This is a genomic window from Acidovorax sp. GW821-FHT09A11, from assembly GCF_059418365.1.
On sequence record NZ_JBWKPS010000003.1, the window covers coordinates 393,413 to 450,012 of the forward strand.

A 56,600-nucleotide genomic window follows, 5' to 3' on the forward strand; every position below is an offset into this window, starting at 1 on the left:
ACTTGCTCACGTTCACGTTGCCGTGGTTGTCGGCCTGCGCCAGGCCCAGGAAGCTCGCGTCCAGCCCGCCGCCGTCATAGAAGTCGAACTGCAGCGACTGCTCGATGATGGCGTCGGCGTTGTAGGCCGTGCCGAAGTCGCCCAGCTGCGCCGGGATGCCGCCGGTGATGCCGCTTTCCACGCTCAGCGTGAACTGGTCGGACACGCCCTCTTCCGCCGCCACCGACGGCACGCCGGCCGGGATGCCGATACCCAGGTTGGTGATGGCGCCGGGCGTGAGCTCCAGCGCCGTGCGGCGCGCGATCACCTTGCGCTCGTCCAGCGGCATGGGCGCCAGCGAGTTGAGCGGCACGCGCACATCGCCGCACAGCGCGGGGTTGAACTGCGTGGTGATGGTCTGCATGTGGTTCTCGGGCTGGCTGACCACCACGTAGTCCACCGACACGCCCGGCACCTTGACCGACTTGGGGTGCAGGCTGCCCGCCTTGACGATGCGCTCCACCTGCGCGATCACGATGCCGCCGCAGGCCTTGGCCGCGTGGGCGATGTTGATCTGCTCGAGCAGCACGCCTTCCTTGTCCAGCGTGATGTTGCCGTTCTCATCCGCCAGCGTGCCGCGGATGATGGCCACGTCGACCTTGGGCGCGGGGTAGAACAGCCATTCCTCGCCGTTGAACTCGACGAGCTTGACCAGGTCTTCGGTGGACTTGCTGTTGAGCTTGCCGCCTTCGATGCGGGGGTCCACGAACGTGCCCAGGCCCACCTTGGTCAGCAGCCCGGGGCTGCGGCTGGCGATGTGGCGCGTGAGGTGCGACAGGCTGCCCTGCGGGAAGTTGTACGCCTCCACCTCGCCGTCGAAGACCATCTTCATCATCTCGGCGCCGGTCTGGCCGAAGTGGCCCGCCACGGTGCGCTTGATCATGCCCGGGTGGGCAAAGTGCACCATGCCCGCGTCCTTGCTGTTGCCGATGGCGCCGCAGGCCCAGGTGGTCACGTTCTTCGGGTGTCCGGTGTCGAGGAAATTCTTTTCCACGCCCTTGAGCACTTCCTCGGGCAGGCTGGAGACGGCCAGGCCGCCCAGGAAGATGGTGGCGTTGTCGGGGATCAGGGCCCCGGCCTGGGCTGCGGTGATGATTTTCATGGTGACCTTCAATTGAACACTATTGCTTCGATAGCTGCTCGCGCTTATCCCATAAGCGCTTGAGCCCTGTTTCTCTTAAATTTCAAGCATCCGGGTTCTCGATGAGCAAGGCAATGCCCTGCCCGCCGCCCACGCAGGCACTCGAGATGCCGTAGCGCAGGCCGCGCCGGCGCAGCTCGCGCGCCAGGGTCACCGTCAGGCGCACGCCGGTGGCGGCCAAGGGGTGGCCCAGCGCAATCGCGCCGCCGTTCACGTTGAGCTTGTCGCGGTCCAGGCCCAGTTCGCGCTCCACGGCGATGGTCTGCGCGCCCTGCGCTTCGTTGATTTCAAACAGGCCGATGTCCTCCAGCGTGAGCCCGGTGCGCGCCAGCAGCGCGCGGATGGCGGGGGCCGGGCCGATGCCCATGTACTCGGGCGCCACGCCCACCGCTGCCGCACCGCGCAGGCGCGCCAGGGGTTTCAGGCCGCGCCGCTGCACATAGGCATCGCTGGCCACCACGGCGCCCACGGCCGCGTCCACCAGGGCCGAGCTGTTGCCCGCCGTCTGCACGCCACCGGGGTACACCGTGCGCAGCCCCGCCAGGGCCTCAATGGGGGAGGGGCGCGGGTGCGTGTCGCGATCGAGCTGCGCCACCTTGCGCGGCAGCGTGATGCCGCGCGTGGCGTAGCCTGCCAGCTCGAACTTCTCGCTCGTCACCGGCACGATCTCGCCGGCCAGAAAGCCGTCGGCCTGGGCTTGCAGCGCCCGCTCGAACGAGCGCGCCGCGTACGCGTCCACGTCTTCGCGGGTGATGCCGTATTTTTTGGCCAGGTTCTCGGCGGTCTCGATCATCGTGACGGGGCCGGCGGTGTCAATCAGCGCCTCCATCAGGAAGTCCTTGAACTCCACCGGCGCACCGAGCTTGAAGCCCGTGCGGTGCGTGTACGCGGCAATGGGGTTGCGCGTCATGGACTCGGTGCCCACCACCAGCGCCACGTCGGCATAGCCCAGCGCGATCTGGTCGGCGGCCTGGCGAAACAGCTCGAAGCCCGTGCCGCAGATGCGCTGCACCAGGATGGCCGGCACCGCTTGCGGCACGCCCGCGTACAGGCCGATGTGGCGCGGCAGCACGAAGGCGTCGAAGTCGGCCTGCGCCATCGACCCGGTGATGACCGAGTTCACGTCGGTGGCGGGCACGCCGCTTTTCTCCAGCACGGCCCGGGCAACCTTGATGCCCATGTCGGTGGGCGACACATGGCCCAGCGGGCCGCAGTAATCCACCATGGGCGTGCGCACGCCGTCCACCAGCCAGGCGTTGAGCGGGGCAGAAAAGGAATGTTCGGTGCTTGTCGTCATGGCTCAGGCTTTCTGTGTGGTGGTGTCGGTCACGCGCAGCACGGTGGCGTAGCCGGTGTCGCCCGCCGCACAGCCGGTGAACAGGCCCACGCCGCCGCCGCGCAGCACCAGCTCTTCGATCAGTTCGATGATGGCGCGCAAGCCGGTGGGCGCCTGCGGGTGGCCCCAGATGATGGAGCTGCCGTAGTTGTTCATGCGCTCCCAGGCAAAGCCGGTGTCGCGCGCCAGCGCGATGTCGTTCACCGCAAACGGGTTGTGCGTCTTGATGGCGTGCACGTCGGCGATGGACAGGCCTGCGTGCTTCAAGGCGTTGAACGCCGCCGGCGACGGCGCCATGGGCATGAAGCCGGCCTCCACGCGCGCCATGCCGAAGCCCAGGATCTCGACCTCGATGCCGGGGTCGGTGGCCACGGCGCGGGCGCGGTCACGCGTGGTGACGATGGCGCCCGCATTGCCGTCGGCCGGGTGCGTCTGGCCGCCGAAGGTCACGGTGCCGCCTTCTTTGACCGGCTTGAGCCTGGCCAGGCCTTCGGCGGTGGTGGGGAAGATGCCTTCGTCGGCGCTGAGCGTGCCGGTCTGCTTGCGGAATTTCGAGTCGGTGACCGGCACATCGGCCATGTAGCGCTTCTGGAAGGCGCGGTCGTCGGCCAGCGCCGCCTGGTACTGCGTGTAGCGGTGCAGCTTGAGCGCGTGCTGCTCTTCGGTGGTGATGCCGTAGCGCGCCGCCACGTTTTCGCCCGTCTGCAGCATGGGGTTCTTGGCGTAGGGGTCGTGGCCCATGTTGTCGGGCACCCAGTGCTCGGTGATGCCATAGCCGCCGGTGCCGCTCGAATCGGGGTAGTACACCACCGGCCCGTTGGACTGGCGGTCAGCCATCACCAAGAGCGCGCTGGTGGCCGTGCCGCAGGCCACCTCTTGCGCGGCCATCTGCAGCGCGCGCACACTGGTGGCGCAGGCCTGCTGCACCGTGGGGCCCGCCACGCGGTCGATGCCCATGAGGCCGGTGACCCAGGGCAGGCCGTAGAAGCTGCCCTTCTGCGGGTTGGTGATGCCGAGGATCGCCAGGTCCACCGCCGCCAGGTCGTACCCGCGCGCGGCCAGCGCCTGCTTGCCCACCGTGGCCGCCAGCGGCAGCGCGTTGAGGTTGGCCAGCGAGCCCTGCCACTTGGCGAACGGGGACGACCAGTAAATGCCGTAGGGGATGAAGGCGTTCATGACGGTTCCTTGCTGTGAATCGGTGCCATTTTAGTTATTTATCATAATCATATGAGCACCCAGAAAAGCTAGGGAAAGCACCTAGCAAAGACCGCCTCCATGGCCTTGTTTTAGTTATTTTTGATAACCATAATTTCTCCAACTCACCTCGATGACCATGACCAAGCACTCCGACATCTCCCTCGAAATCCGCGGCGAACGCGAGGACATCGCGGTCATCCGCCTCGCCCGCCCCGCCAAGCGCAATGCCCTGAACGACGGCCTGATCCTGGCGCTGCGGGACGTGATGGACAACCTGCCCGCCACCGTGGGCGCGGCCGTGATCGATGGCGAAGGCGAGCACTTCTGCTCGGGCCTGGACCTGTCCGAACTCAAGGAGCGCGATGCGGGCCAGGGCCTGCACCACTCGCGCATGTGGCATGCGGCGCTGGACCGCGTGCAGTTCGGCCCCGTGCCCGTGGTGGCCGCGCTGCACGGCGCGGTGGTGGGCGGGGGCCTGGAGCTGGCCAGCGCCTGCCACATCCGCGTGGCCGACGAGTCCACCTTCTACGCGCTGCCCGAGGGCTCGCGCGGCATCTTCGTGGGCGGCGGCGGCGCGGTGCGCATTCCGCGCCTGATCGGCACGGCGCGCATGACCGACATGATGATGACCGGCCGCGTCTACAACGCGGTGGACGGCGAGCGCGTGGGCTTTGCGCAGTACCTCGTGCCCACCGGCACGGCGTTCGACAAGGCCTTCGAGCTGGCCCAGCGCATTGCGCAGAACGCGCCGCTGACCAACTACGCGCTGATGCACGCGCTGCCGCGCATTGCCGAGCAGCCGTCGGACCAGGGCCTGATGACCGAAGCCATGATGGCCGCCATCGCCCAGAGCGCCCCCGAGGCCAAGGCCCGCGTGCGCGCCTTCCTGGACGGCAAGGCTGCCAAGGTCAAGAAGGACTGACACGCGCGGTCCGCCACTGCGCATCCAGCCAGCCCCACCGAGACGCTTTTCCATGACGGCAACCAACCCTTCTCCCCGCTACCGGCCGCTGCGCTTCGGCGTGACCGAAGTCAGCACCCGCCGGACAGACGACGGCGTGGTCTACGTGCGGGCCACGCAAGACCTGGCGCCCTACCCCGTGCGGCTCACGGACCGCCTGGCGCACTGGGCGCATGTGGCGCCCGACCGCACCTGGATGGCCCAGCGCGTGAAGAACGCCGACGGCAGCCTGGGCGAGTGGCGCCACGTCACCTACGGCCAGGCCTGGCAGGCCGCGCGCAGCATTGCCCAGGCCTTGCTCGACATGCACCTGGGCGCCGAGCGCCCCGTGGCCATCCTGAGCGAAAACGACCTGGACCACGCGCTGCTGTCGCTGGGCTGCCTGGTGGCCGGCGTGCCGCAGTGCACCGTCTCCACCGCGTACTCCACCATCAGCCAGGACTTCGACAAGCTGCGCCATGTGCTGGACACGCTGACCCCCGGCCTGGTGTTCGCCAGCGACGCCGCGCGCTTTGCGCGCGCCATCGAGGCCACCGTGGCCGACGACGTGAAGGTAGTGCTGGGCACCGGCAGCATGCCGGGCCGCAGCACCGTGGCCTTCCGCGACCTGCTGGCCACCCCTGCCACGCCCGCCGTGGATGCGGCGCACGGCGCCATCACCGCCGACAGCATCGCCAAGTTCATGTTCACCTCGGGCTCCACCAAGCTGCCCAAGGCCGTGATCGTGACGCACGGCATGTGGGCCGCCAACCTGCAGCAGATGAACCAGTCGATGCCGGTGCTGGCCGAGGAGCCCCTGGTGCTGGTGGACTGGCTGCCGTGGAACCACACCTTCGGCGGCAACCACAACTTCGGCATCGTCATCTACAACGGCGGCACGCTGTACCTGGACGAAGGCAAGCCCACGCCCAAGGGCATGGCCGAGACCATCCGCAACCTGCGCGAGATCGCGCCCACGGTGTACTTCAACGTGCCCACGGGTTTCGAGGTGATCGCGCAGACCATGAAGACGGACGACCTGCTGCGCAAGAACCTGCTCAGCCGCGTGAAGATGTTCTTCTTTGCCGCCGCCGCGCTGTCACAGCCCATCTGGGACTCGCTGTTCGAGAGCGCCGAGCGCGAGGTGGGCGAGCGCATCGTGATGAACACGGGCCTGGGCATGACCGAGGGCTGCCCCTTCTGCGTGGCCGTGAACAGCCCCGACGTGCAGGCCGGCGACATCGGCGTGCCCACGCCGGGGCTCGAACTCAAGCTCGTGCCGGTGGACGGCAAGGTCGAGGTGCGCTACCGCGGCCCCAACATCACGCCCGGCTACTGGCGCAATGCCGAGGCCACGCGCGACGCCTTCGATGAAGAGGGCTTCTACTGCTCGGGCGATGCCGTGAAATGGATCGACGAGACCGACCCGAACAAGGGCCTGAAGTTCGACGGCCGCATTGCCGAGGACTTCAAGCTCAGTACCGGCACCTTCGTGAGCGTGGGCCCCATGCGCGCCAAGATCATCGCGGCCTGCGCTCCCTACGTGCAGGACGCGGTCATCACCGGCATCAACCTGAAAGAGATCGGCGCGCTGCTGGTGCCCACCCCCACCATCCGCACACTCAGCGACCTGCCCGAGAGCGCCAGCCTGCACGAGGTGCTGGCCAGCGCCCCGGTGCAGCAGCACTTCCAGCAGGTGCTGGACAGGCTTGCGGCCGAGTCCACCGGCAGCGCCACCCGCGTGGCCCGCGCGCACCTGATGGCCGAGCCGCCCTCGCTCGATAAGGGCGAGATCACCGACAAGGGCTCCATCAACCAGCGCGCCGTGCTGCAACACCGCGCGGATGTGGTGGACGCACTGCACGGCGGCACGCTGCCCGGCACGCTGGTGCCGCGCCGCTGAACGCCAAAGAAACACCCCACATTTTTCTCAAGGACACACAGCATGGACATCCAAGGACAAGCCGCCATCGTGACCGGCGGCGCATCGGGCCTCGGTGAAGCCACCGCCCGCGAACTCGCCCGCCTGGGCGCCAAGGTCGCCGTGCTCGACCGCAATGCCGAGCTGGCCGAGAAGGTGGCGGCCGACATTGGCAAGGAATTTGGCAACGGCTGCGCCGTGGCGTGCGCCTGCGACATCACCGACCCCGCCAGCGTCACCGCTGCGCTGGAGAAGGCCGCCGCCGCCCACGGCCCCGCGCGCATCCTGATGAACGTGGCCGGCATCGGCAGCGCCAAGCGCATCGTGCAGCGCGACGGAAGCGCCGCGCCGCTGGAAGACTTCACGCGCGTGGTCACCATCAACCTGATCGGCAGCTACAACGTGAGCCGCCTGTTCGCCGCCGCCTGCGCCAAGCTGGAGCCCCTGCCCAATGGCGAGCGCGGCGTGATGATGTTCACCGCCTCGGCCGCCGCGTTCGACGGCCAGGTGGGCCAGCAGGCCTACAGCGCCTCCAAGGGCGGCCTGGTGGGCATGACGCTGCCCATGGCGCGCGACCTGGCGCAGCACGGCATCCGGGTGTGCACCGTGGCGCCCGGCCTGTTCGCCACGCCGCTGATGAAGGAGTTGCCCGAGGCCGTGCAGCAGTCGCTGGCCGCGAGCATCCCCTTCCCGCCGCGCCTGGGCAAGCCCGAGGAGTTTGCCGAGCTGGCCTGCCACATCGTCACCAACGGGCACCTGAACGGCGAGGTGATCCGCCTCGATGGTGCCCTGCGCATGGCGCCACGGTAATGCACCCCCTGAGTCGCTTCGCGCCTTCCCCCTCTCCTGCGGGAGGGGGACGCCACCGGTGGCCTGGCAAAGCCAGTTCCACGGTGGCGCTGGCTTGGGCAGCGCCAGTTTCTTGCGCCCCGGGAGGCACCGCACAACTGATAACGAGAGGGTGTGCGAACACCCCGGTTGATTTTTGAGATGTCCGTCAGATACACACCAGGAGACAAACCATGACCACCACACGCCGTCAATTCGTTCAGGCCCTTGGCGCCAGCGCCGCATTGGGCGCCCTGCACCCCTTCGCCGCCCATGCGCAGGTGGACCAGGTCAAGGTGTATTTCGGCTTTCCGGCCGGCAGCTCGGGCGACACCGTGGCGCGGCGCGTGGCCGAAAAATGGGGTGGCTCGGCGTTCAGCAAGAACGCCGGCGTGGTGGAAAACAAGCCCGGCGCGGGCGGGCGCATTGCGCTGGAGACCCTGAAGGGAGCCCCCGCTGACGGCTCGGTGCTGGCGGTGGCGCAGGTGTCGGCCCTGGCCAACTACCCGCACATCTACAGCAAGATGAACTACACCGACAAGGACTTCGCGCCCGTGTCGATCGCGGCCATCATGCACCACGGCCTGGCCGTGGGCCCCATGGTGCCCGCCAGCGTCAAGACGGTGAAGGACTTCCTGGCCTGGGCCAAGGCCAACCCGAAGGACGCGAGCTACGGCTCGCCCGGCGCGGGCTCCACGCCCCACTTCCTGGGCGCGCTCTTGGGCATCAACAGCGGCGTGGACCTGCGCCACGTGCCCTACCGCGGCTCCATCCCCGGCGTGACGGACGTCGTGGGCGGCCAGGTGGCGGCCATGGTCACGCCACACGGCGACTTCATCGCCAACTACAAGGCGGGCAAGCTGCGCATCCTGGCCACCTCGGGCCCCAAGCGTTCGCAGTACGTTCCTGATGTGCCCACGTTTGCCGAGCAGGGCTTCCCCGAGCTGACGACCGAGGAATGGTTTGGCTTCTACGCCCCCGCCGCCACGCCCAAGCCGGTGATCGCCGCCGCCAACGCCGCCATCAACGCAGCCCTGAAGGAAAAGTCGGTCATCGACAGCCTGGCCATCGTGGGCCTGATGCCCCACGGCTCCACGCCCGAGGAGCAGGCGCGCTGGCAGAAGGCCGAGTACGACACCTGGGGTCCGCTGATCAAGAAGATCGGCTTCACCGCGGATTCCTGAGCTCCCCCTGAGCGGCTTCGCCGCTTCCCCCTGAGGGGGACGCCACCCGTGGCCTGGCAAAGCCAGCTCCACGGTGGCGCTGGCCGGGGCCGCGCCGGCATCACGGGCAGTGCGCAACGCGGCGGGAGGGCGCGCAGCCATTCCCCACCCGTTCAGGCTGAGCCTGTCGAAGCCTGGGCATGCCACCCGCGCAGCCCGTTCGACCGGATCAGGGTGAACGGGCTGCCGCTGGCTGACCAGGATTCCAAGCAAAAACAGCCGCTACCGCGCGTCCATCAAGCGCCAATAGCTATCAGAACAAGAGCAAACCATGCAAGCACGCCAGGCCCTTGCCGACATCCAGCATCTGCTGACCCATGTGCTGCAGGCGCCCAGCCGCTGGCAGGCGCTGCCCCCGTTTGCGGACACCGATGGCGAGCTGGCCGCGCAGGTGCTCGACGAAGCCGCCAAGTTTGTGGACAGCGCCATCGCCCCGCTGCAGCGCGGCGGCGACGAAGAAGGCTGCCGCTTCGACGCAGGCCAGGTGCGCACGCCCGCAGGCTTCCGCGACGCCTACCAGGCCTTCTGGCAGGCGGGCTGGCCGTCGCTGTCATGCGCGCCCGAGGACGGCGGCCAGGGCCTGCCTGCGGTGCTCGAATGTGTGCTGTTCGAATGGCTGGCCGGCGCCAACCACGGCTGGACCATGGCCCCCGGCCTGCTGCACGGCGCGTACGAATGCATCAAACACCACGCCAGCGACGAACTCAAGGCGCAATACCTGGAAAAAGTCGCCACCGGCGAATGGCTGGCCACCATGTGCCTGACCGAAGCCCACGCGGGCAGCGACCTGGGCCTGGTGCGCACACGTGGGGTGCCGCAGCCCGATGGCAGCGCGCGGGTGAACGGCAGCAAGATCTTTATCTCCGGCGGCGAGCACGACCTGACCGACAACATCGTGCACCTGGTGCTGGCGCGCCTGCCCGATGCGCCTGCGGGGCCCAAGGGCCTGTCGCTGTTCCTGGTGCCCAAGGTGTTGCCCAATGGCACCCGCAATGCGGTCGTTTGCGAGCGCATTGAAGAAAAAATGGGGCTGCACGGCAGCCCCACCTGCGTGATGCGCTTTGACGACGCCACCGGCTGGCTGGTGGGCGAGCCGAACAAGGGCCTGAACGCCATGTTCGTGATGATGAACGCCGCCCGCCTGCACGTGGGCCTGCAAGGCATCGGCCTGCTGGAGGCCGCGTGGCAAAAGGCCAGTGCCTACGCGGCCGAGCGCCGCCAGATGCGCGCCCCCGGCGCCAAGGACACCAGCCTCATTCAAGACCACCCCGCCATCCGCCGCATCCTGCACACGCAGCGCGCCTGGATCGACGGCGGCCGCGTGCTGGCCTACCACACGGCCCTGCAGCTCGACGTGGCCAAGCACGGCACCGACGCTGCCGCGCGCGCCGCCGCCCAGCGCTGGTGCGCGCTGGTCACGCCCGTGCTCAAGGCCGCGCTCACCGACCAGGGCTTTCACGGCGCCAGCGCCTGCCTGCAGGTGTTTGGCGGCCACGGCTATGTGCGTGAATGGGGCATCGAGCAGATCGTGCGCGACGCGCGCGTGGCCATGATCTACGAGGGCACCAACGAGATCCAGGCCATCGACCTGCTGGTGCGCAAGGTGCTGGCCGATGGCGGCCAGGGCCTGGGCGCCCTGCTGGGCAGCCTGCCCGGCGCGGCCCCCAGCACTGCCGCCAGCGCGCGCCGCCATGCGCTGGTCGAGATCACGCAGGCCCTGGCGGCCGCCGCCCAGTCCGACCCCGAGCTGCCCTACTGGGTGGCCGACGACTACCTGCGCGCCGTGGCGCTGGTGCTGCTGGAATGGGCCTGGGGCCAGATCGGCGCCGCCAGCCCCCGCGAACGCGGGAGCGAACCCACCAGCGCCACGGACCGCTGGACCGCCCCCGCCCAGGCCTTCGCCCTGTGGGTACTGCCCGAATTCGACCTGCGCACCGGCATCCTGCGCCAGCGCATCGCGCACGCCTTGGAATCCAGGGCCCAGGAGGCCACAGGCGCTCAACCCATATGCGCCAGCAGCTCCTGATTCAGTAGCAATCCGCCTTCCGCCGATCTCCCGCCCACAGCGTGTTGAGGCCACGCTGCGGGTTTCCTTGCGCCTCAGAAAAACAGGAGACACACCATGAGCTTGAAAAAAAGAAGGACCAGAATGCGCGCCCATCCCATCGCTTTGTCGGCCGTGACCACGGCCCTGCTCATGGGCTGCGGCGGCTCGTCCGATGCCGCCCTGCCCCAGCTCTCCGCCGCCACACCGGCCCCCCTGCAGTCGTGCGCCACGCTCGCCACCAGTCTGGCCCTGCCCGACACGCGCATCACCTCGGCCGAGCAGGTGCCCGCCGGCCCGCTGACGCTGCAGGGCGTGACCACCCAGGCGCCCGCGCACTGCCTCGTCAAAGGCAAGATGAAAGAGCGCACCGGCCCCGTGGACGGCGCCAGCTACGCCATCGGTTTCGAGATGCGCCTGCCCGTGGCGTGGAACGGCCGCTTTCTGCACCAGGCCAACGGCGGACTCGACGGCAGCGTGGTCACCGCGCTGGGCTCGGTGAGCGGCGCCGCGCCGGTGGCCCCCGGCCTGGTGCAGGGCTTTGCGGTGCTCAGCTCCGACGCAGGCCATGGCGCGCCCACTCCCTTCTTCGGCGTGGACCCGCAGGCCCGGCTGGACTACGGCTACCAGGCCGTGGGCACCCTCACCCCCATGGCCAAGAACCTCATCAAGAGCGCCTACGGCAAGGCGCCCGACCGCTCGTACCTGGCCGGCTGCTCCAACGGCGGCCGCCACGCCATGGTGGGCGCATCGCGCTATGCCGACCAGTACGACGGCATCCTGGCGGGCAACCCCGGCTTTCACCTGCCCAAGGCCGCCACCACGCAGCTGTGGAAGGCCCAGCAATACGCCAAGGTATCCACCAAGGACGCCACCACCGGCCTGCCCGACCTGAACACGGCCGTGAGCCCCGCCGAGTTCAAGCTCATCGGCAGCAAGATCGTCGCCCAATGCGACGCGCTGGACGGCGTGGCTGACGGCCAGGTCAACGACGTGGCCGCCTGCCAGGCCGCCTTCAACCTGCAGACCGACGTGCCCACCTGCACCGGCGCGCGCGACGGTTCGTGCATCACCAGCGAGCAAAAGGGTGTGCTGGCCAGCATCTTTGCGGGCCCCAGGAACAGCAAGGGCGAGGCGCTGTACACGGGCACCTGGTTCGACCCAGGCATCGCGGGCGCCAACTTCGCGTCCTGGCACTTCGGCTCGCCCGCCACGCGTGACGCAGGTGCTGTGGCCTTCATCTTTACCTCGCCCCCATCCACCGTGGCAGCGTTCACCGCCATCCCCGGCATGCAGTACGCGCTGAACTTCAGCATGGAGACGGACTACCCCAAGATGTTCGCCACCAACACCACGTACACCGAGTTCCCCTGGTCCTACATGACCCCGCCCAACGAAGCCGACCTGAGCACCCTGAAGAACCGGGGCGCCAAGATGATCGTTTTCCACGGCGTGGCCGACGGCGTGTTCTCGCCCATGGACACCGCCAACTGGATGGACCGCCTGCAGGCCAACCACAGCGGCAAGGCCGATGCGTTTGCCCGCCTGTTCCTGGTGCCCGGCATGAACCACTGCTCCGGCGGCCCCGCCACCGATCAGTTCGATATGCTGGCCCCGCTGGTGGCTTGGGTGGAACAAGGCAAGGCACCCGACAGCGTGACGGCCAAGGCGCGCGGCGCAGGCGCCAATGTGGTGAATGCCGAGCTGCCTGCCAGCTGGTCCGCCAACCGCACCCGGCCGCTGTGCGTGTACCCCAAGGTGGCGCGCTACAACGGCACGGGGGATGTGGAGAGTGCGGGCAGTTTCAGCTGCAGGTGATGGGGGATTGAAAGTGCGATGCCCGGCTTGTGCCGGGCTTTTTCATCGGGCGAAGGGGTGACTAGAAGCGCTGCTGCGTGCAGCCCCGGAAGTTCCAGACTTTTGGGCCCGGGCTACACACTAGTGAGAAGCGATTTGCGCAGATTCATTGGCAGCTTTGCAGCGGTTGCTGCCGTTCGCATCTCGGTCACGAATGGGTACTATCGGCCAGAAGCGGACATAGGCGTCATATGGAATTTTTGAGCGCTCCCAGAATTCTCCCCGGACTACCTGGAGTGGGCAATTTCCCGCGCCAATTCAGTGCGACCGGACAAGGTAAGCATCGCGAGGGTCTGGTCGTAGAGTTTTGCGCGGACGAAAGCCGCTGCTGGGTTGGAAATTTTCAGCCAGGTCTCACGAAGTTTTCAGCCGTTTTCGCGGATGGAAGGGGACTTGAAGTAAACGTGCTAGCTGGCGGCCAAGGCTACAGGGTGAACACGGTGACCGGGGAGCTGCTTGAAGAGTTTGGGGGTGACATTGAGTCTGTCCTTGAAGTACCTAGCACTGGATATCTGCTGCTTTGCAGTCCCACAGACTTCGAACTTCGACAAAGGGGCGGAGGCGTCGTTTGGCGCTCGCGCCGCATCTCTTGGGATGGCTTCCGCGATCTATCCCTTCATGACGGTGAGTTGAGAGGCGAAGCATGGATGTTCGACGACACGTGGCACCCCTTTACCGTTTCTCTTGCAACTGGAGCGGTTGAAGGTGGCTCGTACTACGAAGCGCAGCAGGTAGAAGAAAGATGATCGTTTGGGGTTTGCGCAGGCGTCACCTTCGGGCCCTGAACAGTCCATCGCATAGCAGCGGCAAGCCGCCAGTCGATGAGTCCGGCCCTTCATCTACGGGCCTGCACATTGCGCAGGCTATATTGGTCGTTCAACTGTGATTGGTCGAAAAACTAACTCTATGCGTGTCACGCTTGTCGTCAAAAATTTAGCCGTCGCTGCATTGATGGCCTCACCGTTGGCGCTTTCTATTGGATCGGCGTGCTCTGCTTTGATTGCCCCCAATGACACTCGAGAGCCTGCAACAGCTTGGGTGCTCATTGCCCTGGCATCGATGGCAATGGCAATCAATCTTCACCTTTCGTTTTTACGACCTGCGCTGTACGCCAAGCTCCATGGCAAATCAATGAAAGGCTACAAGCATGCTTCTGGGATTCCCCTGGTTGGTTCAATCCTTGCAGCGATTGCAGTTTTAGTCGCCTGGGGAAAGCTGTCGGTAGCTGCCACCAGCTTGCTGATACTTTTTGCCGACACCGGGAGCGTTGTTTGGTTGTTTGCAGCCCTTGCTCGTGACAGATCATTTTGGAGCGAAGACGCTTGACCCGTTATGCGAACTCCGGGCCTGCTGCCGCCGGTGAGCGCGAACATTGAGCGACCGCTTTCTCAAACCGCCAACGGCAGCTACTGGCCGATAGTACTCATTCACGAAAGTGGAGCGTACGTCCGCAACCGGCCTGAAGCGGTCGCCCGTCTGTTACTGTACTTTCGCACTCAATTCGCAAGCTCGATTGCCAGCCGGTTGACAGTGCCGAAGTCACGCCAAGCAACGACATTGGCAGGGCTGGATCCAGGGTGGAGTAGGCGCACGGAGTTGGGTTGACGCAGCTATGACCATCGACAGCAATTAGCTATTGCTCTGACGCGCCCGGTGTGCGTTCAGTCGGCACTGGCGATCTGCTGGCTTCGTTCTTCGCCTTCTTCCCTTGGTCGTAATGCCACTTGATGGCGAAGAACATGCCGGTGCCGAACACGGCCACCTTGAACACAATGAAGACTATCGGGACCCAATCCATCTTTGAGATTTTCCTGGCTGTTGATTGGCAGTCACTACCGTGAAGTGCACTGACTTAAAACGCTGCGTCAGCAGCTTCATCGTGTTCAAGCCATCGTCGAATCTCACATCGACAGCACTGGGCAAATGATCTGAAAACTTGGTGCGATGCTATCGAGCCTGCTGTGCGGGCGTAAGCATCAGTTCTGCCTAAATTTTGCGTAGCAGATGAAGATCGCCGTGCAGGGCAACTGCCTGGAAAGCGGCTTTGTCATTGGGGCTGTGTGTGGCCGCGATGCGCGGGCCGTGGTGCGCGCCGAGAGTGAGCCGACGGATCGCCGGTTGCAATCAACGCCGATGCGGGCACACAAAAAAAGGCCTGGATGAGGGAACCCCATGCAAGCCTTTGATTGGGGTGACAGTGCGAATGCCGGATGCTCAGAACGGCAACCCCACATAGTTCTCCGCCAGCGACCCCAGCGCCTTTTCCGATGAGAACAGATACGCCAGGTCCGTGTCCTGCAGCTTCTGGTCGTAGGCCAGCGAGTCGGGGAAGGTGTGCAGCATGGTCGTCATCCACCATGAGAAGCGCTGGGCCTTCCACACGCGGGCCAGGGCCTTTTCGGAGTATTTGTCGAGGCCGCTGCTGTCGCCATCCTTGTAGTGCGCCACCATGGCGTGATACAGGTAGTAGATGTCCGACGCGGCGCTGTTCAGGCCCCGCGCGCCGGTGGGCGGCACGATGTGGGCGGCGTCGCCCGCCAGGAACAGGTTGCCGTAGCGCATGGGCTCGGCCACGAAGGAGCGCAGGGGGGCGATGGACTTTTCGATGGAGGGGCCGGTGATGAGCTTGGCGGCCACCTCGGCGGGCAGGCGGCGTTTGAGCTCGCCCCAAAAGGCTTCGTCGGACCAGTCTTCCACGTTGTCGGTCAGCGGCACCTGGATGTAGTAGCGGCTCAGCACCTGCGAGCGCAGCGAGCACAGCGCGAAGCCGCGTTCGTGCTTGGCGTAGATCAGCTCGGGCGAGACGGGTTGGGTGCGCGAGAGCACGCCCAGCCAGCCGAAGGGGTACACCTTTTCATACTCCTTGAGCACGTCGCGCGGGATGGACTTGCGGCTCACGCCGTGGAAGCCGTCGGCGCCGATGACGAAGTCGCAGTCGATGCGCACCACCTCGTCGCCTTGGCGGTAGGTCACATACGGGTTGGCGCTTTTGAGGTCGTGCGGCTGCACGTCTTCGGCGTTGTGGATGACGACGCCCTTCATGCGGTCGCGCGCTTCGTACAGGTCACGCGTCAGCTCGGTCTGGCCGTAGACGACCACGGAGCTGCCGCCGCTGTACTTGTGCAAATCGACCCGGTCCATTTGGCCGTCGTGGGCAATGATGAAGCCGTCGTGGATCTCGCCTTCCTTGTCCATGCGCTCGCCGCACTGGGCCTCGCGCATGAGTGCGGCGAAGCCGTGCTCCAGCACGCCGGCGCGGATGCGGCCCAGCACGTATTCGCGGCTTTGGCGCTCCAGCACGATGGTGGCTATGCCCTTGAGGTGCAAGAGCTGCGAGAGCATGAGGCCCGAGGGGCCTCCGCCGATGATGCAGACCTGGGTTTTCATGGTGTCTCCTGGTGTGGTTGGTGCGTTCATGACATGGGTCAAACGGACCACCCAAAGATACGTGGCACAGTCGCCGCGTTGAATGGACGGATGGAGCCAGAACATGCACTTTTCGAACATCGGAACCATCCACTCGTACAGCCTGTTCGGCGAGTCGCAACACCTGCCCGATGTGCTGCACTGCGAGACAATTGCCGAGCGCTCGGTGCTGCACGACTGGGAGCTGGCGCCGCACCGGCACACACGGCTGCACCAGGTGCTGCTGATCACCTCGGGCGGGGGAGTGGCGCACCTGGATGGCGAGCGGATTGCGCTGTTTGCGGGTGCGCTCATCAACGTGCCGCAGGGGCACGTGCATGCGTTTCGCTTCACGCAGCACACGCAGGGCTGGGTGGCCACGCTGGCCGATGAATTGATGGACGAGATTTTTGTGCGCGTGGGCGATGTGCGGCGCGACCTGGCGCGGCCCGCCGTGGCGCCCGCGCCGCCTGAGCTGCACCAGGCCATGGGCCAGATCTGGCAGGAGTTCTCGGGCCGCGCCAAGGCGCGTGCGCTGGTGCTGCGGGGCCTGAGCGCCACGCTGCTGGGCTGGGTGGCCCGCGCCATGGAAGAGCACAGCCCGGGCGACGCTGCAGCACCAGAGTCCAGCCTGGTGCTGCGGCTGGAGGCGCTGATCGAGGCGCATTTCCTGGAGCACTGGCAGGTGGCGGACTATGCGCGCGCACTGGCCGTATCGCCCACGCACCTGAGCCGGGTGGCCCGCGCCACCACCGGGGTGTCGGCCCAGCGCCTCATTGAGGCGCGCCTGATGCGCGAGGCGCGGCGCAACCTGGCCTACACCCATCTGGGCGTGGCCACCATCGCCTACACGCTGGGCTATTCGGACCCGGCGTACTTCACGCGTGCCTTCACGCGCGATGCGGGCCTGTCACCCCGCGCGTTTCGTGCGCAGGTGGCTGCGTCGGCGCCCACCCCGGCGATGTGATGCCGCGTGACAGGCTGCTGACACGCCGCTGTCAGCAGCCCCCGATCACCATCAGGGCTTCTTTCTTTCACACACAAGGAGCCCCCATGAAAAACGCCGTCGCCTGGTTCGAGATCCCCACCACCCAGCTGGACCGCGCCCAGGCCTTTTATGAAGCCGTGCTGGGCCAGCCCATGCGCCGCGAGAACATGGGCCCGAGCGAAGGCGCCGTGTTTGCCTACGACCCCGCGGCCGATGGCGCGGGGGGCGCGCTGATGATGGGTCCCACGGCGCCGCAGGTTTCTGGCGGTGGCACACTGGTGTACCTCGATGCATCGCCCTCGCTCGACGCCGCGCTGGAGCGCGCGGTGGCCCAGGGCGGCCGCGTGGCCCTGCCGCGCCAGGCACTGCCGCCGGGCATGGGGTTCTTCGCGCACATCCATGACCTGGATGGCAACCGCGTGGGTCTTCACGCACTGTCTTGAAGAAAGGACAACCGCATGGAAACACAGGAACTGCACAGGGGCCGCCTCATCGACCACATCCAGCTGGTCGTGCGCGACCTGCCGGCCAGCCAGGCCTTCTACACCGCCGTGTTCAAGGCGCTCCAGGTGCCGATGGGCGGCACGGGCGAAGGGTACTTCTGGGCGGATGAGCTGTTTGTCTCCACCGCCGACAGCGCCGCCGCCCAGGGCCATCTCACGGGCCGGCACCACCTGGCCTTCCAGGCCCGGGACCGCGCCATGGTGGAGGCATTCCACCAGGCCGCCCTTGCCCATGGCGGCACGGACAATGGCGCCCCGGGCGAGCGGCCGTACCACCCCGGCTACTACGCCGCCTTTGTGCTGGACCCGGACGGCAACAACATCGAGGCGGTGTTCCACGGCGAGGCGCAGCGCAGCGCGCCGTCGGTCAAGGTGACGTTCTGATGGCCTGACGCCCCGGGCCCCGCCACTGGATCAACAACCCACCTCGGGGCGGGCCAGGCCGCGCAGCGGTATCGGCGTGGAGAACACGATGGAAGTGCGTGTTTCTCCATAGCCGTTGATGTCGCCCAGGAAACGCTCCAGATCCGGCAGGTCGCGCGCCACCACCTGCAGCACATACGAATCGTTGCCGCTGACATGGTGGCATTCCAGCACCCGCGCGGATTGGCGCAGCTTGTCGATCAGCGCCTTCTTGCCGGGCTGCGGCACGTTGATGCCCACCACCGCCCGCACGCCGTAGCCGACCTGGGCGGGGTCGATGTCGGCATGCACGCCACGCACCACCCCGGCCTCCTGCAGGCGCCGCAGGCGCTCCAGCGTGGCGGGCACCGACAGCCCGACCGTGTGCGCCAGGTCCTTGAGGGATGCACGCCCGTCGGCCTGCAGCGCGGTGATGAGCCGCCAGGCCTTGTCATCGACTTCCATGGAACGCCTTTTTTGAGTAAATGCAGAAAAATAGGAAACCAGAATTGAAAAATACCTAATTTTCAGCATTCTCCTTCGCAAGGCACCCCCCTAGCATCGGTGCATGGACTTCGCACCACTCACCCTCTTTCTTCAAGCCGCCCTCATTGGCGTCCTCATCGCGGCCCCCGTGGGGCCCATCGGCCTGCTGACGATGCAGCGCACCCTGGAGCGGGGCCTGGCGGCCGGGCTGGCCACCGGCCTGGGCGCCGCTGCCGCGGACGCGGTGTACGGCGCCATCGGCGCCTTCAGCGTGCGCTGGCTGATCGACCTGCTGGCCAGCGCCAAGACACCGCTCGCGCTGGGCGGCGGCGCGCTGCTGCTGGTGCTGGCCTGGCGCACCTGGCATGCGCCGGTAGCCCACACCGCCGCCCCGGCGCGCGATGCGCGCGGCCTGCTGGGCCTGGCGGCGGGCACCTTTGCGCTCACGCTGGCCAACCCGGCCACCATCGTGTCGTTCATCGCGGTGTTTGGGTCGCTGGGCGGCGGCCGGCAGGCCATGCCGTCACCGCTGTGGATGGTGGCGGGCGTTCTGGCGGGCTCGGCAGCGTGGTGGCTGCTGCTGACCGGCGCGATTGCGTACCAGCGGCGGCGCTTCACGCCGGCCTGGCGCCAGCGCATCAACCAGGCCTCGGCACTGCTGCTGGGCGGGTTTGCGTTGTGGCAGTGGGGGCAGTTGGTCTGACGGCTCGTGTAGCCAACGCAGGAGATGCTGCAAGGGTACTGACACTGCGGTGTCAGCAGCCCGCCCGCACCATCGGTGGCTTCTTTCCCCAGGAGCTTTTTTCATGACCGACGCCGTGCTGCAACACACCCTTTGGCCGGATGCCGAGCCTGTGCGCATGGAAACGTCCGTGTCGGCGGCAACCTCTGGCGCCCCAGCGCGCCGCAACTGGATCGCCGTGGCCTGCGCCCAGCACGCCCACCGGGGCTGCGCCACACCCGGTGCGGGCTACATGCAGGTGTGCCACGGCAAGGCAGCGCCGCTGCAGCGCATACGGCCCGGCGACCGCGTGGCGTACTACGCGCCCACGGTGACCATGGGTGGCAAGGACCGGCTGCAGGCGTTTGTCTCCATCGGCCTCGTGCTGCCGGGCGCGCCGTATGCGTTTGACATGGGCGGCAGGTTTGTGCCGTCGCGGCGGGACGTGGCCTATGTGCCTGCACGTGAGGCGGCGATTGCGCCGCTGCTGGACGATTTTGAATTTGTGGACGACCGCCAGCGCTGGGGCAGCAAGTTCCGCTTTGGGCTGCTCTCCGTCAGCGACCATGACATGCGCCTCATTGCGCGGGCCATGCGAGCCGAATTGCAATTGCTACATTTTTAGTAGCCACCAGTGCAATCGGGGCCAGCGCTAGGGCCCTAAAAGATTCAAAATTGACTTTGAATGGCCGCGTGGCGCGTCAGCACACCGCCATCAGCGTGTCTACCACCCTGCGTTGGGCGGCGGTCAGGGCGGCATAGCCTTCACGCAGCAATCGCAGCACGATCTCGTGGATTTCCAGTTCACTAGCGGGCATGGTCTTCTCCTTGAACGACAGTGGACGGCCGCTGCTTGGGCAGGCCGATGACGTGGGCGCCTGCCACAACAATGCGGGCGCCCGGGCCTGCCCCACCATGGACCAAGCCCCGATGTCACTGTGCCGAGGCGGCAGCGCAGGCGGTGGCGCGATAAACGGGGAAGTTCGCGGCCTTTTTCGCGCGCCGCTCTGCAATCAAAAAGCCTAAGGGGAGGTGGCCCCGGGCACGTAGGCGTCGATGACCGGCGGCTCGCTGTCCCCCGCAGCGGTGCGGGCCAGCTTGAGCCAGGTCCAGGTCTCCACATCGGGCGCGTCGTAGCTGCCGTAGGACTGCCCGCCCCACGAGAAGTACGAGCCCTTGTTGCCCGTGCTGACGGTGCGCTTGCCCACGGCCAGCCCGCCATCCTTGAGCAGCGCCAGCCTGAAACCCTGCAGCACGCCCGAGGCCCCAGGCTCCTTGTCCGGCGACACGGTCTGCGGGACCAGGTCGAGCATGCCGGAGCTGCAGCGGGCCTGCGCGCCGCCGTAGGTGACCAGACTCCACTGCCGAGTCAACGAGGTGCGCACGTTGCGCGCGCGGTTGACGGTGCGCGTGCGCAGCGTGGTTTCGCCGCGCTGCTGCTGTACCCAGACCTGCATCTCCGGCGAACCGGTGAAAAACGGCAGGCTGCCCCGCACACCACCGGGCTCCACCGGCGGCCAGGCGTACATCCCTTGCAGCGACGGGCAGCCGAACCAGCTGCTCTGCACGGGGCCAAACGCCGGGGGCGGCTTGGGCGACCCCTGCACATCCGGCCCGCAGGCCGTGAGGGCCAGGCAGCACAGGGCCAGCGTTGCGGCCCCGCCTATGCGCTGCGCGCGCCGGTGCGGGGTGCGCAAGGCGCTATGCGATGGCAAGGGGACGGCATCTGTCATGGTGTCTGGGCGATGGTGCAACCCGATTGTCGGGCTGAACACGGGGCCTGCGTTTGCTCCATTTTTGATAGCTGCTTGCGCATGTTCCACTAGCGCCTCAGCACCAAAAAGCTTCAAAACGTGTTGACGCTCGCCCAGAGCGGTTCTGCGAGATCGTCAGTCTAAGGATGCGCAGGCCCCGCCCGCACACGGGCCAGCGCCTCGGGCACATCACGCCACGCCGGGCGCCCGGGGGCGTAGCGCTGGCGCATGTAGCCTGCCAGCTCGGTGATCTGCGCGTCGCTGAGCGCGTGGCCAAAGCCGGGCATGAAGCCGATGTCGCGCGCGGCGGGTTCGCGGATGCCGTGCACGATGACCTGCAGCAGGTTGTCGGGCCGGTCGCTGTGCAGGTTGCTGTTGAGGGCCAGCGGAATGTTCACGCCCAGCAGCTTCGGCCCGTCGCCGTCGTGGTGGCAGGCGGCGCAGGCGCCGTTGAACAGGCGCTGCGCGGAGCCGGGCTGGGGCGCGAGCGCGGCGGCCTGGGCCACGGCCGCCGTGGCGCGGGCCCGCGCCGCGTCGGCGGCAGGCTCCGTGGCGGCCGTGAACGAGGCGAGGTAGGTGGCCATGGCGCGGATGTCGCCGTCGGGCAGGTGCGCCAGCTCGCGCACCACGGGCGCCATGGGGCCGGAGGCGCTGCCGTGCTGCGCGCTGTGGCCGTGGCGCAGGTAGCCGTAGAGCGACTCGGCGCTCCAGGGCACGGGTGCCTTGGACAAGCCGGTGAGCGCGGGGGCCTCCCACCCGTCGATGAGCGCGCCCGACAGGAAGGCCGCCCCGCCCTGCTCCGCGCCCAGCGCATTGCGCGGCGTGTGGCAGGCGCCGCAGTGGCCCACGCCCTGTACCAGGTAGGCGCCCCGGTTCCACTCGGGCGGGCGCGCGGGGTCGGGCTTCCAGGGCGTGGCGTCGTGGAACAGCGCGTTCCATCCAGCCATGAGCGGGCGCACGCTGAAGGGGAATGCAAGTCGGGTGGCGGGCACCTCGGCGCGCACGGCGGGCTGCGCCATGAGGTAGGCGTAGACCGCCGTGAGGTCGTCGTCGCTCATCTTCGCGAACGAGGTGTACGGGAACGCCGGGTACAGGTGGCGGCCGTCGCGCGAGATGCCCTCGCGCATGGCGCGCTGGAAGGCGCTGAACGACCACCGGCCGATGCCGGTCTCGGCGTCGGGCGTGAGGTTGGTGGTGTAGACGGTGCCGAACGGCGTTTCCATGCCGCGCCCCCCCGTGTTGGGCGTGCCGCCGGGCGCGGTATGGCAGACCACGCAGTCGCCCGCGGCGGCCAGCAGGCGGCCGCGCTCGATGGTGGCGGCGTTGTACACCGCCGCACCGCCCGCCGTCTGCACCACGGGCGCGATGGACGGGCGCCAGCCCAGCAGCGCGGCGCCCATGGCCAGCCCACCCGCGGCCAGGGCCAGTGCACGCGCCCAGGGGCTGCGCTGGCGCGGCCACGTGGCGGTGGCGGGCACGGTAGGCGCTGGCAGTTCCAGGGTGGGCAGCACGTCGGCAGGCTGCGTGGTGGCGGTGCCTGCCGTGCCCGCATCTCCCGCACCGGCGTTGCCCGGCAGCGGATTGAGCCCGGCGCGCACCACCTCGGGCGTGAAGGGCGGCGCGCGAAAGCGCACACCCGTGGCGTCGAAGATCGCGTTGGCGATGGCCGCCGTGCCGGGCACGGAGGACGACTCGCCCGCACCCAGCGGCGCCTCGTCCTGCCGGGGCATGTGCATGACCTCGATGACCGGCACCTCGCGGAAGCTCAGGATCGGGTAGCTGCCCCATTCGCGCGTGTCCACCGCCTGCGTGACGGGGTCGAAGCGCACCTGCTCCTTGAGCGCGCGGCTGGTGGTCTGCACCACGTTGCCGTGCACCTGGTGCTCCACGCCGGCCGGGTTGACCATGAGGCCCGCATCGTGCCCCACGACCACGCGGCGCACATGCACCTCGCCGGTCTTCCGGTTCACGTCCACGTCGGCCACCCAGGCCGCCCAGGCGGCGCCAAAGCCCGGCCATTTGCTGTGGATGTAGCGCGCGTAGGCAAAGCCCTGGCCCTGCACCCAGTCGCCGTCCAGCCCGCGCTGCAAGGGGCCGGTGCGGCGCACCCAGCCCGCCTTTTCCGCCGTGGCCTGCACGAGCTCGGCCGCGCGCGGATCGTTCAGCAGCTGCAGGCGGAATTCGACCGGGTCCACGCCCGCCGCCGTGGCCAGCTCGTCCACATAGGACTCGTGCGCGAACGAATTGGGCAGCGCCGAGACGCCGCGCAGCCACGAGGCCCGCACGATGGGCGCCATGTCGTTCACGGCCACGCGCAGGTTGTCGTAGCCGTAGGGCGGGCGCGCGGTGCGGTCGCCCATCTCGTAGGCCTGGGCCACGGGCTCGATGGTGCGCGTGAGCAGCAGGGCCAGCGTGGGCGCGCCGTTGGAGGGGTAGGAGGTCTCGAAGTCGTAGGCCGCCACCGAGCCATCGGCGTTGAGCCCGCCACGCACCTGCATGAGCTGGGCCGTGCCCTTGGGCTCCCACAGGTGCTCCTGCTCGCGCGTGAGCTGCACGCGCACGGGCGCCCCCACGGCGCGCGAGAGCAGCGCAGCATCGGCCGCCACGTCGTCGGCCCCGTTGCGGCCGTAGCAACCCGCAGCCTCCATGCGCACCAGGTCGATGTCCACGTCGGCCAGGCCCATCAGCCGGGCCAGGTCGGCGCGCAGCACATGGGGGTTCTGCGTGCCGGCCCAGACGGCCATGCGGGCACGGCCCGAGGTTTCGTCCTGGCGCCACTCGGCCACCGCGCACGAGGGGCCGATGGAGCCGTGCAGCTGGTAGGGCCACACATAGGTGCGCGGCATGGGCTGGTCGGCAGCGGCCAGCGCGGCATCCACATCGCCCTCGTCCACCAGGCGGCGCTGGGTGGCGGGGTTGGCGCGAATGGCCTGCTCCACCGCTTCAGCGCTGTCCTGGCGCGGGAAACCGGGCCAGTGCTTCCACTGCACCTTCAGCTCGCGCAGGGCTTGCTCGGCCTGCTCCTCGCGCTCGGCGACGATGCCCACGAAGTCGCGGATCACCACCACCGCGCGGATGCCCGGGATGTGGGCGATGGACGACTGGTCCACCGATTCCAGCGTGTTGCCGATGAAGTCGCCATGGTCGGCGCCCGCATAGGGCGGGCGCACCACGCGCCCATGCAGCATGCCGGGCACGCGCATGTCGTGCACGAAGACCAGCTCGCCGCTGACCTTGGCGGGGATGTCCACGCGCGGCACCGGCTGCCCGACCACGGTGTAGTCGGCCGCGGGCTTGGTGGGCGTGGCCTCGGCGAGCTCCAGGGTGGTGTGCGCGCCAGCGAGCAGTTCGCCATAGGCCACCTGGCGCGCCGGTTCGGCGGCCGCCTGCACCACCCCGGCCTGCACCCGCAGGGTGTCGGCCGCCACGCCCAGGCGCGCGGCGGCGCGCGCCACCAGCCAGTGGCGCGCCTGCGCCGCGGCGATGCGCAGCGGCCTGGCGTGGATCTGGATCGAGGCGCTGGCGATGGTCGCGCCCTGGTTGGGCGCGCGCGCGGTGTCGCCCAGCACCATGTGCACCCGGGCCAGCGGCACATCGAGTTCCTCGGCCACGATCTGCGCCAGCGCCGTGCGGATGCCCGTGCCCAGGTCGACGTGGCCGTTGAGCGCGGTCACGCTGCCGTCGTCCCACACGGCAATCAGGATTTCGACCCCCTCGGCCGGATTGCCCGCCACCAGCGCGGGCTGGCCTTTGACGGGCGGCGGCGCGGGCGGCGGGTTGCGCACCACCAGCAGCACACCCTGCGCGGCATGGAAGTCGGCGCGGGTCAGGGGTGCGTGGGCGCGCAATGGCAAGGCGCCGGCGGGCGTGGTGCTCATGCCCTGGCCTCCCGCATCAGCACGGCCGCGCGCAACACGGCGCGGATGATCTCCACATGGGTGCCGCAGCGGCACAGGTTGCTGGCCAGTTCGCGGCGGATGGCGGCCTCGTCGGGGTCGGCGTTGCGCTCCAGCAGGGCCACGGCCATCATCACCATGCCGCTCAGGCAATAGCCGCATTGCGCGGCCTGCTCGTCGATGAAGGCCTGCTGCACCGGGTGCAGCCCCGTGGCCTGGCCGCAGCGCGCCGGCAGCCCCTCCAGCGTGGTCACGTCGCGCCCCGCCGCGCCCCGCGCGGGGATCACACAGGCCCGCGCGGCCACGCCGTCCACCAGCACCGTGCACGCGCCGCACTGCCCCAGGCCACAGCCGTACTTGGGGCCGTTGAGCTGCAGGTCGTTGCGCAGCACGTGCAGCAGCGTGGCGCCGTCCGCGCCGGTGGCGGGCAGTGCGCAGGGCTGGCCGTTGACGGTGGCCGTGGCGCTGGGGGTGGCGTGCATGGGGCGAACGGACTCCTGGCCTTCAGCGCTTCAAGGTGCCCGAGCGCGTGTACATCTCCAGGTCCACGAAGTTGGAGCCATTGTGGTTGCCCGGGCCGTATTGCAGCGGGAAGTCGCCGAGCTTGGTCGTCCCCATGTCCTCCATGGCCTTGATGAAGCCATCGCGCGTGAGGTTGCGGCCCGCGCGCTTGAGGCCTTCGACGAACACGCGCGCGGCGATGTAGCCTTCCAGCATGGTGTAGCTGTCGATCTTCTCGCCGGCGTCGGCGCGGTCCTTGCGGTAGTCCGCCACGATGGGCATGCGGCTGGACTGGGGCGACGGCACAATGCTGGCGGTCACCAGCCCTTCGATGCCGCCGTTCAGGCGCTGCGCAGATCCCGGCGCGTCGGTGATGCCGACGGAGATGGTGTACAGCGGCGCCGCGCTGCCGCTGGCACGGTAGTCGCGCAGGAACACTTCCACCATCTTGCCGGCCATGATCATCACCACGGCACCGGGCTGGGCCTTGGTGAGCGTGGCAACCTGGGGCTTGGCGTCGGTGGCGGCGATCTCCATGGGCACGGATTCCACCACCTTCACCTTCAGGCCCTGCGCGATCTGCAGGCAGGTCTCGAGGTTGGACTTGCCGAACGCGCTGTTCTGGTAAATGACGGCAATGTTGTTGATGCCCAGGGTGGCCAGGTGGCCCACGATCTTGCGCAGCTCGGTCTCGTAGCTGGCGCGCACGTGGAACAGGTGGCGGTTGTGGTTGGTGCGGAACGAGGTCGTGCCCACCAGTGGCGCGAACATGGGCACGCCCGCCTTCTCGGCGATGGGCATGGCCGCGATCAGGTTGCCCGTGGCCACGTAGCCGATCAGCGCGAACACCTTGTCCTCCTCGATGAGGCGCGTGGTGTTCTCGGCGGTCTTCTTGGGCTCATAGGCGTCGTCGTGCGAGACGAGTTCCAGCGCACGCCCGTGCACCCCGCCGGTCTTGTTGGCCTTGTCGAACGCCAGCACGATGCCGGCCTTGTAGTCCACCCCGAAATCCTTGGCCGGCCCCGTGAAAACGGCCGACTGCCCCACCTTGATGCGGGTGTCCGTCACCCCGGTCTCGGCCGCTGCCGGGCCAGCGGCTCCCAGAGCGGCGGCGGCCAGGGCCGTCAGCACCACCCGGCGGTCGATGCTCCCATCCTCCATCCCACGAAACTTCATGAAACGCTCCTTACATCAAAGGCGCAAGTTTCCCTGCAAGCGAAGCGACTGTGCAACCATTTCCGCGAGGTGTTGTGAATCCGTCATAGCCGCCACCCCGGGCCCTGGCCGCGCCATGGGCGGGCGGGCAGCGGCCATGGCGCTATACGCTGAGGTAGGCGCGGCGAACCTCTTCGTTCGCCGCCAGCTCCGCCATCGTGGCCTGGTAGCGGATCTGCCCCTTCTCCAGCACATAGGCGCGGTCGGACACCAGTTCGGCAAAGTGCATGTTCTGCTCGGACAGCAGGATGCTCACGCCCTGTTCCTTGAGCTCCAGGATCATGTGCGCCATCTGCTCCACGATCACAGGCGCCACGCCTTCGGAGGGTTCGTCCAGCAGCACCAGGTAGGGGTTGCCCATGAGCGTGCGGGCCACGGTCAGCATCTGCTGTTCGCCGCCGCTCATGCGCCCACCCGGGCGCTGGGGCATTTCGCCCAGGTTGGGGAACAGCTTGAAGAGACGCTCGGGTGTCCACACCGGGGCTGTCGTGCCATCGGGCCAGCTGCGGGCGGGCTGGCGCCCCACCTCCAGGTTTTCCATCACCGTGAGGTCGGTGAACACGCGGCGGTCCTCGGGCACGAAGCCCAGGCCCAGGCGCGCCGCATCGTGCGGGTCGCTTTTGGAGATGTCCTGGCCCATGAACCGGATCTGGCCCTTGCGCTTGGCGAGCATGCCCATCAGCGTCTTGAGCGTGGTGGACTTGCCCGCGCCGTTGCGGCCCATCAGGGCCACGACCTCGCCCCGGCGGACGTCCAGATCCACGTCGTACAGGATCTGCGCGGCGCCGTACCAGGCCTGCAGCCCCTGGGCCTGCAGCAGCACTTCTTTGGGTTCGTTGGTCGTCATGCTCATGCGGCCTCCGCAGCAGCGGCTGCCGTTTTCTTCTCGAAGGTCTTGCCGGTGCCGAAGTACACCTCCTGCACCTTGGGGTGGTCGCGCAGCTCCAGGGGCTTGCCCTCGGCGATGAGCCGCCCGCGCGCCAGCACGATCATGCGGTCGGCGTACGCGAACACCACGTCCATGCTGTGCTCGGTGAACAGCACGGCCATGCCGCGGTCGATCACGAGCTGCTTGGTGAGCGCCATGAGTTCGTTGCGCTCCTTGGGCGCCATGCCGGCCGTGGGCTCGTCCATGAGCAGCAGCTTGGGCGCGTTGGCCATGGCGATGGCCAGCTCCACGCGCTTCACATCGCCATAGGCCAGCACGCTGCAGGGGCGGTCGGCCTGGGACTTCATGCCCACCTGGTCCAGCAGCGCCAGGGCTTCTTCTCGCTTGTGGTCGGCCGCCTTGCGCCACATCGCGAAAAGGCGGCTGTCGTGGGAGATCAGCGCCATCTGCACGTTCTCCACCACGGTGAGGGAGGCGAAGGTTTCTGCGATCTGGAAGGTGCGGCCCACGCCCATGCGCCAGATGTCGCGCGGCTTGCGGCCCACGAGCTCCTGGCCGTGGAGCTGGATCGAGCCCGCGTCCGCCGCCAGCTGGCCGTTGACCATGTTGAAGGTGGTGGACTTGCCGGCGCCGTTGGGGCCGATGAGTGCCAGCAGTTCGCCGGCGGCCAGCTCGAAATGGATGCCATCGACGGCCTTGACGCCGCCAAAGGACTTGCCCAGGCCCGTGACTTTGAGCAAGCTCATGCCTTGCCCTCCTGCTTGTTGATATCGGCTTCGCGCCGGTTGTCGAAGAGCTGCTTGATGGCCCCCGCAATGCCCTGGGGAAACAGCAGCACCAGGATCAGGATGATGGCGCCCAGCATGGCGCGCCAGTAATCGGTGTTGCGCGCCACGGTGTCGTGCAGCCAGGTGAACGTGACGGCGCCCACCACGGGGCCCGCCAGTGTCTGGATGCCGCCCAGCAGCACCATCACCAGGCCATCGACCGATCGGCCCACGTGCAGCGTCTCGGGCGAGATGCTGCCCTTGGAAAACGCGAACAGCGCGCCGCCCAGGCCCGCGAACAGCCCGGCGATCACGAAGGCCGTCCACTGCATGCGCTTGACGTCGATGCCGATGGCATCGGCGCGCAGCACCGAATCACGGCCTGCGCGCAGCGCATAGCCGAACGGCGAGAACAGGATGCGGCGCAGCAGCAGCACGCCCCCCACGACCAGTGCCAGCGTGAGGTAGTAGTAGTTGCGCTTGTCCGACAGCCAGGCCGCCGGCCACACGCCGGTGAGGCCGTTGCTGCCGCCGGTGAAGCCATCCCACTGGTAGCAGATGGCCCAGGTGATCTGCGCGAAGGCCAGCGTGAGCATGGCCAGGTACACACCCGACAGCCGCACGCAGAACCAGCCGTAGACGAGCGCGCCCGCCGCGGCCGCGAGCGGTGCCAGCACCAGGGCCAGCTCCATGGGAATGCCCGCAGAGCGCACCAGCAGCGCCGCCGCGTAGGCACCCAGGCCAAAGTAGGCCGCATGGCCGAACGAGTGCATGCCCGCCGGGCCCATGATGAAGTGCAGGCTGGCCGCGAACAGCGCGGCGATCAAGAGGTCGATGAACAGCACGGTGAGGTACGGCGAGCCGGCCGTGAGCAGCGGCAGCAGCACCAGCACGGCCACCAGGGCCACGCCGCCGAGCTTGAACCAGCGGTCGGGCGCGCGCAGCGGTGTCTCCGGCAGGCCCGTGTTGCGGCTCACGCCCTGCGGACGGCCCATCAGTCCCCAGGGGCGCACCACCAGCACCACCGCCATCACGAGGAACTCCACCACCAGGGTGAGCTTGGAGAAGGAGACGCTGTAGCCGAGGATCTCCACCACGCCCAGCCAGATGCACACGGCCTTGATCTCCGCGATCAGCAGGGCCGCCACATAGGCGCCCGGGATGGACCCCATGCCGCCCACCACCACCACCACGAACGCGGCGCCGATGGTGTTCAGGTCCATCTCCAGCGTGGCGGGTTCGCGCGGCAGCTGCAGCGCGCCACCCAGGCCCGCCAGCAGGGCGCCGAGCGCGAACACCGCCGTGAACAGCCAGGCCTGGTTCACGCCCAGCGCGCTGACCATCTCGCGGTCCTGCGTGGCGGCGCGCACCAGCGTGCCCCAGCGGGTGCGGGTGAGCAGCAGCCACAAAAGGCCCAGCACCACCGGCCCCACCACGATCAGGAACAGGTCGTACGAGGGGAATTGCCGCCCCAGGATGTCCACCGAGCCCGACAGGCCCGGCGCGCGCGGGCCGAGCAGCTCCTCGGGGCCCCAGATCCAGAGCGCGGCATCCTTGATCACCAGCACGAGCGCGAAGGTGGCCAGCAGCTGGAACAGTTCGGGCGCCTTGTAGATGCGGCGCAGCAGTACCACCTCGACCAGGGCGCCGAGCGCGCCGACCACCACGGCCGACAGCAGCAGCGCGGGCCAGAAACCCAGGCCCGTGCCCAGCTTGGCCACCAGCGAGTAGGCGACGTAGATGCCCACCATGAAGAACGAGCCATGCGCGAAATTCACGATGCGCGTGACACCGAAGATCAGCGAGAGCCCGGCGCCCACCAGGAACAGCGAGGAAGCCCCCGCCAATCCGTTGAGCAGCTGAACGATAAAACTCGAAAAACCCATCTCAGGTCTCCACGGCGCTACCTACGCGCCGCCCACAGCCTATGAAACTGGCGCACCCCAGGCCAGGGCAGCCGAGCAAGGGCCGCCCCGCAGTGGGGGCGGCGCCCCCTTCCCGCGCACAGCACGGCAGAAGGGGGAAGACGCGAAGCGTCTCAGGGAGGGTTGCAACTCAATCCGCGGGGCGCATCTTCTTGACTTCGTCGTTGCTGGGCTGCACCTTGCTGCCGTCCACGTAGCGGTAGTTCACCATCACGCCCTTGCCGCCCTCGTTCTTGGTGCGGCCCACGTAGCCGCCCATGGTCGACTGGTTGTCTTCGGCCCGGTAGACGATGGGGCCGAAGGGTGTGGGCACCTGCAGGCCCTTGAACGCGGCCACGAGCTTTTCGGTGTCGGTGGAGCCGGCTTTCTTCATGCCCTCGGCCAGCGACTTGATGGCGCTGTAGCCCACGATGGAGCCCAGGCGCGGGTAGTCGTTGAACTTGCCCTGGTAGGCCGTCTGGAAGGCCTTGTGCTCGGGCGTCTGGATACCGTACCAGGGATATCCCGTGACGATCCAGCCGTTGGGCGCCTCGTCCTTGAGCGGGTCCATGTACTCCGGTTCGCCCGTCAGCAGGCTGACCACCTCACGGTCCTTGAACAGGCCCCGCGTGTTGCCTTCGCGCACGAACTTGGAGAGGTCGGCACCGAAGAGCACGTTGAAGATCGCATCGGGCTTGGCATCGGCCAGGGCCTGCACCACGCTGCCCGAGTCGACCTTGCCCAGCGGCGGCGCCTGCTCGACGACGAATTCCACATCGGGCTGGGCCGCCTTGAGCAGCTGCTTGAAGGTGGCCACGGCCGACTGGCCGTATTCATAGTTGGGGTAGACCAGCGCCCAGCGCTTCTTCTTCAGGGCGACGGCCTCGGGCACCATCATCGACACCTGCATGTACGTGGAGGGGCGCAGGCGGTAGGTGTAGCGGTTGCCGTTCTGCCACACGATCTTGTCGGTCAGCGGCTCGCCGGCCAGAAAGAAGAATTTCTTTTGCTTGGCGAAGTCCGTCAGCGCCAGCCCCACGTGCGACAGGAAGGACCCCGTGAGCACATCGACCTTCTCGCGGGACACCAGCTCCTCGGCGGCCCGGACCGCGTCGCCGGGGTTGCCGTTGTCATCGCGGATGACCAGCTGGACCTTCTTGCCCAGCACGCCGCCCGCGGCATTGATCTCGTCAACGGCCAGCTCCATGCCTTTCTTGTAGGGCTCCAGGAAGGCGGGCTGCGCCTTGTAGCTGTTGATCTCGCCAATCTTGATGACATCCTGGGCGTGCACAGGGGCCAGCGTGATGGCCAGCGCGGCCGCAGCCGTGGCACGCATGAGGTTTCGTCGCATCGTCATGGGGAAACTCCTGAAAGGTGGGTTGGGGAGACAGGGGGGATGGTGGTGGGTGATGGTAGTGCCGGGGACCGCGCTCAGCGCAGCCCGTCCGTACCCTGGATTTCGGACGCCTTGAGGCCGCCCACGCGGGGCAGCGGCCGGCCGCTGTCCGTCACGACGACGGCGACGACGATTTCGTTGGCCCGCGGCGCGTCGGCCACGCGGGCCTCCATGGCGTCGAAATGGCTGCGCACGTAGGCCGCGTCCTTGTGGCCCAGGGGCACGTCGATGGCCGTGCCCAGGCCACCGATCTTCTTGCTCGACGGCACCAGCGCGGCGCCTTTTTCCACCGCCACGCGCAGCGGGGCGCCCAGCTTGGGGTGCAGGATGGCGGCAGCGTGCTCCAGTTCTCCCGCCTCGCCCACGATGGCGGCCTTGCCATAGCTCTGCGCCTGGCCCGGCTCGATGCCCAGCGCGGCGACGCAGCGGGCGCCCAGCAGGGCCCCCAGCTCCTCGCCGATGGCCACCAGCTCGTCGAGGTTCTCGACATAGCGGCCCGCAAAGGGGTTGTCGATCACGGCCATGGCGAGGGCCTTGCGCACGGGGGGCTGCACGTCGCGCCCCATCTCCACGCGGACTTCATCCGTCTGGACAATGATTTTCCGGATCTTGGCTGGCATGTGTTGCTCCTTGGTTTTCTTGTGGGCGCGGCAGCGGGCCTGGCGCCTTCAGCGCAGGCCGTCCCATTGGCTGATGTCGGCGGCCTTGAGCCCGCCGACGCGGGCATGGATGCGCGCGCCCGTGGTCATGGCGAGGATGAAGACGATTTCATCGGACGCGGGCGCTCCGGGAACGCGCACCTCGATGGCATCGAAGTGGCTGCGCACGTAGCTGGCGTTGATGTGGGTGAGCGGAACATCCAGCGCCGCGCCGGGGCCGCCGACCTTCTTGGTGGAGGGCACGATGGACAGGGCATTGGCGGGCTGCCCGGTCTTCTTTTCCGCCTGGCCCTTGGCATAGGCGTTGCGGTCGCCCTTCCAGCCCAGCAGCTCGCGCATGGCATAGCCGCCGGGCACGTGCCACAGCGCGCCATGTTCCAGCTCGCCGGCGGCCCCGACGATGGCGCCCTTGCCGTAGGTCGCGATGCGCTCGGCGGGCACGGCCATGGCCTTGAGCAGCCGCTGGGCCATGTCCAGCCCCACATCCTGCAGGGCGTCCATCATCGGGAGAATGTCCGGCTCATACCGGCCGGAATAGGGGTTTGTCAGCACCGCGCCGATGGCGCCGCGCAGCAGCGGCACATCGGCCACGGGCCCGAATTCATGCCGGACTTCCTCGAGATGGGTGAAAACACGTCGTATCTGGATCATTTTGGAAACCTGTGCAATTCGTTAAGCAAATACCGAACCAACTTCTGCCTGCGGCGCCATTTCCACCGGCAGCGCCATGCCATCCGCCGCTGGCTGCGCCGCCGCGGTGGCCACGAACTGGCCCTGGCAGGCGAGCAGGGCGAACCACAGCAGGCCCTGTGCCTGCAATTCTTGCGCCTTTTGCAGCCCCTGCCCCAGCGCGCGATGCACGAGCCCGGCAGGCAATGGCGGAACATCCACTGTGACAGGAATGGCACCCAGATCGCTGTCATCGCGGACCCGCCATGCCGGCATGCGCAGGATGCGTTCGTCATCCACATTGACGGCATTGGCCACGATCGTGGCCGCGGCGTCGGCCTCGGCCGCGGTGCGGGCCAGCACCGTGACGCTGTCGGCAATGCCCAGCGAGTGGCTGCGCCCGCGCCAGCCGCTGGTGGCCACACCGCGCACGGGCATGGCGCTGTCGATGCGAATCTTTCCGTCCAGGACCAGCCCGTGGCGCCATTGCGCGGCGTCCAGCGCGGCGATGTCGGAATACACCCCCACGGTGGCCGACTGCCCGGGGGCCAGGTGCAGCGCGATGTCTCCGCCATTGTTGACCCAGGCCCGCCCAATGCCGTCCTGGGCATAGCACCCGAGGATCTCCTGCGCCACCGACCCCGCGACCGCAGCCATCGCGGTGATGAAGCCTGCGCGGTACGGCCTGCAGGCCGTCCACATGCGGCGCGCGACCACGCCGCGCAGGGGACAGGCGCCCCCCTCCACCGGCGCGCGCAGGGCTGGCAGCTCGTCCACCAGTTCCTGCAGCAGACCCTCGAAACGCGCCCAGGCACGCTCATGGGCCTGGGCCACGGCATCGGCTGCGCCCTCCGCCTGGATGACGAGATCCATGGGCCCGTGCTGGAAATGCCAGCGGCCGTCGGACAGGGGATTGCGGCAGGCTTGCATGGCGGTGCCGCTCAGCCCAGCAGGGGCGGGCGCCCCAGCGGCCAGGGGTTGGCGGACGGCAGCGTCTGCCATGCCAGCGCCTGGGGCGCGCCGTCGTTGTGCCACGCGCCGTGCTCCAGCACCTCGCGCAGGCTGCGGATCTGCCCGGCATGGCCGCCCAGTGCTTCGTAGTCGGTGCGGCGCATGCTGAATTCGATGGGCGCCACGATGGCGGGCGTGGGCACGGTGCCAAAGCTGTTGTCGGGCATGCGCAGCACATCGGCCATCACGGTGATGCCGCCACCGGGCCACACATAGGCCGGCGCGCCGCCGCAGGTCACATTGACCAGCGCATTCTTGATGGAGCGGGTGAGCAGCACGGGGTTCTCGGTGACGCCGGCACGCAGGCTGCCGCCCGCGCCGCCGAGGAAAAGCACCGAAGCCAGCGAGGGCTCGCAGTTCTCGCCGATGCGGTCCACGATGCGGCGCACTTCGGAAGGCATCTGCGCCTCCACCGGGTTCAGCTGCCCGTCCAGCACATACCAGCAGGCATGCTCGCCCGTGGTGGATGTCATGAGCAGGCGCAGGCCGGGCCATGCCACCTCGGGGTCCCAGCCTTCGATGATGGCCAGCGGGTCGGCGATGTCGGTGCCGCCCCAGCCCGTTCCCGGATTCGCCACCTGGAAATAGCGCCCCGGCGTGGACTTTCGCCCGCGCATCTGGATGCCCGAGGACTTCATGTCCAGGCAGCGCCCAGCCTGGTGCTCGGTCAACACGCCGGTGATGTGGTCGTCCACCACCACCACCTCATCCGCATGGCCGAAAAACTGGCGCGCGAAGATGCCGATGGCGGCCGAGCCGCAGCCCACGCGCATGCGCTGCTCGGCCACGCCGTTGACGATGGGTGCGCGCCCGGCCTGGATCACGAGCTGCGAGCCGCCGTCGATGGTGAACTCCACGGCCTGCTTGTTGCCCAGCAGCTGCATCATCTCGGCGGTGACGCGGCCTTCCTTCTTGGTGCCGCCGGTCAGGTGGTGCACGCCGCCGAGCGACAGCATCTGCGAGCCGTATTCCGCCGTGGTCACGTGGCCCACCACCTCGCCCTTGCAGCGCACATTGGCCTGCTCGGAGCCGAGGAAGCGGTCGGTGTCGATCTTCACCTTGAAGCTGCAGTAGCTGAAGATGCCTTCGGTGACCACGGTCACCATGTCCACGCCCTGCACCTGGGAGCCCACGATGAACGGCGCGGGTTTGTAGTCAGGATAGGTGGTGGACGAACCCACGCCCGTCACGAAGACCTCTTCGCTCAGCAGCAGGTCGCCCGACCAGGGCGCGGGCGGTGTGCAAGGCGCGCTCCCCGCATCGCTTGCGGCGGCATCCGCACCGCTCTGCTGCGCGGCCTGGGCCCGCGCCGCGAACGGCACCAGCGTGGCCTCGCCGGCCTCCAGGGTCTTGCGCAGCACCACCACCGGGTCCAGCCGCACCAGCACCCCGGCGTGGTTGGCGTAGCGGTCGCACGCCCCCGCGCGGCCCTCGGAAATCTGGCACAGCACCGGGCACGCATTGCACTCGACCTTGGCCGCGTTCATGCGCTCATTGCGGGGCCGGGCGCGCTCGAGCACTTGCGGCAGATCCGGCGCATCCATGCCCGGAAGCCCATCGGTCTTGGTGTGTTCAGTCATCGTGCGGCCCATTCATTGCATCTTTTCAAATGCTTGTACGCTCAGTGCATTTTGTGTAGCATTCACTTAACTTAAATGTTGTGATCACTACATTTATCGCGAATGTAGCGTAATCATCCATGGTCCGCAATGGTGTTTTCGCACCCCCCGAAAAGGTGCATGAGGAGCCCCAATATGACGCACGTTGTCACTGACGCATGCATTCGGTGCAAGTACACCGATTGCGTCGACGTATGCCCGGTCGACTGCTTCAAGGAAGGGCCGCAATTCCTGGTGATCGATCCCGACGAGTGCATCGATTGCGCGGTGTGCATTCCCGAATGCCCGGCCAATGCCATCTACGCGGACACGGACCTGCCGGCGGAGTTCGCTGCCTTCCTGGAATTCAACAAAAACCTGGCCCCGGGCCTGCCCACAATCACCAAAAGAAAGCCTCCACTTCCAGATGCGGAACAATGGAGGGTTGTGAGCCACAAGCTTTCCGGCCTGGATATCGCGTTCTGACGCGCTCCGGGAGCGGACTTCAGCCAGTTTTCCCCTGTTTTTTTCAACTTTCCCGACCCAAGCACCATGAGCGCCTTTCTCGAAGAACGCGTCCTGACGGTCCACCACTGGACAGACCGACTTTTCTCCTTCACCACCACGCGCGACACCGCCCTGCGCTTTTCCAACGGCCATTTCACGATGATCGGCCTGCGCGGGGAAAACGGCAAACCCCTGCTGCGCGCCTACAGCATCGTGAGCCCCAACTACGAGGAACACCTGGAGTTCCTGTCCATCAAGGTGCCCGACGGCCCGCTGACCTCGCGCCTGCAGCACATCAAGGTGGGCGACCACATCGTGGTGGGCAAGAAGCCCACCGGCACCCTGCTGATCGACTACCTGCTGCCCGCCAAGCGGCTGTACATGTTCTCCACGGGCACGGGCGTGGCGCCATTCCTGAGCCTGATCCGGGACCCCGAAACGTACGAGAAGTTCGAGGAAGTCATCCTGGTGCACGGCGTGCGCGAGGTGAAGGAGCTGGCCTATCACGACTACATCACGCAGGAACTGCCGCAGCACGAGTTCCTGGGCGAGATCGTGAGCAAGCAGCTCAAGTACTACCCCACCGTCACCCGCGAGCCATTCAAGCACCAGGGCCGCGTGACCACCGTGATCGAGAACGGCCAGCTGGCGCGCGACCTGGGCCTGCCGGCGCTGAACCCTGCGGAAGACCGCGTGATGATCTGCGGCAGCCCCGAAATGCTGCGCGACCTCAAGCACATGATGGAAGAGCGCGGCTTCAAGGAAGGCAACACCACGAAGCCCGGCGACTTCGTGATCGAACGCGCCTTCGCGGAGCAGTGACCCCCGGCCGGCCCCGCGGGGCCGGCCCTTCTCACCTGGATCATCCATGTCTGCCACACCCACCAAGACCCGGACGGCGTCCACCCGCTCCCCTTCCGCCCGAAAGACGGGGGTGCGCGAACTGGCGGCGCAGACCACGCGGGACAACATCCTGAAAGCAGCGACCAAGGTGTTTGCGCGCTATGGCTACGAAGGTGGCAGCGTGGAGAAGATCTCCAAGGCCGCCAAGTCGTTCGACCGGATGATCTACTACTACTTCGGCAGCAAGGAAGGCCTGTTCATCGAGGTGCTGGAGGAAACATACCGGCGCATGAACGATACGGAGTCCAAGCTCGACCTGGACACCGCCAAGCCGGTCGAGGCGCTGCAGGCGGTGATCCGCTTCGTGGTGGGCTACTACCGCAAGAACCCCGAGTTCATCACGCTGCTCAACACGGAAAACCTGCACAAGGGCAAGCACATCTCCAAGTCGATGCGGGCCCGCGAATACTCGTCGCCCGCCATCGAGGTGATCCGCCGCGTGCTGGAGAGCGGCCAGGCACAAGGCCTGTTCCGCAAGGACGTGTCGGCGCGCGACGTGTACCTGCTGATCGCCGCCACGGGCTACTTCTACATGTCCAACCGCCACACGCTGTCGGCCTTTCTGGGCGAAGACCTGGAGACGCCCGATGCGCTGGCGCACTGGGAGTCCTTCGTCATCGACAGCGTGCTGCGCACCGTGGCGCCGGGCCCCAGCCTACCCAAGGGCAAGTGACGGCCGAAGGTCCGAAGATCTTCGGCACGCACCTCCGCAAGTAGTACGGCAAACGCAGGACGCACCGGACACAACGATTTTCTGAGCGAGGGCCGCAACGGGCCCGAACCCCCACCCACGAGGAGAATCCATGGCAGAAGCAGCAGCCGGCGGCAAGTCGGGCAAAGTGGTCATCAAGAACATCGGTCTTTTGTTGTCGGGCGACCTGGACCGCCCCATCCTCGATGCCGACACCATCGTCGTCAACGACGGACTCATCGTGGCCGTGGGCCGCGAAAAGGACTGCGACACCGAACACGCGCAGACCATGATCGACGCGCGCAAGACCTGCGTCGCCCCCGGCCTGATCGACAGCCACGTGCACCCGGTCTTTGGCGACTGGACGCCGCGGCAAAACCAGATCGGCTGGATCGACTCCACCATGAACGGCGGCGTGACCACCATGGTCTCGGCCGGCGAAGTGCACCTGCCGGGCCGCCCCAAGGACATCGTGGGGCTCAAGGCACTGGCCATCACCGCGCAGCGCTCGTTCGACAATTTCCGCCCCGGCGGCGTGAAGGTGATCGCGGGCGCCCCCGTCATCGAGAAGGGCATGACCGAGCAGGACTTCAAGGACCTGGCCGACGCGGGCGTGACGCTGCTGGGCGAGGTGGGCCTGGGCTCCGTCAAGGCCGGCTACGAAGCCCAGCAGATGGTGGCCTGGGCACGCAAGCACGGCATCCAGAGCACCATCCACACGGGAGGACCCTCCATTCCGGGCTCGGGCCTCATCGACAAGGACGTTGTGCTGGAGGCCGATGCGGATGTGATCGGCCACATCAATGGCGGCCACACCTCCCTGCCCTGGAAGCATGTGTGCGAGCTGTGCGAGAAGTCCTCGCGCGCCATCGAGCTGGTGCACAACGGCAACGAGAAGATCGCCATCCAGGCCGCGCGCGCGGCCATCGAGCTCAAGTGCCCGCACCGCGTGATCCTGGGCACCGACGGCCCGGCCGGCTCGGGCGTGCAGCCGCTGGGCATGCTGCGCATGATCGCCCTGATCTCCAGCTTCGCCGACATTCCCGCCGAGCTGGTATTCTGCTTTGCCACGGGCAACACGGCGCGCATCCGCAACCTGAACTGCGGGCTGATCGAGCCGGGCCGCGCGGCGGACTTCGTGTTCATGGACCGCGCCCAGCACACGGCGGGCGCCACGCTGCTCGAAAGCGTGCAGCTCGGCGACATCCCCGGCATCGGCATGGTGATGATCGACGGCCTGGTGCGCTGCGGCCGCAGCCGCAACACGCCGCCTGCGACTGAAATCCCCGTGGTGCTGTAGCACCCCCCAGCCCATGAAAAAGCCCGCTGGCAGCGGGCTTTTTTTGCATTGGGAACGAGGTGGATCAATATGTGTCCGCCACGCGCACGGCGCCGGGCTGCGGGCGTGGATAGGGCTCCGCCGCCCGCGTGGCGGCACCGTCGTCCACGCGGAAGCCCTTGCCCTGCAGCACCACGGGCGTGCCCACGGCCGGGGGCTGCGCGCGCGTGAAACGCCGCACGGAGCCGTCTTCCATGCGCACGGCGATCTGGTAGACCGTCTGCGTGCGCGTGCGCTCTTCGACCTTGTGGCCCACATAGCCGCCGCCCACGGCACCCAGCACGGTGGCCGCCGTGCGGCCCGAGCCCTTGCCCACCTGGTTGCCCACCACCGCCCCCAGCACCCCGCCGGCGACCGCCCCCACGCCGGTGGCGGGTGCCGCCTGCTGCACGGCCTGGACGGACTCGACACGGCCACAGGTGGCGCACACAGGTGCCTGCGCGGCGGTGCGCAGCGGTTGTTGTTGCTGCTGCTGCTGTTGCGGCTGCCGGGACGGCTCGGCATACCCCTGCGCCAAGGCCGGCGGCTGGTTGGTCACGCTGTGGATGGCAACGTTCCTGTTGCCCACGGGCGGTGGCGCCTGGTAGGACTGCGGGGGCGTGGCAGCCCCTGGCGCACCGTTGGCGGGCTGCGCGGCAGCGGCCAGCGGCGGCGCGTCGGCCGCGGACGGCCCCGCGTTCTGCACCACCAGGGTCGTACCCAGCGCGACCACGCTCACGCCGAGCACCCCGATGGCCGCCCACAGCCACTTGAGGGAGGGCGCCGCGCCGAAGGCCCCCACGGGCGCGGCGGCCAGGGAGCGGGTGGTATTGGAAGGTGAAACGATGAGGCTCATGGCTGTTCTCCGAAAGGTCCAGATGGTTCTGGACGGGTGGCCGCCAGCGTACCCGGCAGTACCGGGAATCCGGGCGTAGCCTCTGTAAAGGACGTAAGAACCTGTTTACACATTCTTCTCTGCGCTGCAGCGGCAGGGCGGCACGTGGCCCCTGCGAACTCCCGGCGCCAAAGGGTGGCAAGCACCCGGGTTGTGCCCGCGCAAACGGCCGCCTATGCTGGCCGTCGGCCCGTGCGCCGCGCGGATGCGGAAAGAAAGGAGGCTCACGATGGCGATGGCTGCGGCACAGATCCGCATCGGGATATCCGGCTGGCGCTATCCGCCCTGGCGCGGCAGCTTCTACCCCCCGGGCCTCACCCAGGCGCGGGAGCTGGAATTCGCGTCGCGGCAGTTCCCCAGCATCGAGCTCAACGGCTCCTTCTATGCGCTGCAGCGCCCGTCCAGCTATGGGCGCTGGGCCGCCGACACCCCCGAGGGCTTCGTCTTCACGGTGAAGGCCCCGCGGTACATCACCCACGTCCTGCGGCTGCGCGACGCCCGCGCGGCCATCGCGAACTTCATGGCGTCGGGGCCGCTGGCCCTGGGCTGCAAGCTCGGGCCCATCCTGTGGCAGCTGCCGCCAAGCCTGGCCTTCGAGGAAGCACTGCTCGATGCCTTCCTGGGCCACCTGCCGCACGACACCGAGGCCGCAGCCCGCCTTGCCCATGAACGCGAGGACCGCATGCGGGGCAAGGAATGGCTGGGCCCCGTGGCCCCGATGCGGATGCGCCACGCCCTCGAGGTGCGCCACGCGAGCTTCTGCCAGCCGGCGACGGTGGCGCTGCTGCGCCGCCACGGCGTGGCGCTCGTGGTGGCGGACACGGCGGGCCGCTGGCCCGAGGTGGGCGATGTGACGGCGGACTTCATGTACCTGCGCCTGCACGGCGCCCAGGAGCTGTACGCGAGCGGCTACAGCGATGCGCAGCTGGCGGCCTGGGCCGGGCGCATCCGCGCGTGGGCCGCCGGCGGCGTGCCGCCCGACGTGCGGCTGCTCTGCGCAGAAGACGCCGGCCCCGCCGCCATGGCCGCGCGCAATGTGTTCTGCTTCTTCGACAACACCATGAAGACCCATGCGCCCGGGAACGCGCTGACGCTCGCCCGCACGCTGGGCCTGGACGCCCAGCTGCACATTTCCGCCTGAGCGCGCGGGGAAGGCACCTTCGGCACCGCCGGCCTCGGGCCTTACTGCGGCACGTGCAGGCGCCCCCGCTGCGCGGGCAAGGCGCCCAGCTCCTGGAACGCCCGGGCGCAGCTCGCGGAAAACAAGAGGACGGCGGACGAGAAGTAGATCCACATCAGCAGCACCACCAGCGACCCGGCCGCGCCATAGGCCGACACCACGGCCGCGGTGGACAGGTACCAGGCCAGCAGCTGCTTGCCCACCGTGAACAGCGTGGCGCCCACCACGGCCCCGGCCATGATGCAGCGTGCGGGCGGCTTGGCCCCCGCGCCGATGCGCATCAGGCCCACGAACAATGCCACGGCAAAGCCGAAGGCGACGGCTTCGTTGACGACCTGCATGACGGGCGCGAGCGGCGCGAACGACAGGTGCGCCCCGGCCCAGCCCGCCAGCAGGTGGATCAGCGTGGACAGGGCCAGCGACACCAGCAGCAGGAATCCCAGCGCCAGCACATAGGCCAGCCCCCGCAGGCGCAGCGAGGCCATGCGCCACCAGGCCGCCCGCTGCGGCACCGGCCCGCCGCCGCGCCAGAGATGCTCCAGCGCCGACTGCAGTTCCACGAACACCCCGGTGGCCCCCGACACCAGCACCACAAAACCCACCAGGGAGGCCAGCCGCCCTTCGCTGGGAGCCTGCGCGCTGGCCAGCGCCTGCCGCACCACGTCGGCCACCTGCTGGCCCATCACCGCCTGCACCTGCGCGATGAGATTGCTCTCCAGATAGCTGCGGTCCATCCACCAGCCCAGCACGCCCACCAGCAGCAGCAGCAGGGGCGCGAGGCTGAGCATGCCGTAGAACGACATGGCCGCGCTCATGCGCAGCCCGTCGGCATCCAGCCACATCTGGGCCGCGCGCCAGAAGGGCTGCAGCAGCCGCCAAAGGGCTTGAAAAGGCAGGAGGAGGTGTTGGACTGTCGGGCGCACGTTCATCGCCACAGCCTAAGGCCGCAAGGCCGTTGCGTCCATGCGCGGATCACCGCTGTGCAGGTAGGTGCGCTCCCACAGCGGCCGCCCGGCGCCAGGCAGGCCCATGGAACCGCATCGCCATAATGCGCCCATGCCGCCGCCCCGCCCTGCCCACACTCCCCGCGCGCCCCTGGCGCGGCCTCCCCAGGACCGGCACTTCGTGACGGCGCTGGCCCGGGGCCTGGAGGTGCTGGCCTGCTTTCGCGCGGGCGACAAGCTCCTGGGCAACCAGGAGATCGCGCAACGCTGCCGCCTGCCCAAATCCACCGTGTCGCGCCTGACCGCCACCCTCACCCGGCTGGGCTACCTCATCCACGTGGAGGCCTGCGGCAAGTACCGCCTGGGCACCGCCACGCTGTCGCTGGGCAGTTCGATGCTGGTGCGCCTGGACGTGCGCCAGGTCGCGCGCCCGCTGATGCAGGAACTGGCCGACTTCGCGGGCGCCGAGGTGTCGATGGGCACCCGGGACCGCCTGTCGATGATCTATGTCGAGAACTGCCGCAGCGCGGCCCTGCACACGCTCAGCCTGGACGTGGGCTCGCGCATCTCGCTGGCCACGTCCGCCATGGGGCGCGCCTGGCTCGCCGCCGTGCCGGCCAAGGAGCGCAGCGCGGTGCTGGCCCAGATCCAGGGCCGCGACGAAACCGCGTGGCCGCAGGTGCAGCTGGGCATCGACCAGGCGCTGCAGGACTACCGCAGCCTGTCCGTGGCAACGTCGTTCGGTGACTGGCAGAAGAACGTCAATGCGATCGCCCGCGGGTTTCAGCCGGGGGGCGGGCTGCCGCCCATGGTGATCAACTGCGGCGGGCCCGCGTTCAATGTCCCGCAGGATTTCCTGCTCGATGCGGTGAGGCCGCGGCTGATAGAGATCGTGGCCCGCATCGAGACCGCGGTCTACCGCTGAAGACCGCGCTGGCGGGCCTTCGCGGGCACGCACCGAGTTTCGCAGGTGACAGCTCGCGTTTTACATCGGGTGCGGCCCCGACTAGCATGAAGTGCAGTTGCGGGTTCCGCGCCGCGAGCGTGGTGCCCCGCACCTTTCCCCATCCCACGGCAGCGCGATGCCCGGGCGCCCTGTCGCCTTCGAGCCCGCGCGCTCCACGCACTTCCAACGAAAGCCCTTCTCATGAGCGTCAAGCAACTCTTCGATCTCACCGGCCAGGTCGCCCTGGTCACCGGCGGCTCGCGCGGCCTGGGCCTGCAGATGGCCGAGGCCCTGGGCGAGATGGGCGCCAGGCTCGCCATCACGGCCCGCAAGGCCGATGAGCTGGCCGAAGCGAAAAAGCACCTGGAAGGCCTGGGCTGCGAGGTGTTGACCGTGGTCAACGACCTGCAGAAGACCGGGGACATCCCCGGCCTGGTGGACCAGGTGGTGGAGCGCTTTGGCACCATCGACATCCTCGTCAACAACGCGGGCGCCACCTGGGGCGCCAAGGCCGAGGACCACCCCGACGCCGCCTGGCACAAGGTGATGGACCTCAATGTGAACGCGCCCTTCTTCCTCTCGCGCGAGGTGGGCAAGCGCTGCATGATTCCGCGCGGCAAGGGCAACATCATCGTGACGGCCTCGGTGGCCGGCATCAAGGGCACGCCGCCGGGCATGAACACCATTGCCTACAACACCTCCAAGGCCGCGGCGATCCACTTCGCGCGCACGCTGGCCTCCGAATGGGGGCACTACGGCATCCGCGTCAACGCCATCTGCCCCGGATTCTTCCCGAGCAAGATGGCCAGCGGCCTCATCGACAAACTGGGCCCGGCCATGATCGAGCGCACCCCGCTGCGCCGCATCGGCGGCGAAGAGGACCTCAAGGGCGCCGTGGTGTTCCTCGCCTCCGAGGCCTCGCGCCACATCACAGGCCACGCGATCGTGGTGGACGGCGGCGCCAGCCTGATCTGACACCGCGCCATTCCCTGCCCTTTGCGGAAAGCACCCCTTCATGGATTTCACCTACTCCCCCAAGGTCGTCGACCTGCAGCAGCGCCTGACGGCGTTCATGGAAGAACACATCTACCCCGCCGAACCGGTATACCACCACGAGGTGGCCGCAAACCGCAAGGCCGGCAACGCCTGGCAGCCCACCCAGGTGATGGAGGACCTCAAGGCCAAGGCCCGGGCCGCCAACCTCTGGAACCTGTTCCTGCCCGAATCCAACCTGGGCGCGGGCCTGACCAACCTGGAATACGCGCCCCTGTGCGAGATCATGGGCCGCTCGCACATCGCGCCCGAGGCCTTCAACTGCTCGGCGCCCGACACCGGCAACATGGAAACGCTGGCGCGCTATGCCACGCCCGAGCAGCAGCAGCGCTGGCTGCTGCCGCTGCTCGACGGCCGGATCCGATCGGCCTTCGCCATGACCGAGCCCGACGTGGCCTCCTCGGACGCCACCAACATCGAAGCCCGCATCGTGCGCGACGGCGACCACTACGTCATCAACGGCCGCAAGTGGTGGACCTCGGGCGCGCCCGATCCGCGCTGCGAGATCCTGATCTTCATGGGCAAGACCGACCCCGACCATGCCAGCCGGCACCAGCAGCAGTCGATGATCCTCGTGCCCATGGACACGCCCGGCGTGACCATGGAACGCGCGCTGCCCGTGTTCGGCTACGACCATGCGCCGCACGGCCATGGCGAGGTGAGCTTCGTGAACGTGCGCGTGCCCGTGGCCAACATCCTGCTGGGCGAGGGCCGTGGCTTCGAGATCGCCCAGGGCCGCCTGGGCCCCGGGCGCATCCACCACTGCATGCGCCTCATCGGCGTGGCCGAGCGCGCGCTGGAGTTGATGTGCCAGCGCGCCCTGGGCCGCACTGCGTTTGGCCGCAAGGTGGCCGACCAGGGCGTCACGCGCGAGCGTATCGCCAACGCGCGCATCCTGATCGACCAGGCGCGCTTCCTGGTGCTCAATGCCGCGCAGATGATGGACACCGTGGGCAACAAGGTCGCCCGCAAGGAGATCGCGATGATCAAGGTGGCCGCGCCCAGCATGGCCTGCCAGGTGATCGACTGGGCCATGCAGGTGCATGGCGGCGGCGGGGTGAGCGATGATTTCCCGCTCGCGGCCGCCTATGCCCAGGCACGTACCTTGCGATTTGCCGACGGCCCCGACGAAGTGCACCGCAATGCCATCGCCAAGGACGAGCTGGCACGCCATCTGAAACGCGGCTGACCGCCCCGCCGCCGAACCACGCCTTCAGGAGCCCGCCCCGCATGTCCGACCGCCACCTTGCCCACTGGCCCCCGGGGCTGTCCCGCCACCTCACGCTGCCGCAGACCAACCTGTTCCACAACGCCGAGGTTTCGGCGGCGCGCTACCCGGACAAGCCGTTCCTGGTGTTCTACGACACGCTGGTGACCTTCCGGCAGTTCCAGCAGGAGGCCGAGCACATCGCGGGTTTCCTGCAGCAGCGGTGCGGCGTGAAGGCCGGCGACCGGGTGCTGCTGTACATGCAGAACAGCCCGCAGTGGATCCTGGCGTTCTACGGCATCCTGCGCGCCAATGCCGTGGTGGTGCCGGTGAACCCCATGAACCTCACCGACGAGCTGCGCCACTATGTGCACGACAGCGGGGCCACCGTGGCCTTCCTGCCGCAGGACCTGCATGCGCAGGCGCAGCCGCTGGTGGGCGGGGCGCAGGGTGGCGCCGGCCTGGAGCACCTGATCGTCGCGGCCTACAGCGACTACCTGCAGGTGCCCACCGACCTGCCCGTGCCCGCGTTCGTCTGCGCGCCGCGCGAGGCCATCGCCGCCCCGGGCGTGACGCTCTGGAGCGACATGCTGGCGCAGCGGCTCGCGCCCGGCCCGCTGACCGCCGGGCCCGATGACCTGTGCGTGATGCCCTACACCTCGGGCACCACCGGCCACCCCAAGGGTTGCATGCACACGCACCGCAGCGCCATGAGCACGCTGGTGGGCGGCGCGCAATGGTTCTCGCGCACGCAGGATGCGACCTATCTGGCCGTGCTGCCGCTCTTTCACGTCACGGGCATGTCGGGCAGCATGAACGGGCCGCTGTTCGTGGGCGCCACCGTGGTGGTGCTGCCGCGCTGGGACCGCGACGCCACGGCCCGGCTCATGCAGCGCTACCGCATCAGCATCTGGCAGGCCATCTCCACCATGGTGGTGGACTTCCTGGCCAACCCGCGCATCGGCGACTACGACATCTCCAGCCTGCAGGCCATCCGGGGCGGTGGCGCGGCCATGCCCAAGGCGGTGGCGCAGCGCCTCAAGGAGCTGACGGGGCTGGACTACGTGGAGGGCTACGGCATGTCCGAAACCATGGCGGCCACGCACATCAACCCGCCGCACCGGCCCAAGCCGCAATGCCTGGGCATCCCGGTGTTCGACGTGGATGCGCGCGTGGTCGACCCCGCGACGTTCGCCGAACTGCCGCCGGGCGAGACCGGCGAGATCGTGGTGCACGGACCGCAGGTCATGGTGGGCTACTGGAACAACCCGCAGGCCACGGCCGACAGCTTCATCACCCTGGAGGGCAAGCGCTTCCTGCGCACCGGCGACCTGGCGCAGGTGGACGAGGACGGCTACTTCTTCATGGTGGACCGCTTGAAGCGCATGATCAACGCATCGGGCTTCAAGGTCTGGCCCGCCGAGGTCGAGGCCATGATGTACGCCCACCCCGCCATCCAGGAGGTGTGCGTGATCGCCGCGCACGACGAACGCCGGGGCGAGACCGTGAAGGCGGTGGTCGTGCTGCGCGACGCCTTCAAGGGCCAGGTGAGCGCGCAGGACATCATCGACTGGAGCCACGACCACATGGCCGCCTACAAGAGCCCGCGCCGCGTGCAGTTCGTGGACATCCTGCCCAAGTCGGGCACGGGCAAGGTCCAGTGGCGCGAGCTGCAGGAACAGGAGCGCAGCGCACCTCCCGGGGCGGGTCCGCGCGCCTGATGCTTCACTTTTTATAGCGCCTTACGCTTGCCAGTCAAGCGTTAGCAGCCAAAAGCACTGCAAATCCAGGAGTCAGCCCGCGCCGGGGCAGCGCGCGGTGCACGGCAGGATCCCTTGCAAAAAAAAGGCCTGCCCCTTCTCCGTGGCAGGCCCTGCGTGGCGCGGCGTGGCGGGCCAGGGCCCGCGCCGACCTACTTGGCCAGCGCGTCCAGCCGGATCTCCTTGACCTTGCCGCCTTCCACGATGGCCACGCGGGTGTTGGCCGTGGAGCCGCCGCGCTCGTTCACGCCGTCCATCTCGTGCGGGTTGTTTTCGGTGGGCAATGACTTGAAGGCCTTGTCCAGCTGCGCGCGGATCGCGGCGGCGTCGGTGGTGCTGCCCGCGAGCTTCATCGCCAGCGCGGTGGCGTGCACGGTGGTGTAGTTGAGCGAGACCTCGGAACTCGGGTCGCGGCCGGGGTGGGTCTTGCGAAAGCGCTCCACGAAGGCCTTGGTCACCGGCGAGCTGTCCTCCACCACGGGCAGCACGCCGATCGATCCCTCCAGGGGGCCGTAGCCGCCGGTGATCTTGCCGATCTCGTCCATCTTGGCCTGGTCGATGATCACGAAGCCCCCCTTGAAGCCCAGCTCGCGCGCCTGCTTGATCACCAGGCCCGTGGGCTCGGACGCGCCGCCGATGAAGAGCACATCGGGCTTGGAGGCGAGCACCCGGCTCACGCCGCTGTAGAAGTCCGTCGCGCGGTTGTAGGACATGGGGTTCTCGGCCACCACCTTGCCGCCCGCGGCTTCCCACGCGGGCTTGAAGGCGGCTGTCCAGGCCTTGGCGTAGTCGTGGTCGGCATTGGCGATGGCCACGTTCTTGCCGTACTTGCCCATGGCGTGGTTCACGAAGGGCTTCACGTAGGACGTGAACTCGGGCGGGATGCGCAGCGTGAGCTTGTTGTTGCGCTCGGTGATCTGCGGCACGCTGGTGTACGAGAGCAGCAGGACCTTCTGCGCCTCGTTGGTGGCCATCACCGCGAAGCTGCCGCCCGAATGCGGCACCAGCACCGCGGGAGCCTTGTGCTCCTGCACCAGGCGCTGGGTATTGATGGCGGTTTCACTGGGGTTGTACTTGTCGTCCAGCGCGACGATCTCGAGCCTGACCTTCTGGCCGGCCACCTCCAGGCCCTTAGCGTTGATCTCCTGCACCGCCATCTCCATGCCGCTGAGCACGTTCTTGCCGTACAGCGCGGCGCCGCCGCTCAAGGGGCCCGAGTAGCCGATCTTCACGACCTGCTGGGCGAAGGCGGTGCCGGTGGCACCCAGCAGTGCGGCCACCGCGAAGGCGCTGGCACCGAGTCGAAGGATGGTCTTGCGTTTCGTGATCATGCTGATGTCTCCTTGGGGTTTCTGAAAAAGCGGCTCTTGCGAGTCAGGGTCGTCAAACAGGTGGCACTACCGTCGCACGCGCGCGGCGCCGCGGGGGGCTGCTCCTCATCTCCTATGCGCCGATGTAGGCCCGGCGCACGGCCTCGTTGTTCATGAGGCTGTCGCGGTCGCCCTCCATCACGATGCGGCCGCTCTCGATGACGTAGGCGCGGTGCGCGATCTTGAGCGCCGCGAACGCGTTCTGCTCGGCCAGCAGCACCGTGGTGCCGGCCTGGTTGATGCGCTGGATGACCTCGAAGGTCTGCTTGATGACCAGCGGCGCCAGGCCCAGCGAGGGCTCGTCGAGCAGCAGCACCTTGGGCCGGCCCATCATGGCGCGGCCGATGGCCACCATCTGCTGCTGGCCGCCGCTGAGCGAGCCCGCGGGGTCGTCCTTCTTCTCGGCCAGGATGGGAAACAGCGCGAACACCTCGTCCAGCACCTTCCTGCTGCCCGCCGTGTCGCCCCGGTGCACGTAGGCGCCCAGCATCAGGTTCTTGAGCACCGACATGCCGGGGAACAGCTTGCGCCCCTCGGGGCACTGCACCACGCCGTGCTGCACGATCTGAGAGGGCTTCATGCCCGCCAGCTCCCTGTCGCCATAGCGGATGCTGCCCCCGGCGGCCTTGTGGATGCCGCTGATGGTCAGGAAGATCGAGCTCTTGCCCGCGCCGTTGGCGCCCAGCAGCACCACCAGCTCGCCCTGCCGGGCATGCAGGCTCACGCCATTGAGCGCCTGGAAGCTGCCGTATTTGAGCGAGAGGTTGTCAAGCTGCAGCATGCTCGCTCCCCAGGTAGGCGTCGATGACGGCCGGGTTCGCGCGGATCTCGGCGGGGGTGCCCTCGGCGATCTTCTCGCCGTAGTTCAGCACCATGATCTTGTCGGCCAGGCTCATGATCATGTTCATCTTGTGTTCGATCAGGCACACGGTGAGGCCATGGGCCACCATCTTGCGGATGAGCTGGGCCAGGCCTTCGGTCTCGTCGGGGTTCACGCCGCCGGCGGGCTCGTCCAGCAGCACCAGGCGCGGCCCGGTGGACAGCGCCAGCGCGAAGGCCACGCGCTTGCGCTCCTCCTGCGAGATGTCGCCCGCCATGCGGTTTTCCAGGTGCGCGAGGCCCACGAAATCGAGCGCCTCGCGCGCCTTCTCGCGGCAGATGCGCTCTTCCTCGCGCAGGCGGCTGGAATTGCACAGCACGTCGAGCAGGCCCGAGCGCGTGCGCAGGCGGTGGCCCACGATGAGGTTGTCCAGCACCGAGGCCATGTCAAAGAGCGCCGTGGTCTGGAAGGTGCGCGCCACGCCCAGGCGCGCCACCTCGTCGGTGCGCAGCGAGGTCACGTCGCGTCCCTCCAGCGTGATGGTGCCCGAGCTGGGCCGGTGCATTCCGCTGATGAGGTTGAAGAACGTCGTCTTGCCGGCACCGTTGGGGCCGATGATCGCGTTGATCCTGCCGGCCTCGATGGTGGTGCTGACGTTGTGGACGGCGGCCAGGCCGCCGAAGCGCTTGGTGAGGTGTTCGATCTTAAGCACGGTCGCCTCCTGCGGGCGGTGTGGCGGACGACCGGGTGGCGCGGCGTGCCTTCCAGCCCAGGTAGGTGCCCACGATGCCGTGCGGCACGAAAATCACCAGCAGCACGAGGATGGGACCGAAGACAAGGAAGCGGTACTCCTGCAGGAACTGCAGGTACTGCGTGAGCCAGGGCATGGCGAGCGCGCCCAGCAACGGGCCCAGCAGCGTCCCCAGCCCCCCGATGAGCATGTACATGGTCATGTCGAAGGTGTGCTCCACCCCCGCCACGCCGGGCCCGATGAAGCGCACATAGCCCGCATACAGCCCCCCCGCGATACCCGCGTAGAACACCGACAGCATGAACGCCAGCACCTTGTTGCGCATGAGGTTGATGCCCAGCGACTCAGCCAGCTCGTCGCTGTTGCGGATGGCCATGAAGGTGCGCCCGAGCAGCGAGTTGACGATACGGCGCATGGCCCACATGCCCACCACCAGCCAGAAGAAGGCCAGGTAGTACAGCGCCAGCGGCGTGTCGAACCGCAGCCCCCCGATGGGCGACGGGGCGGGGATGCCGATGATGCCCACCGTGCCATGGGTGAGCCCTTCCCATTTCTCGATCACGAGGAACATGATGTAGCCCACGCACAGCGTGAAGATCGAGAAGTAGTGCCCCTTGAGCCGCAGCGACAGGACGCCGATGAAGAAGCCCAGCACGGTGGTGACCACGCCCGAGAGCGCGAACGCCACCCAGAACGGCACCTGGTGGTCCACCGTGAGGATGCCCACCGTGTAGGCGCCCACCGCCATGAAGCCGCTGTGCGCCAGGTTGAACTGCCCCGTGTAGCCCGTGATGAGGTTCAGGCCGATGGTGGCGATCGCAAAGATGTAGGCGGTGCCCATCACCGTGAGGTGGTAGTCATTGCCCACGAACAGGGGAAACGCCAGCCCGGCGGCCAGCAGCAGGGCCCAGCCCCATTTGCCTTCCAGGAATGCCATGTCAGCGCACCCCCTTGGTGAACAGGCCCTGCGGACGCACCGACAGGATGGCCACGAGCAGCACGAAGGCGATGATGTCCTTGTAGTCGGTGGAGATGTAGAACGCCCCGAAGCTCTCGGCAAATCCGATGATGAGCCCCCCGATGATGGCGCCGGGCACGCTGCCCATGCCCCCCAGGATGATGATCACGAAGGCCTTGGTGATCACGAGGTGCCCCATGGCCGGGTACACGAGGTTGATGGGCGCATACAGCGTGGCGGCCACCGCGGCCAGCGCGCCCGAGATGGCGAAGGTGAGCATGGCCACGCGGTTCGCGTCGATGCCCACCAGCGACGCGCCATCGCGGTTCTGCGCCATGGCGATGATGGTCGAGCCCGTCACCGTCTTCTTGAGGAACAGGTGCAGCACCACCATGAGCACGAAGGCCGCCGCGATGATCAGCAGGCGCTGCACCGGCGCCGTGACTCCGCCCAGGTCGATGATGCCGGTGTACGGCGTCTGCATGCGGTGGAAGTCCGCGCCCCACAGGGCCTGCGCGCCGGCCTCCAGGAACAGCAGCACCCCGATGGCCGCGATCATCGGATGCAGGCCCGAGGCATTGCGCAGCGGGTGGAACACCAGCCGCTCCGACACCACGCCGATCAGCGCCACGGCAAGGGCCGAGCCCGCCATCGCCACCCAGTAGTTGAAGCCCCAGGCCGCCATGAGGAGCCACGACACGAACGCCCCGGCCATGTAGAACGCGCCATGGGCGAAATTGGGCACGTGCAGGATGCCGTACACCAGCGTGAGGCCCAGGGCCACCAGGCTGTAGATGCCGCCCAGCGTGAGGCCGTTGAGCACTTGCTGCAGGAACAGGTCCATCAACCGCCCCTCCCTGCGAGCGGTGCGCGGCCGTGCTGCGCGGGCGGCATGGCCTCGGGGCGTGGGCTCGGGGCGTCCCCGCGGGGGCGTGTCTCCATCGTCGTGCTCCTGGTAGGTTTGCAGACAGGCTGCGGCCATCGGCCCAGCCGCCCCGCATGCCGCACGCGATGCGCCGAAGCGGCGCGATCCCCTTGCGGTCGAGGCCGGGCCAGCTTAATAACGAAGCCCCGGATGCCCAACCTCGTATTCCGCTGTGCAGAACATTTCAGGGTAATCACCCAGCGATTGGCGGGTGCGCCAGTCATCTGCGCGACTTGCCGCCGCGGGATGCCGCAACAGACTGAAACAATCCGTCCACCACCGGCGACGTTCCGACACGCGGAACGTGCACGGGGCCCATTGCCACCACCGTCTCGAGGAACCCATGCACCCAGCCCCCCTGGCACGCCTGTGCCACGTACTTCAAGCCCATGTGGACCAGGGCCTGCTGCCCGGCGCGGTGGCGCTGGTGCACCACCAGGGCCGCACCGTGCTGCACCAGGCGGTGGGCGCACAGCGCCCCGGGGCGGACGCCCCCGCCATGGCGCACGACACGCTCTTTCGCATCTACTCGATGACCAAGCCGATTGCCTCGCTGGTGGCACTGATGCTCATGGAGGAAGGCCGCCTGCTGCTGGCACACCCCGTGTCGCACTACCTGCCCGCGTTTACCGGGCAGCAGGTGTACGACCCGGCCACCGGCCAGCGGGCACCCGCGCCGCGCGAGGCCACCGTGCACGACCTGCTGCGCCACACCGCCGGCCTCAGCTACGCGTGGGAGGCGGGCCCGGTGCCCGACCTGTACCGCGCTGCCCGCATTGGTTCGCGCCGCCACACCAATGCCGGTCTCGCGGCCGCGCTGGGCCCCCTGCCGCTGGTGCATGCGCCCGGCAGCCGCTGGGAGTACAGCCGCGCCACGGATGTGCTGGGCGCCGTGCTCGAGGTGGTGGAAGGCGCGCCCCTGGGCACCATCCTGCAGCGCCACGTGTTCGGGCCCCTGGGCATGCACGACACGGGCTTTAGCGTCCCTCCCCGGAACCTGCACCGGCTGGCCGAGCCCTTCGCGCGCGACCCGCAGACGGGTACCGAGGTCGCGCTGATCGACGTGGCCGCCCCGCCCGCGTTTGAATCCGCCGGGGGCGGGCTGGTGTCCACCGCCGCGGACTACGCGCGTTTCCTGCAGCTCCTGCTGGGCCGGGGCACCCTGGAAGGCACGGACGGCCCCGTGCGGCTGGCCAGCCGCGCCACGGTGGATTTCATGACGGCGGACCACCTGGGCGGCATCCCCACAGCCGGCGACGTGCTGCCCCCCGGCTACGGATTCGGGCTGGGCGTGGCGGTGCGCACGGCCACCGGGCTGGCGACGCGCCCCGGCTCGGCGGGGCACTACAGCTGGAGCGGGCTGGGCGGCACCTTCTTCCTCGTGGACCCGGCGCAGGACCTGTTCGCCATCCTGCTCACACAGGCCCCGGGACAACTGCGCTACCTGAGCGAGCTGTATCCGGCCCTGGTGTACGCCGCGCTCTGAGCGCCCGCCGCCTTACACTCTGCGTCCAGTTGGGCAGCCATAACAACAGGAAATTTATGCAGATTCGCTGTGCACTGGTCGGTATGCCCGGCTCGGGCAAATCCACCATCGGCCGGCAACTCGCCCACCGGGCGGGTGTTCCATTCGTCGACCTGGACCACCGGCTGGAGCAGACCCTCGGCACCACCATCCGCAGCTTTTTCGAAGCGGAAGGCGAAGCGCGCTTTCGCGATGTCGAGTCCCAGGTCCTGGCCGAGGTGGCGCAGGAGCCTGGCGGCATGGTGCTCTCCACCGGTGGCGGCGCCGTGCTGCGCCCGGCCAACCGGGAGGTGCTGCGCCGCTTCGGCAACGTGCTGTACCTGCGCGCCTCGCCCGAAGAGATCTACCGCCGCGTCAAGCACGACAAGACCCGGCCACTGCTGCAGGTGGGCAACCCCATGGACAAGCTGCGCGAGCTGTACGCGCACCGCGACGGCCTGTACCGCGAAACGGCCCACTTCGTGATCGAGACCGGCCGCCCCACGGTGCACACGCTGGTCAACATGATCATGATGCAGCTGGAGATGGCGGCGGGCGCGCAGGGGTAGGTTTCCTGGCGGTTGATGGCTGCGCGGCGGGCTTCAGCGGTTTGGGTTGACCGACCATCCTGAAGCTGAATGGGCCCCGGGCGCTTATCCATGAACCCTGAATGCTATATTTTCAATAGCTTTCATCGGCACGCCGCACCGCCACCGGTGCATGCAGCGCCATCAGCTCCACCACCCAGTCAATGAACACCCGGACCTTGGCGCTCACATGGCGGTTGGGCGGGTAGGCCACGTACAGGGGCATGGGGTCCATCGTCCAGCCTTCAAACAATGGCACCAGCTCGCCGCTGGCCGCGTGCGGCCGCGCCATGTAGCTGGGCAGCCACAGCACCCCCATGCCGGCCAGCCCTGCGGCCAGGTAGGCATTGCCGTCGTCCATCGCGCACACGTAGCGGCCCTGCACGTGGATGCTCTCGCCGCCGCGGCGCATGGCATAGGGAACCGGCTTGCCGGTGCGCGCCCACAGGAAACCCACGATGCGGTGGTGCGAGTCCTCCAGCTCCCCCGGGTGCGCGGGCACGCCCGCGTGCCGCAGGTAGCTGGGAGCGGCAAAAACGCGCAGTGCGAGCTCGCCCACCTGGCGGGCGATGAGGGACTGGTCGGTGAGGGTGCCGCCGCGCACCACGCAGTCGACGTTCTCGCCCAGCATGTCCACGCGGCGGTCGCTCACGCCCATGTCGAGCTGGATGTCGGGATACCGCGCGTGGAACGCGGGCAGCGCGGGGACGAGGACGAGCCGGGCCAGGGGGCTGGGCACATCCACCCGCAGGCGGCCCCGGGGCGCGGCGGCGGCGGTGGAGAGGCTGGTCTCGGCGTCGTCCAGGTCGGCCAGCAGGCGCACCACGCGCTCGTAGTAGGCGGCGCCATCGGCGGTGACATGGACCTTGCGCGTGGTGCGGTTGAACAGCCGGACCCGCAGGCGTGCCTCCAGTTGCTGCACCAGCTGGGTCACCGTGGTCTTGCTCATGTGCAGGGTTGCCGCCGCCTTGGTGAAGCTGCCGGTTTCCACCACCCGCGCGAAGGCCTGCATTGCGTCAAAACGGTCCATGAGGATGCTCCGGTACGGCCGCCTCAGGGGCCCGTGGGGGTGCACGGGTCGAGCCCGTGCCGCGCTGCAATGGGCCTGGTACGGCCCGCGATTGTTTGGATTCTAAGAACAGTGATGGACAGGCTTGCCTGTTTATCGGCCGGCCCCGCGCTTCTACAGTGCCTTCATCGTCAACACGGGGCGGCTTGCCGGCCCCACCGAAGGAGTTTTTTCATGGCCCAACGTGATGTGGTGTTTCCGGCCGGTCGCCAGGCGCTGTACGAGCGCAACCGCTATTCGCCGGCGGTGCGGTCCAACGGTTTTCTGTTCGTGTCGGGCCAGGTGGGCAGCCGCGAGGATGGCTCGCCCGAGCCCGACCTGAAGGCGCAGGTGCGGCGGGCGTTCACCAACCTGGACGCGGTGCTGCAGGCGGCGGGCTGCACCTTTGACGACGTGGTGGACGTGACGATGTTTGTCGTCAACCCCGAGGCGAACTTTGAAGCGGTGTGGAGCATCGTGCCCGAGTTCTGGGGCGAGGCGCCCCACCCCACGCTGACGGGCATTGGCGTGACCTGGCTGTATGGGTTTCAGTTCGAGATCAAGGTGATTGCCCGGCTGCCGCAAGGCCAGGGCGGCTGAATCTTGCAGGGAGCGGATGGCTGCAATCTTTGAATGAAATGAGGCCCCAGCGCTTATTCCAAAAGCGCTGGCAGCTATGATTTTCATATCAACTGCACATTACCCCGCGCCCCGGCGGCGCTGGCCTGCGGCCACGGCCAGCAGTCCCAGGGCCAGCCACCAGATCAGCCCGTCGCCCAGCGGCACGGCCGTGGCGGCCAGCCCGAAGCCCGCGCCGCCCGCGTCCACGACGGCGCCGTTGGCGGCCAGGTCATCATCCCCCAGGGCGCCGTCGGTGATGGAGAAGGTCGCCACCGCGCCCGCCACCCCGGCGGGCAGGGTGTACCAGCGTGGCGTCGCGTTGGGCGGGCTGGCCGGCGTGGGGCCGTACTTCCAGTACTGGGTGTGGGCCGGCAGCGCGCCGGGGTAGGTGATGGTGAACTGCAGCGTGCTGCCCGGCGTGCAGCCCGTGGTGGCGAAGTCAAACAGCCCGTGCGGAAACTGCACCCCCGCCGGGGCGCTGTGGGCGGGCGGGCTGGACGCGTGGCCCGACGGCGGGATGAACTGCGCGCTGGCGAACACGCACCCCGCACCGCCGCCGCCAAAGCTGGCCGTGATGGTGCCCGAGCCCGTGGGGGACGGGCCGCTGTAGGTCTGCGCCAGCGCCACCTGCAGCGTGTAGGCCTGGCTGCCTGCATAGGCCGCCCCGCTGGCGTCGGTGGCCGTGACGGTGAAATGGTAGGTGCCCGGTGCGCCCACGGTACCGGCCAGCACGCCAGCCGTGCTCAGCGCCAGGCCCGGGGGCAAGGCGCCGGTGCTCACGGCATAGCTGTGCGGGGCCAGCCCACCGGCCGCCGCGAGGGCCTGGCTGTAGGCGCTGTACGCGCCGGCAGCGGGCAGCGTGGCAGGCGCCAGGGTGACGGTGGGGGCTCCCACCGTGAGCGCCACGGCCTGCGCGCCGTTGAACGGGCCGGCGCCGGTGCTGCTGTCGGTGGCGGTGAGGTGGAGGTTGAACGCACCGGCCACCGAGGGCGTGCCCGACACCGTGGCGCTGTCGGCCGTGGTGGCCGTGACCGACAGGCCCGCGGGCAGGTTCTGCACCTGCAGGCCCGTGTAGGGGGCGGCGCCGCCGCTCCAGGTGAAGGTGCGGGTGTAGGCGCTGCCCACCGTGGCGGTCTGCGCGCTGTTGGGGCTGACCACCAGGGTGGGCGGGCTCACGGTCAGCGTGACGGTGGCGGGCGACGATGTGCCGGAGGTGTTGGTGGCGGTATAGGCAAGACTGTCACTGCCCGCATAGCCCGGCGTGGGCGTGTACTGGAGGGTGGTGCCACTGACCATCGCCGTGCCGTGCGCGGCCGGCGTGG

General features: G+C 68.2%; 52 protein-coding genes (2 of these 52 running past the window's edge). 25 read left to right on the plus strand and 27 right to left on the minus strand.

Annotated features, from left to right (window positions below; translation table 11 throughout):
• The 3 genes from AC07PV_RS09445 to AC07PV_RS09455 form a co-directional block, all read right to left on the minus strand.
• A protein-coding gene (locus AC07PV_RS09445) for an acyl CoA:acetate/3-ketoacid CoA transferase (protein ID WP_494630055.1) crosses the window boundary here: on the minus strand, positions 1-1,141 show its 5' portion. It extends 434 nt beyond the left edge of the window; only the first 1,141 of its 1,575 coding nucleotides appear in the window; its start codon is at positions 1,139-1,141; its stop codon lies beyond the left edge, outside the window.
• Positions 1,142-1,223: 82 nt separating this feature from the next.
• Complete coding sequence (locus tag AC07PV_RS09450) at positions 1,224-2,477, minus strand: thiolase family protein (RefSeq protein WP_494630057.1); 1,254 nt, start codon at positions 2,475-2,477, stop codon at positions 1,224-1,226.
• A 3-nt stretch (positions 2,478-2,480) separates the two neighbouring features.
• Positions 2,481-3,692: a thiolase family protein gene (locus tag AC07PV_RS09455; RefSeq protein ID WP_494630059.1), complete on the minus strand. Its 1,212-nt coding sequence runs from the start codon at positions 3,690-3,692 to the stop codon at positions 2,481-2,483.
• 157 nt (positions 3,693-3,849) lie between these two features.
• On the opposite strand from AC07PV_RS09455, the gene AC07PV_RS09460 reads away from it, so the two are divergent.
• The 8 genes from AC07PV_RS09460 (at position 3,850) to AC07PV_RS09495 (ending at position 13,852) form a co-directional block, all read left to right on the plus strand.
• Positions 3,850-4,635, plus strand: coding sequence for a crotonase/enoyl-CoA hydratase family protein (locus AC07PV_RS09460; protein WP_494630060.1), 786 nt, complete (start codon positions 3,850-3,852; stop codon positions 4,633-4,635).
• 52 nt (positions 4,636-4,687) lie between these two features.
• The gene (locus AC07PV_RS09465; protein ID WP_494630062.1) at positions 4,688-6,556 is read left to right on the plus strand and encodes a feruloyl-CoA synthase; all 1,869 of its coding nucleotides are present in this window, start codon (positions 4,688-4,690) and stop codon (positions 6,554-6,556) included.
• Positions 6,557-6,598: 42 nt separating this feature from the next.
• Positions 6,599-7,384: an SDR family NAD(P)-dependent oxidoreductase gene (locus AC07PV_RS09470; RefSeq protein WP_492254364.1), complete on the plus strand. Its 786-nt coding sequence runs from the start codon at positions 6,599-6,601 to the stop codon at positions 7,382-7,384.
• A 212-nt stretch (positions 7,385-7,596) separates the two neighbouring features.
• A complete protein-coding gene (locus tag AC07PV_RS09475) occupies positions 7,597-8,586 on the plus strand; it encodes a Bug family tripartite tricarboxylate transporter substrate binding protein (protein WP_494630064.1) in 990 nt (329 codons plus the stop codon).
• 310 nt (positions 8,587-8,896) lie between these two features.
• A complete protein-coding gene (locus AC07PV_RS09480; RefSeq protein WP_494630065.1) occupies positions 8,897-10,651 on the plus strand; it encodes an acyl-CoA dehydrogenase family protein in 1,755 nt (584 codons plus the stop codon).
• Between the two features lie 123 nt (positions 10,652-10,774).
• Positions 10,775-12,487, plus strand: coding sequence for a tannase/feruloyl esterase family alpha/beta hydrolase (locus tag AC07PV_RS09485; protein WP_494630067.1), 1,713 nt, complete (start codon positions 10,775-10,777; stop codon positions 12,485-12,487).
• A gap of 470 nt (positions 12,488-12,957) precedes the next feature.
• Complete coding sequence (locus tag AC07PV_RS09490; RefSeq protein ID WP_218296601.1) at positions 12,958-13,272, plus strand: hypothetical protein; 315 nt, start codon at positions 12,958-12,960, stop codon at positions 13,270-13,272.
• A gap of 160 nt (positions 13,273-13,432) precedes the next feature.
• Positions 13,433-13,852, plus strand: a complete 420-nt coding sequence (locus tag AC07PV_RS09495; RefSeq protein ID WP_218296600.1) for a hypothetical protein — start codon at positions 13,433-13,435, stop codon at positions 13,850-13,852.
• 307 nt (positions 13,853-14,159) lie between these two features.
• Here the strand turns inward: AC07PV_RS09495 and AC07PV_RS09500 are convergent, their stop codons facing one another.
• Positions 14,160-14,324 carry a hypothetical protein gene (locus tag AC07PV_RS09500; RefSeq protein WP_369641091.1) on the minus strand — a complete coding sequence of 55 codons (165 nt, stop codon included), beginning with the start codon at positions 14,322-14,324 and terminating at the stop codon, positions 14,160-14,162.
• A 416-nt stretch (positions 14,325-14,740) separates the two neighbouring features.
• A complete protein-coding gene (gene pobA / locus AC07PV_RS09505) occupies positions 14,741-15,913 on the minus strand; it encodes a 4-hydroxybenzoate 3-monooxygenase (protein WP_494630069.1) in 1,173 nt (390 codons plus the stop codon).
• Positions 15,914-16,016: 103 nt separating this feature from the next.
• Between pobA and AC07PV_RS09510 the strand changes: the two genes are divergently transcribed.
• The 3 genes from AC07PV_RS09510 (at position 16,017) to AC07PV_RS09520 (ending at position 17,806) form a co-directional block, all read left to right on the plus strand.
• Complete coding sequence (locus tag AC07PV_RS09510; RefSeq protein ID WP_494630070.1) at positions 16,017-16,898, plus strand: helix-turn-helix domain-containing protein; 882 nt, start codon at positions 16,017-16,019, stop codon at positions 16,896-16,898.
• 86 nt (positions 16,899-16,984) lie between these two features.
• Positions 16,985-17,362, plus strand: coding sequence for a VOC family protein (locus AC07PV_RS09515; protein WP_218296597.1), 378 nt, complete (start codon positions 16,985-16,987; stop codon positions 17,360-17,362).
• 15 nt (positions 17,363-17,377) lie between these two features.
• A complete protein-coding gene (locus tag AC07PV_RS09520) occupies positions 17,378-17,806 on the plus strand; it encodes a VOC family protein (protein WP_218296596.1) in 429 nt (142 codons plus the stop codon).
• Between the two features lie 30 nt (positions 17,807-17,836).
• On the opposite strand, the gene AC07PV_RS09525 is transcribed toward AC07PV_RS09520, so the two are convergent.
• Complete coding sequence (locus AC07PV_RS09525) at positions 17,837-18,289, minus strand: Lrp/AsnC family transcriptional regulator (protein WP_218296595.1); 453 nt, start codon at positions 18,287-18,289, stop codon at positions 17,837-17,839.
• Between the two features lie 103 nt (positions 18,290-18,392).
• Between AC07PV_RS09525 and AC07PV_RS09530 the strand changes: the two genes are divergently transcribed.
• Entirely contained in the window at positions 18,393-19,013 is a 621-nt protein-coding gene (locus tag AC07PV_RS09530) for a LysE family translocator (protein ID WP_494630073.1), read from the plus strand.
• Positions 19,014-19,116: 103 nt separating this feature from the next.
• Positions 19,117-19,656 carry an EVE domain-containing protein gene (locus AC07PV_RS09535; protein WP_494630074.1) on the plus strand — a complete coding sequence of 180 codons (540 nt, stop codon included), beginning with the start codon at positions 19,117-19,119 and terminating at the stop codon, positions 19,654-19,656.
• A gap of 397 nt (positions 19,657-20,053) precedes the next feature.
• On the opposite strand, the gene AC07PV_RS09540 is transcribed toward AC07PV_RS09535, so the two are convergent.
• From AC07PV_RS09540 to AC07PV_RS09595, 12 genes are all read right to left on the minus strand, one after another.
• The gene (locus tag AC07PV_RS09540; RefSeq protein ID WP_494630075.1) at positions 20,054-20,764 is read right to left on the minus strand and encodes a hypothetical protein; all 711 of its coding nucleotides are present in this window, start codon (positions 20,762-20,764) and stop codon (positions 20,054-20,056) included.
• Positions 20,765-20,925: 161 nt separating this feature from the next.
• On the minus strand, positions 20,926-24,663 hold the full coding sequence (locus AC07PV_RS09545; RefSeq protein WP_494630077.1) for a molybdopterin cofactor-binding domain-containing protein: 3,738 nt from the start codon (positions 24,661-24,663) through the stop codon (positions 20,926-20,928).
• Positions 24,660-25,163 (minus strand): (2Fe-2S)-binding protein, encoded by a 504-nt coding sequence (locus AC07PV_RS09550; protein WP_218339175.1) that lies wholly within the window; start codon positions 25,161-25,163, stop codon positions 24,660-24,662. Before AC07PV_RS09550 ends, AC07PV_RS09545 begins: the two co-directional genes overlap by 4 nt.
• Positions 25,164-25,185: 22 nt before the next feature.
• The gene (locus AC07PV_RS09555; RefSeq protein ID WP_218339176.1) at positions 25,186-26,358 is read right to left on the minus strand and encodes an ABC transporter substrate-binding protein; all 1,173 of its coding nucleotides are present in this window, start codon (positions 26,356-26,358) and stop codon (positions 25,186-25,188) included.
• Between the two features lie 142 nt (positions 26,359-26,500).
• Positions 26,501-27,244: an ABC transporter ATP-binding protein gene (locus AC07PV_RS09560; RefSeq protein WP_492255350.1), complete on the minus strand. Its 744-nt coding sequence runs from the start codon at positions 27,242-27,244 to the stop codon at positions 26,501-26,503.
• Between the two features lie 2 nt (positions 27,245-27,246).
• Positions 27,247-28,032 (minus strand): ABC transporter ATP-binding protein, encoded by a 786-nt coding sequence (locus AC07PV_RS09565; RefSeq protein WP_218296587.1) that lies wholly within the window; start codon positions 28,030-28,032, stop codon positions 27,247-27,249.
• Positions 28,029-29,939 carry an ABC transporter permease gene (locus tag AC07PV_RS09570; protein ID WP_494630079.1) on the minus strand — a complete coding sequence of 637 codons (1,911 nt, stop codon included), beginning with the start codon at positions 29,937-29,939 and terminating at the stop codon, positions 28,029-28,031. Before AC07PV_RS09570 ends, AC07PV_RS09565 begins: the two co-directional genes overlap by 4 nt.
• 169 nt (positions 29,940-30,108) lie before the next feature.
• Positions 30,109-31,314: an ABC transporter substrate-binding protein gene (locus AC07PV_RS09575; protein WP_218339177.1), complete on the minus strand. Its 1,206-nt coding sequence runs from the start codon at positions 31,312-31,314 to the stop codon at positions 30,109-30,111.
• 74 nt (positions 31,315-31,388) lie between these two features.
• Positions 31,389-31,973 (minus strand): amino acid synthesis family protein, encoded by a 585-nt coding sequence (locus tag AC07PV_RS09580; RefSeq protein ID WP_492254354.1) that lies wholly within the window; start codon positions 31,971-31,973, stop codon positions 31,389-31,391.
• A gap of 48 nt (positions 31,974-32,021) precedes the next feature.
• Entirely contained in the window at positions 32,022-32,663 is a 642-nt protein-coding gene (locus AC07PV_RS09585; protein WP_218296583.1) for an amino acid synthesis family protein, read from the minus strand.
• A gap of 21 nt (positions 32,664-32,684) precedes the next feature.
• The gene (locus AC07PV_RS09590) at positions 32,685-33,611 is read right to left on the minus strand and encodes a UPF0280 family protein (RefSeq protein WP_492808200.1); all 927 of its coding nucleotides are present in this window, start codon (positions 33,609-33,611) and stop codon (positions 32,685-32,687) included.
• Between the two features lie 11 nt (positions 33,612-33,622).
• Entirely contained in the window at positions 33,623-35,272 is a 1,650-nt protein-coding gene (locus tag AC07PV_RS09595; protein WP_218339180.1) for a 6-hydroxynicotinate reductase, read from the minus strand.
• Positions 35,273-35,446: 174 nt separating this feature from the next.
• On the opposite strand from AC07PV_RS09595, the gene fdxA reads away from it, so the two are divergent.
• The 4 genes from fdxA (at position 35,447) to AC07PV_RS09615 (ending at position 38,691) form a co-directional block, all read left to right on the plus strand.
• Positions 35,447-35,776 carry a ferredoxin FdxA gene (fdxA, locus tag AC07PV_RS09600; protein WP_218296580.1) on the plus strand — a complete coding sequence of 110 codons (330 nt, stop codon included), beginning with the start codon at positions 35,447-35,449 and terminating at the stop codon, positions 35,774-35,776.
• Between the two features lie 66 nt (positions 35,777-35,842).
• The gene (locus tag AC07PV_RS09605; protein ID WP_218296579.1) at positions 35,843-36,619 is read left to right on the plus strand and encodes a ferredoxin--NADP reductase; all 777 of its coding nucleotides are present in this window, start codon (positions 35,843-35,845) and stop codon (positions 36,617-36,619) included.
• Between the two features lie 46 nt (positions 36,620-36,665).
• Positions 36,666-37,373, plus strand: coding sequence for a TetR/AcrR family transcriptional regulator (locus AC07PV_RS09610; RefSeq protein ID WP_494630081.1), 708 nt, complete (start codon positions 36,666-36,668; stop codon positions 37,371-37,373).
• Positions 37,374-37,503: 130 nt separating this feature from the next.
• Positions 37,504-38,691: an amidohydrolase family protein gene (locus tag AC07PV_RS09615; protein WP_369641082.1), complete on the plus strand. Its 1,188-nt coding sequence runs from the start codon at positions 37,504-37,506 to the stop codon at positions 38,689-38,691.
• 64 nt (positions 38,692-38,755) lie between these two features.
• Here the strand turns inward: AC07PV_RS09615 and AC07PV_RS09620 are convergent, their stop codons facing one another.
• Positions 38,756-39,565: an outer membrane lipoprotein gene (locus AC07PV_RS09620; RefSeq protein ID WP_494630083.1), complete on the minus strand. Its 810-nt coding sequence runs from the start codon at positions 39,563-39,565 to the stop codon at positions 38,756-38,758.
• Between the two features lie 268 nt (positions 39,566-39,833).
• On the opposite strand from AC07PV_RS09620, the gene AC07PV_RS09625 reads away from it, so the two are divergent.
• Complete coding sequence (locus AC07PV_RS09625; RefSeq protein WP_369641080.1) at positions 39,834-40,745, plus strand: DUF72 domain-containing protein; 912 nt, start codon at positions 39,834-39,836, stop codon at positions 40,743-40,745.
• Positions 40,746-40,786: 41 nt separating this feature from the next.
• Here AC07PV_RS09625 and AC07PV_RS09630 read toward each other — a convergent pair whose 3' ends face one another.
• Positions 40,787-41,626 carry a YihY/virulence factor BrkB family protein gene (locus tag AC07PV_RS09630; protein WP_370628116.1) on the minus strand — a complete coding sequence of 280 codons (840 nt, stop codon included), beginning with the start codon at positions 41,624-41,626 and terminating at the stop codon, positions 40,787-40,789.
• A 214-nt stretch (positions 41,627-41,840) separates the two neighbouring features.
• Between AC07PV_RS09630 and AC07PV_RS09635 the strand changes: the two genes are divergently transcribed.
• The 4 genes from AC07PV_RS09635 (at position 41,841) to AC07PV_RS09650 (ending at position 46,655) form a co-directional block, all read left to right on the plus strand.
• Positions 41,841-42,653, plus strand: coding sequence for an IclR family transcriptional regulator (locus tag AC07PV_RS09635; RefSeq protein ID WP_494630084.1), 813 nt, complete (start codon positions 41,841-41,843; stop codon positions 42,651-42,653).
• Positions 42,654-42,875: 222 nt separating this feature from the next.
• Positions 42,876-43,649, plus strand: coding sequence for an SDR family oxidoreductase (locus AC07PV_RS09640; RefSeq protein WP_218296573.1), 774 nt, complete (start codon positions 42,876-42,878; stop codon positions 43,647-43,649).
• A 40-nt stretch (positions 43,650-43,689) separates the two neighbouring features.
• On the plus strand, positions 43,690-44,916 hold the full coding sequence (locus AC07PV_RS09645; RefSeq protein WP_218296572.1) for an acyl-CoA dehydrogenase family protein: 1,227 nt from the start codon (positions 43,690-43,692) through the stop codon (positions 44,914-44,916).
• Between the two features lie 41 nt (positions 44,917-44,957).
• Positions 44,958-46,655: a long-chain fatty acid--CoA ligase gene (locus tag AC07PV_RS09650; protein WP_492244769.1), complete on the plus strand. Its 1,698-nt coding sequence runs from the start codon at positions 44,958-44,960 to the stop codon at positions 46,653-46,655.
• A 191-nt stretch (positions 46,656-46,846) separates the two neighbouring features.
• Here the strand turns inward: AC07PV_RS09650 and AC07PV_RS09655 are convergent, their stop codons facing one another.
• The 5 genes from AC07PV_RS09655 to AC07PV_RS09675 form a co-directional block, all read right to left on the minus strand.
• Positions 46,847-48,025, minus strand: a complete 1,179-nt coding sequence (locus AC07PV_RS09655) for an ABC transporter substrate-binding protein (RefSeq protein ID WP_218296570.1) — start codon at positions 48,023-48,025, stop codon at positions 46,847-46,849.
• A 112-nt stretch (positions 48,026-48,137) separates the two neighbouring features.
• Entirely contained in the window at positions 48,138-48,845 is a 708-nt protein-coding gene (locus tag AC07PV_RS09660) for an ABC transporter ATP-binding protein (protein ID WP_218296569.1), read from the minus strand.
• Positions 48,832-49,596: an ABC transporter ATP-binding protein gene (locus tag AC07PV_RS09665; RefSeq protein WP_494630086.1), complete on the minus strand. Its 765-nt coding sequence runs from the start codon at positions 49,594-49,596 to the stop codon at positions 48,832-48,834. The genes AC07PV_RS09660 and AC07PV_RS09665 overlap by 14 nt, the downstream gene beginning before the upstream one ends.
• A complete protein-coding gene (locus tag AC07PV_RS09670; protein ID WP_494630088.1) occupies positions 49,589-50,572 on the minus strand; it encodes a branched-chain amino acid ABC transporter permease in 984 nt (327 codons plus the stop codon). The genes AC07PV_RS09665 and AC07PV_RS09670 overlap by 8 nt, the downstream gene beginning before the upstream one ends.
• Before the next feature lies 1 nt (position 50,573).
• On the minus strand, positions 50,574-51,437 hold the full coding sequence (locus AC07PV_RS09675) for a branched-chain amino acid ABC transporter permease (protein ID WP_494630090.1): 864 nt from the start codon (positions 51,435-51,437) through the stop codon (positions 50,574-50,576).
• A 424-nt stretch (positions 51,438-51,861) separates the two neighbouring features.
• Here AC07PV_RS09675 and AC07PV_RS09680 point away from each other — a divergent pair, with 424 nt between their 5' ends.
• Both AC07PV_RS09680 and AC07PV_RS09685 read left to right on the plus strand, forming a co-directional pair.
• Positions 51,862-53,004: a serine hydrolase domain-containing protein gene (locus AC07PV_RS09680; protein ID WP_494630091.1), complete on the plus strand. Its 1,143-nt coding sequence runs from the start codon at positions 51,862-51,864 to the stop codon at positions 53,002-53,004.
• A gap of 56 nt (positions 53,005-53,060) precedes the next feature.
• Positions 53,061-53,591 (plus strand): shikimate kinase, encoded by a 531-nt coding sequence (locus AC07PV_RS09685; protein WP_218296564.1) that lies wholly within the window; start codon positions 53,061-53,063, stop codon positions 53,589-53,591.
• Positions 53,592-53,703: 112 nt separating this feature from the next.
• Here AC07PV_RS09685 and AC07PV_RS09690 read toward each other — a convergent pair whose 3' ends face one another.
• Entirely contained in the window at positions 53,704-54,639 is a 936-nt protein-coding gene (locus tag AC07PV_RS09690; RefSeq protein WP_492244771.1) for a LysR family transcriptional regulator, read from the minus strand.
• Between the two features lie 213 nt (positions 54,640-54,852).
• On the opposite strand from AC07PV_RS09690, the gene AC07PV_RS09695 reads away from it, so the two are divergent.
• A complete protein-coding gene (locus tag AC07PV_RS09695; protein ID WP_218296562.1) occupies positions 54,853-55,257 on the plus strand; it encodes a RidA family protein in 405 nt (134 codons plus the stop codon).
• A 99-nt stretch (positions 55,258-55,356) separates the two neighbouring features.
• Here AC07PV_RS09695 and AC07PV_RS09700 read toward each other — a convergent pair whose 3' ends face one another.
• Positions 55,357-56,600 carry the 3' portion of a putative Ig domain-containing protein gene (locus AC07PV_RS09700; RefSeq protein ID WP_494630093.1) on the minus strand. 2,275 nt of this gene lie beyond the right edge of the window, so only the last 1,244 of its 3,519 coding nucleotides appear in the window; the start codon falls outside the window, past its right edge; its stop codon occupies positions 55,357-55,359.

Coding starts and splice junctions, on each gene's coding strand:
- AC07PV_RS09575 (WP_218339177.1), bottom strand. CDS start 31,314: ATGACGATGCGACGAAACCTCATGCGTGCCACGGCTGCGGCCGCGCTG.
- AC07PV_RS09520 (WP_218296596.1), top strand. CDS start 17,378: ATGGAAACACAGGAACTGCACAGGGGCCGCCTCATCGACCACATCCAG.
- AC07PV_RS09535 (WP_494630074.1), top strand. CDS start 19,117: ATGACCGACGCCGTGCTGCAACACACCCTTTGGCCGGATGCCGAGCCT.
- pobA (WP_494630069.1), bottom strand. CDS start 15,913: ATGAAAACCCAGGTCTGCATCATCGGCGGAGGCCCCTCGGGCCTCATG.
- AC07PV_RS09675 (WP_494630090.1), bottom strand. CDS start 51,437: ATGGACCTGTTCCTGCAGCAAGTGCTCAACGGCCTCACGCTGGGCGGC.
- AC07PV_RS09565 (WP_218296587.1), bottom strand. CDS start 28,032: ATGAGCTTGCTCAAAGTCACGGGCCTGGGCAAGTCCTTTGGCGGCGTC.
- AC07PV_RS09545 (WP_494630077.1), bottom strand. CDS start 24,663: ATGAGCACCACGCCCGCCGGCGCCTTGCCATTGCGCGCCCACGCACCC.
- AC07PV_RS09555 (WP_218339176.1), bottom strand. CDS start 26,358: ATGAAGTTTCGTGGGATGGAGGATGGGAGCATCGACCGCCGGGTGGTG.
- AC07PV_RS09525 (WP_218296595.1), bottom strand. CDS start 18,289: ATGGAAGTCGATGACAAGGCCTGGCGGCTCATCACCGCGCTGCAGGCC.
- AC07PV_RS09605 (WP_218296579.1), top strand. CDS start 35,843: ATGAGCGCCTTTCTCGAAGAACGCGTCCTGACGGTCCACCACTGGACA.
- AC07PV_RS09590 (WP_492808200.1), bottom strand. CDS start 33,611: ATGCAAGCCTGCCGCAATCCCCTGTCCGACGGCCGCTGGCATTTCCAG.
- AC07PV_RS09650 (WP_492244769.1), top strand. CDS start 44,958: ATGTCCGACCGCCACCTTGCCCACTGGCCCCCGGGGCTGTCCCGCCAC.
- AC07PV_RS09645 (WP_218296572.1), top strand. CDS start 43,690: ATGGATTTCACCTACTCCCCCAAGGTCGTCGACCTGCAGCAGCGCCTG.
- AC07PV_RS09455 (WP_494630059.1), bottom strand. CDS start 3,692: ATGAACGCCTTCATCCCCTACGGCATTTACTGGTCGTCCCCGTTCGCC.
- AC07PV_RS09625 (WP_369641080.1), top strand. CDS start 39,834: ATGGCGATGGCTGCGGCACAGATCCGCATCGGGATATCCGGCTGGCGC.
- AC07PV_RS09475 (WP_494630064.1), top strand. CDS start 7,597: ATGACCACCACACGCCGTCAATTCGTTCAGGCCCTTGGCGCCAGCGCC.
- AC07PV_RS09595 (WP_218339180.1), bottom strand. CDS start 35,272: ATGACTGAACACACCAAGACCGATGGGCTTCCGGGCATGGATGCGCCG.
- AC07PV_RS09450 (WP_494630057.1), bottom strand. CDS start 2,477: ATGACGACAAGCACCGAACATTCCTTTTCTGCCCCGCTCAACGCCTGG.
- AC07PV_RS09670 (WP_494630088.1), bottom strand. CDS start 50,572: ATGGCATTCCTGGAAGGCAAATGGGGCTGGGCCCTGCTGCTGGCCGCC.
- fdxA (WP_218296580.1), top strand. CDS start 35,447: ATGACGCACGTTGTCACTGACGCATGCATTCGGTGCAAGTACACCGAT.
- AC07PV_RS09660 (WP_218296569.1), bottom strand. CDS start 48,845: ATGCTGCAGCTTGACAACCTCTCGCTCAAATACGGCAGCTTCCAGGCG.
- AC07PV_RS09495 (WP_218296600.1), top strand. CDS start 13,433: ATGCGTGTCACGCTTGTCGTCAAAAATTTAGCCGTCGCTGCATTGATG.
- AC07PV_RS09635 (WP_494630084.1), top strand. CDS start 41,841: ATGCCGCCGCCCCGCCCTGCCCACACTCCCCGCGCGCCCCTGGCGCGG.
- AC07PV_RS09690 (WP_492244771.1), bottom strand. CDS start 54,639: ATGGACCGTTTTGACGCAATGCAGGCCTTCGCGCGGGTGGTGGAAACC.
- AC07PV_RS09530 (WP_494630073.1), top strand. CDS start 18,393: ATGGACTTCGCACCACTCACCCTCTTTCTTCAAGCCGCCCTCATTGGC.
- AC07PV_RS09620 (WP_494630083.1), bottom strand. CDS start 39,565: ATGAGCCTCATCGTTTCACCTTCCAATACCACCCGCTCCCTGGCCGCC.
- AC07PV_RS09585 (WP_218296583.1), bottom strand. CDS start 32,663: ATGATCCAGATACGACGTGTTTTCACCCATCTCGAGGAAGTCCGGCAT.
- AC07PV_RS09570 (WP_494630079.1), bottom strand. CDS start 29,939: ATGGGTTTTTCGAGTTTTATCGTTCAGCTGCTCAACGGATTGGCGGGG.
- AC07PV_RS09500 (WP_369641091.1), bottom strand. CDS start 14,324: ATGGATTGGGTCCCGATAGTCTTCATTGTGTTCAAGGTGGCCGTGTTC.
- AC07PV_RS09630 (WP_370628116.1), bottom strand. CDS start 41,626: ATGTGGCTGGATGCCGACGGGCTGCGCATGAGCGCGGCCATGTCGTTC.
- AC07PV_RS09685 (WP_218296564.1), top strand. CDS start 53,061: ATGCAGATTCGCTGTGCACTGGTCGGTATGCCCGGCTCGGGCAAATCC.
- AC07PV_RS09460 (WP_494630060.1), top strand. CDS start 3,850: ATGACCAAGCACTCCGACATCTCCCTCGAAATCCGCGGCGAACGCGAG.
- AC07PV_RS09655 (WP_218296570.1), bottom strand. CDS start 48,025: ATGATCACGAAACGCAAGACCATCCTTCGACTCGGTGCCAGCGCCTTC.
- AC07PV_RS09510 (WP_494630070.1), top strand. CDS start 16,017: ATGCACTTTTCGAACATCGGAACCATCCACTCGTACAGCCTGTTCGGC.
- AC07PV_RS09580 (WP_492254354.1), bottom strand. CDS start 31,973: ATGCCAGCCAAGATCCGGAAAATCATTGTCCAGACGGATGAAGTCCGC.
- AC07PV_RS09480 (WP_494630065.1), top strand. CDS start 8,897: ATGCAAGCACGCCAGGCCCTTGCCGACATCCAGCATCTGCTGACCCAT.
- AC07PV_RS09550 (WP_218339175.1), bottom strand. CDS start 25,163: ATGCACGCCACCCCCAGCGCCACGGCCACCGTCAACGGCCAGCCCTGC.
- AC07PV_RS09695 (WP_218296562.1), top strand. CDS start 54,853: ATGGCCCAACGTGATGTGGTGTTTCCGGCCGGTCGCCAGGCGCTGTAC.
- AC07PV_RS09540 (WP_494630075.1), bottom strand. CDS start 20,764: ATGACAGATGCCGTCCCCTTGCCATCGCATAGCGCCTTGCGCACCCCG.
- AC07PV_RS09680 (WP_494630091.1), top strand. CDS start 51,862: ATGCACCCAGCCCCCCTGGCACGCCTGTGCCACGTACTTCAAGCCCAT.
- AC07PV_RS09615 (WP_369641082.1), top strand. CDS start 37,504: ATGGCAGAAGCAGCAGCCGGCGGCAAGTCGGGCAAAGTGGTCATCAAG.
- AC07PV_RS09465 (WP_494630062.1), top strand. CDS start 4,688: ATGACGGCAACCAACCCTTCTCCCCGCTACCGGCCGCTGCGCTTCGGC.
- AC07PV_RS09640 (WP_218296573.1), top strand. CDS start 42,876: ATGAGCGTCAAGCAACTCTTCGATCTCACCGGCCAGGTCGCCCTGGTC.
- AC07PV_RS09485 (WP_494630067.1), top strand. CDS start 10,775: ATGCGCGCCCATCCCATCGCTTTGTCGGCCGTGACCACGGCCCTGCTC.
- AC07PV_RS09610 (WP_494630081.1), top strand. CDS start 36,666: ATGTCTGCCACACCCACCAAGACCCGGACGGCGTCCACCCGCTCCCCT.
- AC07PV_RS09560 (WP_492255350.1), bottom strand. CDS start 27,244: ATGACGACCAACGAACCCAAAGAAGTGCTGCTGCAGGCCCAGGGGCTG.
- AC07PV_RS09470 (WP_492254364.1), top strand. CDS start 6,599: ATGGACATCCAAGGACAAGCCGCCATCGTGACCGGCGGCGCATCGGGC.
- AC07PV_RS09515 (WP_218296597.1), top strand. CDS start 16,985: ATGAAAAACGCCGTCGCCTGGTTCGAGATCCCCACCACCCAGCTGGAC.